50 protein-coding genes (1 of these 50 cut by a window edge) are annotated in these 49,493 nt (G+C 47.8%); 26 read left to right on the top strand and 24 right to left on the bottom strand.

What is annotated here, in order from left to right:
• Positions 1-229 precede the first annotated feature (229 nt).
• Entirely contained in the window at positions 230-1,099 is an 870-nt protein-coding gene (locus tag D3D03_RS12655) for a nucleotidyltransferase-like protein (protein ID WP_026833774.1), read from the bottom strand.
• A gap of 134 nt (positions 1,100-1,233) precedes the next feature.
• Here D3D03_RS12655 and D3D03_RS12650 point away from each other — a divergent pair, with 134 nt between their 5' ends.
• A complete protein-coding gene (locus D3D03_RS12650; RefSeq protein ID WP_012369565.1) occupies positions 1,234-1,596 on the top strand; it encodes a DUF2614 family zinc ribbon-containing protein in 363 nt (120 codons plus the stop codon).
• 15 nt (positions 1,597-1,611) lie between these two features.
• Here D3D03_RS12650 and perR read toward each other — a convergent pair whose 3' ends face one another.
• Positions 1,612-2,034, bottom strand: a complete 423-nt coding sequence (gene perR / locus D3D03_RS12645) for a peroxide-responsive transcriptional repressor PerR (protein WP_251135550.1) — start codon at positions 2,032-2,034, stop codon at positions 1,612-1,614.
• A gap of 174 nt (positions 2,035-2,208) precedes the next feature.
• Here perR and D3D03_RS12640 point away from each other — a divergent pair, with 174 nt between their 5' ends.
• Positions 2,209-3,507 carry a glutamate-1-semialdehyde 2,1-aminomutase gene (locus tag D3D03_RS12640; protein WP_119923749.1) on the top strand — a complete coding sequence of 433 codons (1,299 nt, stop codon included), beginning with the start codon at positions 2,209-2,211 and terminating at the stop codon, positions 3,505-3,507.
• 59 nt (positions 3,508-3,566) lie between these two features.
• Here the strand turns inward: D3D03_RS12640 and D3D03_RS12635 are convergent, their stop codons facing one another.
• From D3D03_RS12635 to mutY, 4 genes are all read right to left on the bottom strand, one after another.
• On the bottom strand, positions 3,567-5,357 hold the full coding sequence (locus D3D03_RS12635) for an ABC transporter ATP-binding protein (RefSeq protein ID WP_051524882.1): 1,791 nt from the start codon (positions 5,355-5,357) through the stop codon (positions 3,567-3,569).
• Positions 5,358-5,399: 42 nt separating this feature from the next.
• On the bottom strand, positions 5,400-5,942 hold the full coding sequence (gene ntdP / locus D3D03_RS12630; protein ID WP_026833778.1) for a nucleoside tri-diphosphate phosphatase: 543 nt from the start codon (positions 5,940-5,942) through the stop codon (positions 5,400-5,402).
• A 117-nt stretch (positions 5,943-6,059) separates the two neighbouring features.
• Complete coding sequence (locus tag D3D03_RS12625) at positions 6,060-6,485, bottom strand: SRPBCC family protein (protein WP_026833779.1); 426 nt, start codon at positions 6,483-6,485, stop codon at positions 6,060-6,062.
• The gene (mutY, locus tag D3D03_RS12620; RefSeq protein ID WP_026833780.1) at positions 6,485-7,501 is read right to left on the bottom strand and encodes an A/G-specific adenine glycosylase; all 1,017 of its coding nucleotides are present in this window, start codon (positions 7,499-7,501) and stop codon (positions 6,485-6,487) included. Before mutY ends, D3D03_RS12625 begins: the two co-directional genes overlap by 1 nt.
• Before the next feature lie 109 nt (positions 7,502-7,610).
• On the opposite strand from mutY, the gene D3D03_RS12615 reads away from it, so the two are divergent.
• Positions 7,611-8,594 carry a metal-dependent hydrolase gene (locus D3D03_RS12615; protein ID WP_119923748.1) on the top strand — a complete coding sequence of 328 codons (984 nt, stop codon included), beginning with the start codon at positions 7,611-7,613 and terminating at the stop codon, positions 8,592-8,594.
• A gap of 63 nt (positions 8,595-8,657) precedes the next feature.
• Here D3D03_RS12615 and D3D03_RS12610 read toward each other — a convergent pair whose 3' ends face one another.
• From D3D03_RS12610 to D3D03_RS12590, 5 genes are all read right to left on the bottom strand, one after another.
• On the bottom strand, positions 8,658-8,933 hold the full coding sequence (locus tag D3D03_RS12610; RefSeq protein ID WP_026833782.1) for a YfhJ family protein: 276 nt from the start codon (positions 8,931-8,933) through the stop codon (positions 8,658-8,660).
• 2 nt (positions 8,934-8,935) lie between these two features.
• Positions 8,936-9,250, bottom strand: a complete 315-nt coding sequence (locus D3D03_RS12605) for a DUF1811 family protein (protein WP_119923747.1) — start codon at positions 9,248-9,250, stop codon at positions 8,936-8,938.
• Positions 9,251-9,309: 59 nt separating this feature from the next.
• Positions 9,310-11,370, bottom strand: coding sequence for an ABC transporter ATP-binding protein (locus D3D03_RS12600; protein ID WP_119923746.1), 2,061 nt, complete (start codon positions 11,368-11,370; stop codon positions 9,310-9,312).
• Between the two features lie 17 nt (positions 11,371-11,387).
• Positions 11,388-13,115: an ABC transporter ATP-binding protein gene (locus D3D03_RS12595; protein ID WP_119923745.1), complete on the bottom strand. Its 1,728-nt coding sequence runs from the start codon at positions 13,113-13,115 to the stop codon at positions 11,388-11,390.
• Between the two features lie 349 nt (positions 13,116-13,464).
• Entirely contained in the window at positions 13,465-14,286 is an 822-nt protein-coding gene (locus D3D03_RS12590; RefSeq protein ID WP_119923744.1) for a RecX family transcriptional regulator, read from the bottom strand.
• 126 nt (positions 14,287-14,412) lie between these two features.
• Here D3D03_RS12590 and D3D03_RS12585 point away from each other — a divergent pair, with 126 nt between their 5' ends.
• The 7 genes from D3D03_RS12585 (at position 14,413) to D3D03_RS12555 (ending at position 21,077) form a co-directional block, all read left to right on the top strand.
• Positions 14,413-15,321, top strand: coding sequence for a TIGR01777 family oxidoreductase (locus D3D03_RS12585; RefSeq protein ID WP_119923743.1), 909 nt, complete (start codon positions 14,413-14,415; stop codon positions 15,319-15,321).
• 15 nt (positions 15,322-15,336) lie between these two features.
• Positions 15,337-16,482 carry an amidohydrolase gene (locus tag D3D03_RS12580; protein ID WP_119923742.1) on the top strand — a complete coding sequence of 382 codons (1,146 nt, stop codon included), beginning with the start codon at positions 15,337-15,339 and terminating at the stop codon, positions 16,480-16,482.
• Positions 16,483-16,740: 258 nt separating this feature from the next.
• Positions 16,741-17,298 (top strand): GNAT family N-acetyltransferase, encoded by a 558-nt coding sequence (locus D3D03_RS12575; RefSeq protein WP_026829132.1) that lies wholly within the window; start codon positions 16,741-16,743, stop codon positions 17,296-17,298.
• Between the two features lie 133 nt (positions 17,299-17,431).
• Positions 17,432-18,118 (top strand): response regulator transcription factor, encoded by a 687-nt coding sequence (locus tag D3D03_RS12570; protein WP_026833789.1) that lies wholly within the window; start codon positions 17,432-17,434, stop codon positions 18,116-18,118.
• Positions 18,115-19,509, top strand: a complete 1,395-nt coding sequence (locus D3D03_RS12565; protein WP_119923741.1) for a sensor histidine kinase — start codon at positions 18,115-18,117, stop codon at positions 19,507-19,509. Before D3D03_RS12570 ends, D3D03_RS12565 begins: the two co-directional genes overlap by 4 nt.
• A gap of 84 nt (positions 19,510-19,593) precedes the next feature.
• Positions 19,594-20,142, top strand: coding sequence for a TVP38/TMEM64 family protein (locus D3D03_RS12560; protein WP_035387667.1), 549 nt, complete (start codon positions 19,594-19,596; stop codon positions 20,140-20,142).
• A gap of 53 nt (positions 20,143-20,195) precedes the next feature.
• Positions 20,196-21,077 (top strand): aldo/keto reductase, encoded by an 882-nt coding sequence (locus D3D03_RS12555; protein ID WP_035387668.1) that lies wholly within the window; start codon positions 20,196-20,198, stop codon positions 21,075-21,077.
• A 42-nt stretch (positions 21,078-21,119) separates the two neighbouring features.
• On the opposite strand, the gene rlmD is transcribed toward D3D03_RS12555, so the two are convergent.
• The gene (gene rlmD / locus D3D03_RS12550; RefSeq protein ID WP_026833792.1) at positions 21,120-22,505 is read right to left on the bottom strand and encodes a 23S rRNA (uracil(1939)-C(5))-methyltransferase RlmD; all 1,386 of its coding nucleotides are present in this window, start codon (positions 22,503-22,505) and stop codon (positions 21,120-21,122) included.
• A 40-nt stretch (positions 22,506-22,545) separates the two neighbouring features.
• Positions 22,546-22,755 carry an SE1561 family protein gene (locus D3D03_RS12545; protein WP_026833793.1) on the bottom strand — a complete coding sequence of 70 codons (210 nt, stop codon included), beginning with the start codon at positions 22,753-22,755 and terminating at the stop codon, positions 22,546-22,548.
• An 85-nt stretch (positions 22,756-22,840) separates the two neighbouring features.
• Here D3D03_RS12545 and yfkAB point away from each other — a divergent pair, with 85 nt between their 5' ends.
• The 3 genes from yfkAB to D3D03_RS12530 all read left to right on the top strand — a co-directional run bounded on the left by yfkAB (position 22,841) and on the right by D3D03_RS12530 (position 25,432).
• Positions 22,841-23,953 carry a radical SAM/CxCxxxxC motif protein YfkAB gene (yfkAB, locus tag D3D03_RS12540; protein ID WP_026833794.1) on the top strand — a complete coding sequence of 371 codons (1,113 nt, stop codon included), beginning with the start codon at positions 22,841-22,843 and terminating at the stop codon, positions 23,951-23,953.
• A gap of 80 nt (positions 23,954-24,033) precedes the next feature.
• Positions 24,034-24,216 carry a hypothetical protein gene (locus D3D03_RS12535; protein WP_026833795.1) on the top strand — a complete coding sequence of 61 codons (183 nt, stop codon included), beginning with the start codon at positions 24,034-24,036 and terminating at the stop codon, positions 24,214-24,216.
• Between the two features lies 1 nt (position 24,217).
• Complete coding sequence (locus tag D3D03_RS12530; protein ID WP_369877628.1) at positions 24,218-25,432, top strand: MFS transporter; 1,215 nt, start codon at positions 24,218-24,220, stop codon at positions 25,430-25,432.
• A gap of 83 nt (positions 25,433-25,515) precedes the next feature.
• On the opposite strand, the gene D3D03_RS12525 is transcribed toward D3D03_RS12530, so the two are convergent.
• Positions 25,516-25,812: a hypothetical protein gene (locus tag D3D03_RS12525; RefSeq protein WP_233550704.1), complete on the bottom strand. Its 297-nt coding sequence runs from the start codon at positions 25,810-25,812 to the stop codon at positions 25,516-25,518.
• 153 nt (positions 25,813-25,965) lie between these two features.
• A complete protein-coding gene (locus D3D03_RS12520; RefSeq protein WP_026833798.1) occupies positions 25,966-26,895 on the bottom strand; it encodes a DMT family transporter in 930 nt (309 codons plus the stop codon).
• Between the two features lie 186 nt (positions 26,896-27,081).
• Here D3D03_RS12520 and D3D03_RS12515 point away from each other — a divergent pair, with 186 nt between their 5' ends.
• Positions 27,082-29,031 carry a heavy metal translocating P-type ATPase gene (locus tag D3D03_RS12515; protein ID WP_119923740.1) on the top strand — a complete coding sequence of 650 codons (1,950 nt, stop codon included), beginning with the start codon at positions 27,082-27,084 and terminating at the stop codon, positions 29,029-29,031.
• A 70-nt stretch (positions 29,032-29,101) separates the two neighbouring features.
• On the opposite strand, the gene D3D03_RS12510 is transcribed toward D3D03_RS12515, so the two are convergent.
• The 4 genes from D3D03_RS12510 to D3D03_RS12495 form a co-directional block, all read right to left on the bottom strand.
• Positions 29,102-30,010, bottom strand: coding sequence for a YihY/virulence factor BrkB family protein (locus D3D03_RS12510; protein WP_028106890.1), 909 nt, complete (start codon positions 30,008-30,010; stop codon positions 29,102-29,104).
• Between the two features lie 87 nt (positions 30,011-30,097).
• Positions 30,098-30,523 (bottom strand): NUDIX hydrolase, encoded by a 426-nt coding sequence (locus tag D3D03_RS12505; protein ID WP_026833801.1) that lies wholly within the window; start codon positions 30,521-30,523, stop codon positions 30,098-30,100.
• Positions 30,524-30,557: 34 nt separating this feature from the next.
• Positions 30,558-31,469 (bottom strand): guanosine-inosine kinase, encoded by a 912-nt coding sequence (locus D3D03_RS12500; protein ID WP_026833802.1) that lies wholly within the window; start codon positions 31,467-31,469, stop codon positions 30,558-30,560.
• Between the two features lie 169 nt (positions 31,470-31,638).
• Positions 31,639-32,532 (bottom strand): 1,4-dihydroxy-2-naphthoate polyprenyltransferase, encoded by an 894-nt coding sequence (locus D3D03_RS12495; protein WP_119923739.1) that lies wholly within the window; start codon positions 32,530-32,532, stop codon positions 31,639-31,641.
• Between the two features lie 160 nt (positions 32,533-32,692).
• On the opposite strand from D3D03_RS12495, the gene D3D03_RS12490 reads away from it, so the two are divergent.
• From D3D03_RS12490 to menC, 6 genes are all read left to right on the top strand, one after another.
• Complete coding sequence (locus tag D3D03_RS12490) at positions 32,693-34,072, top strand: isochorismate synthase (RefSeq protein ID WP_119923738.1); 1,380 nt, start codon at positions 32,693-32,695, stop codon at positions 34,070-34,072.
• Positions 34,062-35,708: a 2-succinyl-5-enolpyruvyl-6-hydroxy-3-cyclohexene-1-carboxylic-acid synthase gene (gene menD, locus D3D03_RS12485; protein ID WP_119923737.1), complete on the top strand. Its 1,647-nt coding sequence runs from the start codon at positions 34,062-34,064 to the stop codon at positions 35,706-35,708. Before D3D03_RS12490 ends, menD begins: the two co-directional genes overlap by 11 nt.
• Positions 35,705-36,484: a 2-succinyl-6-hydroxy-2,4-cyclohexadiene-1-carboxylate synthase gene (menH, locus tag D3D03_RS12480; protein ID WP_119923736.1), complete on the top strand. Its 780-nt coding sequence runs from the start codon at positions 35,705-35,707 to the stop codon at positions 36,482-36,484. The genes menD and menH overlap by 4 nt, the downstream gene beginning before the upstream one ends.
• A gap of 14 nt (positions 36,485-36,498) precedes the next feature.
• The gene (gene menB, locus D3D03_RS12475) at positions 36,499-37,323 is read left to right on the top strand and encodes a 1,4-dihydroxy-2-naphthoyl-CoA synthase (RefSeq protein WP_026833807.1); all 825 of its coding nucleotides are present in this window, start codon (positions 36,499-36,501) and stop codon (positions 37,321-37,323) included.
• A gap of 71 nt (positions 37,324-37,394) precedes the next feature.
• On the top strand, positions 37,395-38,768 hold the full coding sequence (gene menE / locus D3D03_RS12470) for an o-succinylbenzoate--CoA ligase (RefSeq protein ID WP_119923735.1): 1,374 nt from the start codon (positions 37,395-37,397) through the stop codon (positions 38,766-38,768).
• Positions 38,765-39,838, top strand: a complete 1,074-nt coding sequence (gene menC / locus D3D03_RS12465; protein WP_119923734.1) for an o-succinylbenzoate synthase — start codon at positions 38,765-38,767, stop codon at positions 39,836-39,838. Before menE ends, menC begins: the two co-directional genes overlap by 4 nt.
• A 70-nt stretch (positions 39,839-39,908) precedes the next feature.
• Here the strand turns inward: menC and map are convergent, their stop codons facing one another.
• The 5 genes from map to D3D03_RS12440 all read right to left on the bottom strand — a co-directional run bounded on the left by map (position 39,909) and on the right by D3D03_RS12440 (position 45,084).
• Entirely contained in the window at positions 39,909-40,655 is a 747-nt protein-coding gene (gene map / locus D3D03_RS12460) for a type I methionyl aminopeptidase (protein ID WP_369877630.1), read from the bottom strand.
• Positions 40,656-40,669: 14 nt separating this feature from the next.
• Complete coding sequence (locus tag D3D03_RS12455) at positions 40,670-41,860, bottom strand: EAL-associated domain-containing protein (RefSeq protein WP_119923733.1); 1,191 nt, start codon at positions 41,858-41,860, stop codon at positions 40,670-40,672.
• A 72-nt stretch (positions 41,861-41,932) separates the two neighbouring features.
• Positions 41,933-42,199: a hypothetical protein gene (locus D3D03_RS12450; protein ID WP_026833812.1), complete on the bottom strand. Its 267-nt coding sequence runs from the start codon at positions 42,197-42,199 to the stop codon at positions 41,933-41,935.
• A gap of 97 nt (positions 42,200-42,296) precedes the next feature.
• Entirely contained in the window at positions 42,297-43,892 is a 1,596-nt protein-coding gene (gene cshA, locus D3D03_RS12445) for a degradosome RNA helicase CshA (protein ID WP_026833813.1), read from the bottom strand.
• Between the two features lie 337 nt (positions 43,893-44,229).
• Positions 44,230-45,084, bottom strand: coding sequence for a S1-like domain-containing RNA-binding protein (locus D3D03_RS12440; protein WP_119923732.1), 855 nt, complete (start codon positions 45,082-45,084; stop codon positions 44,230-44,232).
• Between the two features lie 223 nt (positions 45,085-45,307).
• Here D3D03_RS12440 and D3D03_RS16825 point away from each other — a divergent pair, with 223 nt between their 5' ends.
• The 6 genes from D3D03_RS16825 to D3D03_RS12415 form a co-directional block, all read left to right on the top strand.
• Complete coding sequence (locus tag D3D03_RS16825; RefSeq protein WP_012369521.1) at positions 45,308-45,475, top strand: hypothetical protein; 168 nt, start codon at positions 45,308-45,310, stop codon at positions 45,473-45,475.
• A 125-nt stretch (positions 45,476-45,600) separates the two neighbouring features.
• Positions 45,601-45,906 (top strand): hypothetical protein, encoded by a 306-nt coding sequence (locus D3D03_RS12435; RefSeq protein ID WP_026833815.1) that lies wholly within the window; start codon positions 45,601-45,603, stop codon positions 45,904-45,906.
• A gap of 41 nt (positions 45,907-45,947) precedes the next feature.
• Positions 45,948-46,205: a hypothetical protein gene (locus tag D3D03_RS12430; RefSeq protein ID WP_012369519.1), complete on the top strand. Its 258-nt coding sequence runs from the start codon at positions 45,948-45,950 to the stop codon at positions 46,203-46,205.
• A gap of 76 nt (positions 46,206-46,281) precedes the next feature.
• Positions 46,282-46,980, top strand: coding sequence for a lysophospholipid acyltransferase family protein (locus D3D03_RS12425; RefSeq protein ID WP_119923731.1), 699 nt, complete (start codon positions 46,282-46,284; stop codon positions 46,978-46,980).
• 1 nt (position 46,981) lies between these two features.
• Positions 46,982-48,874 (top strand): ABC-F family ATP-binding cassette domain-containing protein, encoded by a 1,893-nt coding sequence (locus D3D03_RS12420; protein ID WP_119923730.1) that lies wholly within the window; start codon positions 46,982-46,984, stop codon positions 48,872-48,874.
• Positions 48,875-49,042: 168 nt separating this feature from the next.
• Positions 49,043-49,493: the 5' portion of a sensor domain-containing diguanylate cyclase gene (locus D3D03_RS12415; RefSeq protein ID WP_119923729.1), read on the top strand. 1,349 nt of this gene lie beyond the right edge of the window; only the first 451 of its 1,800 coding nucleotides appear in the window; its start codon is at positions 49,043-49,045; its stop codon lies off the right edge, out of view.

The raw sequence follows: 49,493 nt of genomic DNA, 5'->3' as shown, positions 1-49,493 counted from the left end.
TCGTCGTGTCGTTTTCAGCGACTTTAATAAGATATCACGGAATAACTTATGCGTCAATCCTTTTTTCAAATTAATTTATCGCGTCATCGGCGTGTGCCTGTCGACATGTATTAATATACTATCTCGAGATAATAACGTCAACACTTTTCCTTTAATTTTTATTGTGTTATTTTTTCCTTCTATACTATGTCGACGTTTTTTATTTTAAACAATCAAAAAAACCGGTCTATTAGACGACCGGTTCATACGTTACGAGTTCTACTCCCAATCCTTTTGTCCGTTGATAAGAAATACGAACCAACCCTTTACGAATAAAGAAATCAATCAGACTGCCTAAGTCCACTTTCAGCTCTTCCAAACGATCGTCTTCCATCAACTCATACATCGTCCACGGCCGATCGTGTTCCCGCATCACTTCAAATAAGTATTTTCCGCCGGACAATACCTTGGACTGCAACAAGTGCTCCAGACCAATCAACGCCAAATGAATCCGTTGCTCCAATGTTTCTTCGCTTAATAATAGTTGTTCATACAGCTTGTAGACGTCCGGATCGTCTAAACGTGCCTGTTCCCAAACGACGACTTCCGGGTGTGCCCCTTTTTCGAGAACCGACAACCGTGCCAAATGATGCAAGGCATGGTGGACATGCGTATAGGCGTCATAGTAGTTTCCGCGGCTGAACAGATTTCTTCCGTCTTGAAAACGGCGCAACAGTTTTGCGAACGACAGGGACATTTGCAAACATCGTTCCGTCTCCGGAAAATTAAGTAATTGTTTTTTTAAATCCGTTAAATAATCATTTCGTTCAAAAATGATGGTCCCTTCTGATATCCAATGAACCGCTCGCCGATTCGCATTTAAAATCAGCCAACGCGATAAGACCTGTTCGTTTACAAGATGTAACGAAACACGTAATGTATCCAAACGGTAATGTTTGACCGTCCATTCAATTGATGGATCACGTGTGATCACTAGAAGCAAGACATCAAATTGATCCGTCAGCGAGTCTCTCGGCTGTCTTTTTTCAACGGAGATGATGCCCTGCGTCTCCGGATAAGCTGCATATTCCGAATAAATCGTGCGTGTCACTTGTTCCATTTCCCTCTCACCCTTCTTTGCTCCGTACTCATCACTCTGATCATTCGTCCGTTACCATTTTCGACAAAAAATCAACCGTTCCTGCTTCAGACTCGATCCAACAATATGCTAGACTGACTACAGGGGGAATTCATGTGAAAAAACAACGTAAAAATAAAATAAACCGTGCCCGTAACTTGGCAATGTTCCTTGTTTTCGGCGGAATGCTTGTCATGTACGGCGGTCTTTTGTTAAAACAATTCGAAATTATCATGGTCATTTTAATGCTGGTCGGATTTGTCATGGTGCTTGCAAGTACAGCCCTTTATTTCCTCATCGGACTAACTTCGACGAAAGCCGCTGTTGTCACCTGTCCGAACTGTGGAAAGGAAACGAAGGTTCTGGGCCGGGTCGATTTATGTATGCACTGCGACGAACCGCTGACGATGGACCGAAATCTTGAAGGTAAAGAATTTGATGAAAAATACAATAAACACAGTAAACGAGCTCCCCGCTAAAGGAAGCTCGTTTTTTCATTGCACCTTCGATTGGCAGTCCGGACAAGTTCCGTATACTTCTAAACGATGACGATCCACTTTAAAACCTGTCAAGTGGGCAGCAACCGTCTCGACGTCGTCAAGAACAGGGTAATTGAAGTCCACGATTTTTCCGCAGCCTTCACAAATCATATGATAATGGCGAGTCGTGACAAAGTCGAAGCGACTCGACGCATCCCCATAATTCATCTCTTCCACGATTCCTTTTTCCCGGAAGACCCGTAAGTTATTATAAACCGTCGCCACACTCATATTTGGAAAACGATGTTCGAGCGCACGATAAATTTCATCTGCTGTCGGATGGGTATGTCCCGTCGTTAAATATTCCAAAATCGCATGACGTTGTGGTGTCATCCGAACGCCTGATTCACGTAAAGAGCGTACTGCATCATCTAGCATCTCGTTCGCCACGTCATCCCCTCATTTCTATCTTTCATTGATTATTAGATTGTAATCTTTATAATTAGTCTACCTACATTCTTTCTTTCCGTCAACGGCTCTGCTCCCCGTTTGACGGACATGATACAATCATATCGTGATATTTTTCACGTATCAATGATTGGAGGAATCATCATGTCAACTCACGCAAACCGCCCAACTTCCGAAGCATTATACGAAGTGGCACAAAAATGTATCGTCGGAGGCGTCAACAGTCCTTCCCGTTCTTATAAGGCAGTCGGAGGCGGTGCCCCCGTTTATATGGAACGCGGAGAAGGTGCTTATTTTTATGATGTCGACGGCAATCGTTATATTGATTACTTAGCAGCTTACGGACCAATCATCACAGGTCACGGTCACCCTCATATTACGGAAGCGATCACGAACGCTTCAAAAAACGGCTTATTGTACGGGACACCGCATCGTCTGGAAATCGATTTTGCCCACAAACTCCAACAAGCGATCCCGTCTTTGGAAAAGGTCCGCTTTACGAACTCTGGAACAGAGGCCGTCATGACGACGATCCGCGTCGCCCGCGCCTACACGGGACGTGAACTCGTCGTCAAGTTCAGCGGATGCTACCATGGTCACTCGGACTTGATGCTGATTGCAGCTGGTAGTGGTCCCGCGACCCTCGGTTCACCTGATTCAGCCGGTGTGACGAAAGCAACTGCCAAAGAAGTCATTACGACACCGTTCAACGATATTGAAGCATATCGTCAGATCATGAAGGAATGGGGCGACCAAGTCGCCTGTGTCCTTGTCGAACCCATCGTCGGAAACTTCGGGATTGTTGAACCACAACCCGGTTTCCTCGAAGCGATCAATGAAATCACCCACGAACATGGTGCACTCGTCATCTATGATGAAGTCATCACGGCTTTCCGTTTCATGTACGGCAGTGCCCAGGAACTGCTGAATATCCGCCCGGACATGACCGCACTCGGAAAAATCATCGGTGGCGGTTTGCCGATTGGTGCATACGGTGGTCGCCAGGACATTATGGAACACGTCGCACCACTCGGTCCAGCTTATCAGGCGGGTACGATGGCCGGTAACCCGGCTTCAATGGCTGCCGGAATCGCTTGCCTTGAGTTACTCGAACAACCAGGTGTTTACGAAGAGTTCGATCGCCTTGGCGCGAAGCTTGAACAGGGTATTCTCGAAGCAGCAGACACACATGCTGTCACGATTACGATCAACCGCCTCAAAGGAGCCTTGACGGTCTACTTCACGGATGAGACGGTCGTTGATTATTTAGGAGCAGAGCGTGCAGACAGTGAAATGTTCGGCCGTTTCTTCAAGCTGATGCTTGAACAGGGCGTCAACCTTGCCCCTTCTAAGTACGAAGCCTGGTTCTTGACGACCGCTCACACAGAAGCAGACATCGACGAAACGATTGCTGCCGTCAATCGCGCTTTCGCACAACTGTAAGCTGTTCCCCTCTCATACCATATAAAAAAGCTATTCCGTTTTTACGGAATAGCTTTTTTTCATTCGACGAGCTCTAGGTTTTGGATCGCATACAGTTCAAAGTAAGCACCACGTTTACGCATCAAGTCTTCATGACGTCCCATCTCCGTAATTTGACCGTTCTCGATGACGACGATTTTATCGGCATCGGTGATGGTCGAAAGGCGGTGGGCGACGGTAAACGTCGTCCGTCCTTTGGCGAGACGCGCCAGCGAGTCTTGAATCATTGCTTCACTTTCCAAATCCAACGCACTTGTCGCTTCATCTAGAATCAAGATTGGTGGATTTTTCAGGAAGACACGGGCAATCGCCAGACGCTGTTTTTGTCCGCCTGATAATTTAACGCCCCGTTCGCCGACCGGTGTTTTGTATCCATCTTGCAGTCGTTCGATGAATTCATGGGCATTGGCGGCTTTCGCTGCAGCAATGACCTGTTCATCCGTCGCTTCCGGATTTCCCATCTTGATGTTCATCTCGACCGATTCACTGAATAGAATCGATTCTTGCATGACCATTCCGATTTGATCACGCAGACCACGCAACTTCAAATCACGAATGTCGACGCCGTCAAGGGTAATCCGTCCGGAAGAGACGTCATAAAAACGCGGAATCAGACTGACGAGGGTTGATTTCCCTCCGCCTGACATACCGACGAAAGCAATCCGTTCCCCGGCCTGAACGTCGAGCGTCAAACCGTTAATCGCCCGTTCGCCCCCTTCTTCATACGAGAAGCTGATATTTTCAAATTGAACGTTCCCTTTGACAGCAACCGGATTTTTAGCTGTCGCTTTCTCCGTGATGTCATACGGTTCATCCAAAAATTCGAACATCCGGTCCATCGAGGCAATCGACTGGGTCAATGTCGTCGATGAGTTGACGAGCCGTCCGAGCGGTGCGTACAGACGGTCGATGTAGGCGATGAAGGCAACCATCGTCCCAAGCGATTCTTGACCGTTCAAGACAAGGAACGCCGCAGCACCAAAAATCAAAATAGGCGCAAAATCAGTAATCGTCGAGACGACGACATATGTCCGGGCGTTCCAGTTGGTTTGGCGCAATGCCGCTGTCAAGAATCCGTCATTTTGCTTTTTAAAGGCACGGTTTTCATGGGGTTCGAGCGCAAAACTGCGGATGACGGCCATGCCATTGACCCGTTCCGTCAAGTGACCTTGCAGTTCAGCCAGTGCCGCGGACCGGTCACGCGTCAGACTGCGGAGCCGGCCGTAGAAAAATTTCACGGCAAGCGCATAAAACGGCAACGGGATGATCGCGACGAGTGTCAACTTTGGATCAATGGTCCACATGATGGCAATCGCAATCAAAATCGTAATCATATCGAGCCACAAGTTCATCAGACCGGTCACGACAAAATCTTTTGTTTGTTCGACGTCATTAATGATCCGTGAAATGACCTCACCTGTTTTCGAATTTGAATAAAACCGAAGTGATAATTTCTGTACATGATCAAACAGTCGATTCCGGACATCAAACAGAATTTTCGAAGCGGACCACTGGGCAAGGTATTGCCGGATGTACTCAAGCGGTGGTTTGACGACGAGGAAGACGAAGAAACCGGCTCCGATCAGATACGCCAACTCTTTACTGCGTTCTGCCAATGGCACAGTAGTCGTTTCCGATAATAAGTTGTCGATGATGTATTTATAGAGTAACGGTAACCCTAACGGAATCGAAAATTTGATGATCCCGACAAACACGGTCAGGAGGATTTGTTTCTTGTATGGTTTGACGAATTCCATGTATCGCCGGATCGAACCTTTTTCTTTTGATCGTACTTGTTTTGTTCTAGCCATGTGTTTCCCTTCTTTCCACTAAAAAAAGACGATGGCGAACCATCATCTCCGATATCTTGTTTCGTATTCACGATACCACGTTTCAACGAATGCCGGATTAAACGGACCCTTCCGACTCCGAATCCATTGAATCAAAATTTGGACGTTGTCTTTTAGAATACGATCAATCGCTTTCGGATAATTCATCTCGCGGCGATGTTTTTCGTACTCGTCCTCATCCAAAATCATGTAAGACATGTCTGGATACACCTTGATGTCTAAATCATAATCAATGTACTTGACTGCTCGATCCTTTTCATCAAACGTCGAAGGTGACCCTAAGTTGCAGTAATAGTAGATTCCGTCTTCACGGATCATACAAATTACATTAAACCAGAGTTCTGTCGAAAAATAACAAATCGCGGGTTCGCGTGTCCGCCACTGACGACCATCCGATTCGCTGACCATGATCCGGTCATTGAATCCAATCAATTCTTCATCCGTCGATTTAAGCACGAGCGTTTCTTCCCAAACTCTGTGTAAGCTGCCGTTATGTTTGAAACTTTGAATCTCAATCTTGCTACTTTCTTTTGGGAATCGACTCATGTGCTACTCCTTTCTGAAGCTTTTTATTCAGTTTTTTCTCTACTCTCGTGCTTATTATACCCATTTTCAGAACACATGAAAAACGAAAGGCTATTTTTTCAGGAAAATGACTGGTATTTATTTTGAAAAATGATGCAAGATGGCTTGTTTTCGTTGCTGAAACATCGGCCGAAGAATAAAGGCGTCGACAAACCATTTTGGAAAATAGGATTTATAGATTAAGTCGTCAATCATATATACGCCATCCTGACGTTCTTCGACACGGTGTGTATGACACCACGCAGCGAAAGGAAACGGCACCTTCACTCCGACGTCAACAAATGCATCTTTTCCGACCATCGGGATGATCGAATCCCACTGTACAAAAATCGGCGGTACCCCGACCTTCAGCTGGATCGTATTGCCGGCATACGTCCGGGTATCACCGATGGTCTGAACTTTCGGAAAAGTCGTCATGCCAGTCAATGCTTTGGCGTCACTTAAAAATAACCAAGCTTGTTCTTTTGTCGTCGGGACACGGGTTTCCGTCATAAAACGATTCATTAAAGTTCCTCCTTTAGTAGACGATCAATCTTCATCTGGGCGACTGAAATCGGTTGCTTGGCATACGTTTGTTCATCCATCAAGACGGTCCCTTCCGGTTGGGTCGTGACACGATAAACGGTAATGTCCCAAATCCGGTGGGAAAAGATGTGTTTGACACTGCCGATACGCGTCCCCGGCTGCTCTTCTGACGTTTCGACCAGAGGATATTGCCACATGCCCGCGAGGAGTCCTGTATCGGGACGTTGCATGACTGCCACTTGACCGTTTTCTTCATATACCAAGGCGTCATACTGAATCGTCTGCGTTTTCCCTTTTTTGGTTTTGACCGGAAGCTCCGCTTGAACAGACCGCTCGTAGGCGAAACAGACATCATTGACCGGACAAAGTCCACACATCGGTGATTTTGGCGTACAGACCATCGCGCCCAGTTCCATCAAGCCTTGATTGAAACTCGAAGGATCCGTGTGATCAATCAACTCATGGACAGCAGCTTCGAATACTTTTCGAGTTTTCGGAGCGGCGATGTCGTCATAAATCCCCAAGACCCGTGATAAGACACGCATGACGTTCCCGTCAACAGCCGGCTCCGGATGACCGTAAGCGATAGAGAGCACGGCACCCGTCGTATAAGGACCGACCCCCCGCAAACTTTCGAACCGTTCCTTTTCATCCGGTACGATTCCGCCGTATTTTTCAACAACTTCCTGAACGGCGATTTGAAGGTTCTTAACACGGGAATAGTACCCTAAGCCTTCCCAGTATTTTAAGACTTCACTTTGTTCCGCCGAAGCCAAGTCGTGTGGTGTCGGAAAGCGTTCCGTGAAGCGGTGGTAATAAGGAATCACCGTATCGACCCGTGTCTGTTGCAACATGATCTCACTGATCCAGATATGGTAAGGATTTTTCGTTTCACGCCATGGCAGTTGCCGTTGTTCCCGCAAGAACCATTGCACCAGTTCGGTTGTAAAATGTTGCTTATTAAAGTTTGTGAAATATTCTGTAACGAGAGTCAAAATTCTACCTCTTTTCTGTCTGATACGTTATAGTAAGTTCAATTAACCATGAAATCACTCTACGATTCTTTTTATTATCTTGAATACTTTATAGAGGAGCGAATTCGCATTGGATACTGGTACGCATATCGGAATGGGACTTTGTCTCGCCGCCATTTCAACACTTGAACCCGATGTCGCAGCAAGTGCTACACTGTTCGCTGCCGTCACCACTACAGCTTTGGTCGGTTCCCATGCTCCGGACTTTGATACTGTATTTAAATTTAAAGGCAACAGTGCCTATCTCAGACAACACCGTGGTAAATCACACGGCTTAATCGCTTTGATCGCTTGGCCGCTGTTGTTGTCGATTGTCATCGGCGCTTTATTTGGTGTTCCACCTACTTCATTATGGCTGATGGCACAGACCGCTGTCGCCCTTCATGTCTTCGTCGATCTGTTTAATGCTTACGGCACACAGGCTCTCCACCCCTTTAAAAGGACTTGGATCGGATGGGGTGTCATCAATACATTTGATCCGTATCTGTTCACGATGTATTACAGCGCGTTCGGCATCTGGTTGCTGACCCGGGCGACGATTGTCATCTTCCCGATTCTGATTGCAATCGTCATCATCTACTACGCCGTTCAGTTTAAGTTGCGAAACGACGCTTTGGCAACGGCAGCCCGTTACTATGGCGGAGCGCATAAGCTGTTTATCTCGCCCGGTATGAAGTGGGATGAGTGGCACGTCGCGGCCCGCTTGCGAAATGAATATGCTGTCGTCAAAATCAATGCCGGTACCGTCGTCGAATGCGGTAATTTCCGGATTAAGGACGAACCGCATGGAGACGAATTATACGAAATCGTCAAAGAAAATGCCGATTTGCAAGCTTTTCTCGAATTCTCAAAAATTCACACGTATACCGTTTCACGAAAAGACGGGATTGTCGAATACCGTTTCACGAACTTACGTTACTTTACGAAAGAAGTTTATCCGTTCGTCGCGGTTGTCCGGATCGATGCCGCCTCCCGCCAGATCGTCAGCTCGTACACCGGCTGGGTCTTCAGTGAACGCACATTACAAAAAAAACTGATTGTCCCTGCACTATGAATAAAGGACTCGTTACCCGAAACAACTTCCGGGTCAACGAGTCCTTTTTTTGTTGCATCTGAATCACTGGGTGTCGCGCCCGATCATCAGATGTTTGAATTTCTCATTTGTCGTGTTGAAACGATGAAGCATCGCTCCATGCTGTTTGATCTGTTGCTGAACGAAACGTACGGCAACAGCCTCGCCTTGATACTTTTCGCCCGCGCGTGCGAGCGTCGCCTCGAAGTCCTCCCACAGCACTTCGACCCATGTCAACGCTTCGAGCGGTGTCAGCGTCTCATTGACAAGTTGCAGTTCATTTGCCAGTCCTTGTAATGCTTCTGAACGGTTCTGATCCATCATCATTCCTCCTCTTCTTGAATCAATGCCAGTGGAATCGCCACTTCATTGACCGTCCCTTCAAAATGTCCCCATCCCATGACACCGTTGACGAAATGCAACTCGAATCGCGCTTCTTCCCCGTCGATCCAGTAAAAGCGTCCCGTCTCGAACCGGCTGGCATCAACGAGATAACTTTGGGCAATCGCAATCTTTCGAATGATGACTTCCACTTCACTCATGTTGCCGTGTTGCTCCGCTTTTCGTTTTTGTTCATTCAACTTCGTCACGAGCATCTCTAATTCATACTTCGACAGTTGACTCATTCGTGTATCCATCAAAAAACTCCCCCTCTTCGTCATTAGTATATACGAAAAGAGGGAGGAGAATCATAGGGTTAGCTTGATTTCAGTTCGAGATTCCGTTTGCTTTGCAAGGCATACATTTTGGCGTAGATGTTTTGTTTTGCGAGCAACTCTTCGTGTGTACCACGTTCAGCAATCCGTCCTTGGTCAAGAACAATGATTTCATCCGCGTCTTTAATCGTCGACAAGCGGTGGGCGATGATGAATGTCGTCCGCCCTTTCGTCAACGTCAACAACGCTTCTTGAATCATTGCTTCCGTCTCGGAGTCGACACTCGCCGTTGCTTCATCGAGCACCAAGATGGCCGGATCAAAGGCCAGTGCCCGGGCAAAACTGATCAACTGCCGTTCCCCTGCAGATAAGGTCGCCCCTTTTTCGATGACCGGTTCATCCAGTCCTTTCGGGAGCCGGTCAATGAATCGATCCGCGCCCACTGCAATGATGGCTTCACGGATACGCTCTTCCGAAATGGCCGGATTTCCAAGCGTGATGTTCGACCGAATCGTTCCCGTGAATAAAAACGGATCTTGCAAGACGATCCCCATATGATCCCGAACCGCCTGCTTCGGGAGTTTCGTGACATCTTGTCCGTCAATCAACAACTGTCCGGAGGACGGATCATAAAAACGCATCAATAAGTTCATGATCGAACTTTTTCCGCTGCCCGTATGACCAACGAGGGCAACCGTCGCCCCCGGACGCGCATCAATTTCAATGTCTTGCAACACAGGATGACCCGGATCGTAACTGAATCCGACCTGCTTGAACTCGACACGTCCCGCAAAACGAGCAAGGCGTCCTTTTTCAACGTCTTCTCCTTGCTCATCCAGCAACTGGAACATCCGGTCTGCGGAAACGAGTGCCTGCTGCAATGGAGACAACTGGTTCATGATTTGAGTGACCGGTTCGAAGAGACGTGAGACATAGTCGATATAAGCGTATAAAATACCGAGCGATAAAAACGTCCCGTCAGTCAAACTCTTTCCGGCGACAACCCAAATCAGCAAAGCGAGTGTCAGGTTTTTCAAGAAATACGACAAGTTATGCGACATCAAGGCATCGAGCCGTAATAACTTCGAACGGGTCTGATAATTCTCTTCGTTTTTCTGTTCGAATTCTGCCAACACTTCTTTTTCCCGCGCATAGGCTTGAATGATCGGCATCGTTTGAATGTTTTCATTCAACTGACCGTTCATGTCGGCGACAAGTGACCGGACCTTAAAGTTGTTTTCCGTCGCCAATTTTTGAAACAGCTGAATCCAGAAATAGACGATCGGGATGATCAGGAGCGAGACCAGTCCCAAACGGATATCGAGGAAAAACATCGCTACTAAAATTCCGGCCATCGTGATCAATCCGGAAAAGACCCGCGCCAACACCCCTAGATATAAATCACGAATCGTTTCCGTATCATTCGTCACCCGACTGACGATTTTCCCGATCGGTGTTTGGTCAAAGTAGCGGACCGGCAACCGTTGTAAATGGGAAAAGACATCAAGACGCATCCGTTTGACGATTTTATGCGCCGACCGCTGAAGCAAGATTTGTTGAACCCAGTTCAGCCCCGCTGCAATCAACAGCAAGACGATATAAAGGAGCGACAACCAACCGACCGCTTTTAAGTCGGAGGCGTAAAAGTCATAGACTTGCCCTTGCGTCAGCTTTTCGACATCCGAATAACGGAATGTCTCGTCGCCGCGTGTGATGGTCAACGTTCCATCAGTTACGTTCCGTTCTCCGCCACTGACGACTTGCTCCGGAACAAAATAGTATCCTTCTTTCGATTGGACAATCGAAATCGGTTGAATGATGGCGGACGCAGATACGTCTTTCGTCTTCGCGAACTCTCGTCCTGCGTATTCCACCGTTCCGCCCGACTCCACTTCTACCCAGTCCTTTTCAATCGCGACGATATGCTCGTCAATGATGACTTTCGCGATGTACGGACCGGTCAATTCTGCTCCAACCGCCAGAATCAATAAAAACAATCCCAGAAAGATGGCTCGTTTCTCATACATCGCATAGCGGACAAGTGAACGAATCGTCGTTTTCCGACGAACAGGATCCAGTAGATACAACTCTTCTTCATTCATGTTTGACACCTCCTACCTTACGTTTCTTCACTTTGACGTTCAAATTGCTCGGCATACCAGCCCTGGCGTTCCATCAACTCTTCATGCGTTCCGCGTTCCGTCACTTGACCGTCTTGGAGGACAAGGATTTCGTCCGCATGGGCAACAGCGGACAACCGGTGGGCGACGATCAACGTCGTGGACTGCTCACGATTGGTGCGAATCGCTTCGATGATATGTGATTCGGTTTTCGCATCTACAGCGGACAAGGAGTCGTCGAGCAATAACAATTTCGGTTTCTTCAACATCGCCCGAGCAATCGAAAGCCGTTGTTTTTGTCCACCGGATAACGTGACACCACGTTCGCCGACCAACGTCTCAAGACCTTGATCGAGCATCGTGACATCTGTCGTAAACGAAGCGAGGCGAATTGCTTCTTGCAATTCCGCTTCCGTTGCCGTTCCGGCACCAAACAAGATGTTATCCCGGACAGTTTTCGAGAACAGTAAATGTTCCTGCGAGACATAACCCGTCCAGCCTCGGACTGTCTCAAGCGCCACATCTTCGTACGGCGTCCCGTTGACTTTCAACATGTCGCGTCCGACCGGATATTCGCGGAGGAACTGGCGTAGCAACGTCGTTTTTCCGGCCCCTGTCGGACCGACGATTCCGATCGTCTTCCCTTGTTCAATCGTTACGTCAACGCCGCGCAAGGCCGGTTGATCCGTTCCCGGATACGTAAATGTCAAATCCGATACTTCAATCGTTTCCGGAGTCGATACGTCGACAGTCGGTGTCGAGGTGATCAGCGGCTTAACGCGCATTGTCGCCTGCAGACGGTCAAGACTTGCCGTTCCACGCTGGATGACATTGATCAATTCCCCGAACGCATACATCGGCCAGATCAACATCCCGAGGTAAATATTGAAGGCAACAAGCTGTCCCAGCGTGATGTCGTTCGTAAAAACAAGGTACGTCCCGAACGATAAACCGATCAAATAACTGATACCGACTAATAATTTAATGATGGGCTCAAACAAGACATCAATTTTGGCGACATGCACGTTTTTATCAAACACATCAGTCGTCACGTCATCAAACTTTTTGACATCGATGTCTTCTTGGACAAAGGAACGGATGACGCGCAGACCAGAAATCGATTCCACGACTTGGTCATTCATCGTGCCGAATGCATCCTGCGCCGTCATGAAACGTCCGTGAATCTGACTTCCCAGCTTGTTCATCGCATAAGCAAGGATCGGCATCGGCAACAGCGCCGCCAGTGTCAATTTCCAATCAATGGCGACACCCATCACGACGAGCGTAATCGCCGTCATGTTCAACGAATCGACGAGTGTCAGGACACCAAACCCGGCTGTCCGTTCAACCGCCTTCAAGTCATTGGTCGCCAGCGCCATTAAATCTCCTGTTCGATTGCGCTGATAAAAGGTGGGTGTCAGTTTTAACAAGTGCGTGAAGAACTGACTGCGTAACGTGCGTTCCAGTAAAAAAGCCGTTCCGAATAATTTCGCAAGCCACAAATACGTCAAGATAAAGGACGCGATTGAAATCACGACAAGACCGACCACATACTGGATCAAGGTCGTCCGGTCCATTGAACCGGACCGTAATCCGTCAATGACTTTTCCGATCAGCCATGGTGGTGTCAAGTCGATGAAGCCGGTCACGATCAGTAACAACACGGCAACTAAATACGATTTTTTATGTTCCTTCAGAAACCAACTGAGTTGGCGAAATAATCGCACGATGGTTCCCCCCTTTGTCGTTCATAATGGTGTTATCTGGTTTCCAAGCACGCAAAAAAGGCAGACTGATTTCCGGAGCAGTCCGGGAATCAATCTGCCTTTCTAAAGACGATTTGAATCGACAATATGGTCTGCGTGCTCGGGAAACGGATTCCCTGTCAATCGCACACTGAATGAGTGTTTATACGAGTTCGAGAGTCTCCGCCATATTCAACTGTTGGATGGATGTGATAACAATTGGCTGTTTCATGTGACGGTTCCTCCTTTTCTTAATCTGTGCGTAGGATAGCATAATTGTCGAACAATTGTCAATTTTGTGTCCAGTTTTTAAAAATTGGTTTACCTTTCGTCAAATCCCATCTTCCTCTTCCTGTTTCACCTGCTCAATCGCTTCTGAGACAAGCGCATACGGGAAGCCTTTTCGGACAAGCGCCTGCTGTGTTTTTTGAATACGGGCGAACGGCTCCAGGTTCCGGTATTTCGGATAGTACTTCCGGGCTTGATACAGCGCAGCCGACTCTTCCGTTTCCGCTTCGACCTCTTCAAAAACAAGTTGTAACCCCTGTCGTGTGACTTCTGTTGAGAAGCCGCGTTGCATCAACGTTTGCTGCAATTTTTGTTTGAGTTCCCGAACCGATCTTCGCGCCAGTTCTTTTTGTTTTTGCCGCAGAAATTTCAGCACTTTTTCCAGTTCTTCTTCTTCCGTAAACTCCGTGAGTGCTTCGTCGATATACGACTTCGGAACCTTCAAGGCCTCGAGATCCCGGCGAATCTTTCCGGGACCTTGCGGCGTCGTCGCTTTTTTCGTTGCCGTGTATGCCAAGGCAAACTGTTGGTCATTCAGGTATTTTTGATCGGTCAACCGTTTGATGGCATGTTTCACCGCATGCTCCGGTGTTTCTTTTTCCATCAAATAGGCTTCGACTTCACTCGTCGCCCGCATCCGGTAAGACAAATGATTGAGGGATAAACGATAGGCTTTTTGCTGTTCTTCCGCCGTCAGGACTTCCTTGACGAAATCATCGTCTAGCTCTTTGTCACGCTGTAGATTATATTTGATTAAAATATCGACATCGACGGCAAAGGCGTATTCTTCCTTGCCCTCACGCTCAATATAGATATTAAAACGTTCCGTGTTTTTCTTTTGGGTTGAGATCCGTTTGATTTTCAAGTCTGTTCCTCCTTTTTCATTCTCTTTCTTCCACGATAACATGTTGAATGAGGTTTGAGTGAAATGGACAAACGGGAACATATGTACAAGTATTCATTTAGATAGAACGAGAGGATGACTTCAGCTATGAAAATCGCAATTACAGGCGGAACGGGAATGATCGGGCAGGCATTAACAAAACGTTTACTTAACGAAGGACATCAGATTAAAATTCTGACACGGTCACCGAAAGCCGCAACGGGATCCATTTCTTACGTGGAATGGTTGACAGACGGAGCAACACCTGAACACCAATTAAACGATGTCGATGCCTTCATCCACTTAGCCGGCGCCTCGATCAATGAAGGACGCTGGACGGAAGAGCGGAAACGCGTGATTCTTGAAAGTCGGATCGATTCGACAAAAGAACTTGTCCGGATCATTCAAGCACTCGATTCCAAGCCCGCTGTCGTCTTATCGGCTTCTGCCGTCGGGATTTACGGTCAGGATCGTCACCAAACATTTTCAGAAGAAACCGTGTTGCCTCCGACGGCAGACTTCCTCAGCCACGTCTGTGTCGCTTGGGAAAATCTTGCTGAACCGATTGCCGAACTCGGGATTCGTCTCGTCCATCCACGTATCGGTGTCGTCTTAAGTACCGACGGCGGTGCCTATCCGCTGATGCGACTCCCTTACAAACTGTTTGGCGGAGGAACGATGGGCGACGGTAAGCAATGGGTTTCTTGGGTCCACATCGATGATCTCGTTGAACTGTTCCTGTTTGCTTTGACGACTGATTCCGTCAGCGGACCGGTGAACATCACGGCACCTCATCCGGAGACGATGCGCCGTTTTGGTCAAACGATTGGTCAGGTGTTACATCGTCCCCACTGGTTACCTGCTCCACGCTTTGCGCTCGAGCTCGCACTTGGAGAAAAAAGTGTCATCGTGCTCGAAGGTGCACGTGTCATTCCTAAAAAAGCACTCGAAAACGGCTTCAAGTTTCGGTATGCTGAATTAAAGGATGCACTACAGAATCTTGAGAATACAAACTAATACAGGGGCTGACAAATGGTGGATGTTTTAATACGTAATGCACATATCTTCCCGATTACATCAGATAGTTTTTATGGGGATATCCGAATCAAAAACGGTAAAATTGATGAGATCAGTGAATTGCTTGACGCTAAAGAAGATGAACGGGTCATTGAAGCCGAAGGACGGTTCTTACTGCCTGGATTCATCGATGCCCATACGCATCTCGGTTTATACGATGAGGGAACCGGGACAGTCGGAAATGATGCCAATGAAACGATTTTCGCGATGACGCCCCATTTACGGGCCATCGACGGTGTGTATCCGCTCGATGAAGGATTCAAGGAAGCGATCGAACACGGGATCACGACGGTTCAAGTCATGCCGGGCAGTATGAACATCATCGGCGGCGTGACAAGTGTCATCAAGACACACGGTCGATTCATCGACGATATGATCCTCCGGAAATACGCCGGACTGAAAGTAGCGCTCGGTGAAAATCCAAAACGGGTCCATAGTGCAGGCCGTGCCGGTGAATTGACACGGATGGGTATCATGGGTATGTTGCGGGAAGCGTTTCTCGAAGTCAAGATGCAACGGACGGCAGATACGTTTGCCCACCGGATGATTGAACGGGTTCTCAAAAGAGAGATGCCGCTCCGTGTCCACGCACACCGTGCGGACGATATCTTATCAGCCATTCGCTTTGCGGAAGAGTTTGATCTGGATGTCCGGATCGAGCACTGTACAGAAGGTCATCTCGTCGCACAGGAGTTGCAACAATTGCCAATCGAACATGTCACGGTCGGTCCGACGTTTACCCGAAAGTCAAAAATCGAACTGAAGAACAAAACCTGGGAAACATACCGGGTCCTTCATGAACACGGGTTGGAGATTTCGATCACGACGGATCATCCGTATACACCCGTTCAGTACTTAAACTTATGTGCAGGACTGGCAGCACGCGAAGGTTTGCCGGTCGACATCGCCCTTCGCGCCATTACGATCAATCCGGCCCGTTCCATCGGTGTCGACGATCGAGTCGGCTCGATCGAACCGGGAAAAGATGCCGACCTCGTTCTCTGGAGTCACTTCCCGCTCGATTATCTGGCGAAGCCGCTCATGACGATGATCGACGGAAAAGTCATTTTTGAACATCCACACCTGACGTCCATGTCTTAAAAAAAGCCTTTGATTTTAACGGAAATCCGTTGAAATGCAAAGGCTTTTTTCTTTGTGAAAACCGTCCCTTTTTGTTTGCAGGAAATGTCTTGTTTTTGTATGTTTTTTCACAAAAATTATTTACTTGCTTTTTTAAAAAAAGAAGGTAATATTATCTTATCCGACAACTGAAGAAGGCATACCATGCGCGGTTCAAACGAGTCAGACAGGTAGCTTTCGACAATCATTCTAGCGGTCTTAAGAAGGAGGAATGGAAGTATGCTCAAGCAACGGGAGCTGAGCGACTGCGCTGATTTGTTCGAACTGATGCAGCATCAAGACGTATATCCGTACGTCCGCCAAAAAACACGGTACTTTGATGAATTTCTGTTTACTACAAAGCAGGCAATCGAAGAGGAAGAGCGCGGAGAACTGGTCTCCCGCACGATCCTAGACGAATTTGACCAACCAATCGGTACAATCAGTTTACTCGATATCGAAGGACAGTATGGGTTTCTCGGTACATGGTTAGGTAAACCGTATCATGGGAAAGGGTACAACAATCTCGCAAAGGAAGCCTTTTTTGCGGAATTATTTTTTGACCTCGAATTCGAAAGTGTCTTCATGAAAATCCGCAAGACCAACATCCGTTCTCAAAAAGCAGCGGAAAAGTTGCCGTACGCCTTTTGTGCGGATGAATTGCGCCCAACCTTACTCGAACAGTTGAACACGGGAGAAACCCAGTTCACCCTGTATGAAGTCTCGAAATCAAGTTTTCAAATGTATATCCACGGACGCGAATTCGAAACCGTCTACGAACAACAACTCGAAGCATGAGAGGACCTGTCCTCTTGTGCTTTTTTACTGTTCGTTGATGCGGAACGAAACCTTCAAATGGTATGATGATAAGGAAAATTCATCTTTTGGAAGAGGATGCAACGTCTTCCTATATGAAATGGAGCGATTACTGATGCCGGAACAATCCTTTAAAATACTGGTTGTAGACGATGAAGCACAAATGCGTGACCTGCTTGTCTCAAACCTTCAAAAAGAAAACTACCACACGACGACCGCTTCAAACGGTCAAGAAGCCCTTGACCAAATGCAGCAAGATACGTTTCATCTTGTGTTACTCGATGTCATGATGCCGGAAATGGACGGACTAACCGCTTGTATGCGGATCCGTGAATTTTCGAATGTCCCGATCATCATGCTGACGGCACGCTCCGACGAACTCGACCGGATTCACGGTTTAAAAATCGGAGCTGACGATTACATCACCAAACCGTTCAGTCCACGGGAATTATTGGCACGGATCGAAGCGACCCTGCGCCGCTCACATCGTTTTACGGTCGATCAATCGGCCACGTTGACGATTGGGAAACTTGAGCTGGATACGGAAAGCCGGAGTGTCCATGTCAGCGGAAAACCCATCAGTTTGACGCGAAAGGAATTTGATTTGCTCCACTTGTTTGTCCAAAACAACGACAAAGTTTTTTCGCGTGAACAACTGCTCGACCAAATCTGGGGTGCGGATTATATCGGAAACCTTCGGACAGTCGATACCCACATCAAAACACTCCGCCTCAAGCTCGGTGAGGCTGGTGGCTCGATTCAGACCGTCTGGGGTATCGGGTATAAGTTTGAGGAAGTATGATTAAACGCTATACCATCCGTCGCCGGATTTGGATTACGATTTGGTTTACAAGCGTGTTCTCAGCCATTTTGTTCGTGTTGCTGACATTTTACTTGTATGACCGCTTTTATTTACAAACGCAAGAAGATCTCCTGCTGAACCGCGGGGAAAAATTGATCAACATCTATGAATCGGAAGGCTTGTCCGGCGCCTTTTACGATGGCATGACTTATACGAACGAATTGACCGAATCGAAAGTTTTTTTCATCGACTTTCTGAAGAAAAATCCGGCCGGTCTGCGGTTCTTGACGAATGCGGATATTGAACAGTTGCGTAACGGTGAAACGGTCGTCTCAAGCCGGACGCATCCGATTGAAGGCTCGGATATTCTCATGACAGGTTTTCCGATCATCGAAAATAACCGTCTTGTCGGAACACTGATTCTGTATCTTGAGCTGGGTCAAATCAGTGAACCGTTCCGTCCGCTCCGCTTGATGATTTTCTTCATGATCGGCTTAATTGTCCTCAATCTCGTCATCTTTGGACGCCAGATCATCGATACGATCATCCGCCCGCTGATTGATATGAAACGGGCTTCGACGGTGTATGCACAAGGTGATTTTGATTACCGGATTCCGATTCAATCCGACGATGAAATCGGCGAACTGGCGGAAACGTTAAACAAGATGGCGGAATCGCTCGGCGAAGTGGATGAACAACGCAAAGAATTCTTGGCCAATGTCAGCCATGAATTACGGACCCCCCTCTCCTACATCCGGGGCTATACCGAAATGATGCAAGATCAAGCACTCGATGACAAAACGCGTGATCAGTATTATCAAATCATCGAACGGGAAACGGAACGCCTGCAACGGCTCGTCAATGATTTACTGGACTTGGCTCAACTGGAACGGGATTCTTATCCGATGACGAAACAGCCGCTCGTCTTCAGTCAAGTGCTTGAAGATGTCGTCTACCGTATGGAACCGATCGCTAAAACAAAAGGTGTGTCGATCATCACGGATTTTGATCCAAGTCAGATTGTTCTCGGAGATAATGACCGACTGGAACAAGTCATCGGAAATATTTTAGATAATGCCTTACGATATACACCGGCTTCCAAAAACATCTATCTCTCGACCAAAACGGACGATGAACGGACGGTCTGCACGATTCGGGACGAAGGAGAAGGCATTCCACCCGAACATCTGGAACGGTTGACGAAACGGTTTTACCGGGTCGATAAATCCCGTACCCGCAAAGACGGTGGAACCGGTCTCGGTCTCGCCATCACAAAACATATCATCGATCGGCATGACGGAACCATTTCCTTTGAATCGGCGCTCAGTGAAGGAACGACGGTCCGAATCATATTACCGTTGCTGCCGGACGAAGAAGATGGATTCGCTTGACCAAACCGGTTGATTACCGCCGGTTTGGTCTTTTGATTTTCTCAGAAAGGACGTTTTACTATCGAAGCAACATTTTTTCATTGGTTGGAGCAAGCCGGTACATTTGCTGTGGCGATCAGTCTGTTGGTCAGCATACTCGTTAGTTTATTTGGTGTGTTGCCCAGTGCTTTCATCACTGCCGCCAATCTGCTTTATTTTGGCTTTTGGGAAGGGCTCTTGTTGTCCTTTCTCGGCGAGGCTTTGGGTGCCGGGATCGCGTTTTACGTTTACCGCCGGGGTTTCCGGCAGATCGAGCCGCTGATTCGGTCACCCCTTGTCTTGAAATGGCTCGGGAAATTGACGAAACAAACGGGATGGGACGCCTTTTGGTCAATCCTCTTTTTACGGCTGCTGCCGTTTGCCCCGTCCGGACTGGTCACCTTCTTGAGTGCAACCAGCGGTGTCTCGGCGCTCGTGTTTTTGAGCGCCAGTACGATCGGGAAAGTACCAGCCCTTCTACTCGAGGCATTTGCCGTCAATGAATTGATTCAGCGGGACTCACCCATTCCTTGGCTGATTGCCGGCCTGTTCCTGATCTGCTATCTGTTCTATTGGCGGAAGAAGCGACGGCAACAATCAGGGGTTAACGATTGATGCAACCGTTTTCTTCGTTTAGTGTAGAGAAGTACACAAAGGAGGAAAAGAGCATGGAATTACGTTCATTTGGTCAGACCGATATTCAAGTCTCCCCGCTCGGCTTTGGTGCCGGTCACATCGGTTCCGACGCTTTATCGGATCAGGAAGCAAGCCGGGTCTTGCACCAAGCCTTGGACCTGGGCATCCGCCTGTTTGATACGGCGCGCGGCTACGGCTTATCCGAGAAACGACTCGGTCACTTCTTAAAACAACGTCGCCATGACGTCGTCCTGTCGACGAAGGTCGGATACGATGTACCCGGTGCGAAGGATTGGACCTTTCAAGCTGTCGCCGGCGGAATCGATCAAGCACTCTTGACGATGCAGACGGACTTCATCGATATTGTCCACCTTCACTCTTGCAGCAAGGAAATACTCGCGCAAGACGACGTCATCGAGGCGCTGGAACGGGCAAAACAGGCGGGAAAAGTCCGGCTGATTGCTTATTCAGGCGATCGAGATGACTTGGATTACGCCGTTAAAACCGGACGCTTCGACAGTTTTCAAACGTCGGTCAACCTTTACGATCAACGGGTATTGGCTGATGCCGTACCGGAGATTCACCGGCAACAAAAAGGAATCATCGCTAAACGACCGATTGCCAACGCCCCTTGGCGGTTTGACACACGACCGGTCGGACAATATGTCGAGCCTTACTGGGAGCGGGCAGAGCAACTTGACTTCCCGCTTGAGGAATCGTCCTGGCTTGAGACAGCTCTTCGTTTTACAGTCTTTGAGCCTGGAATCACGAGTGCCATCATCGGCACGGCGAATCCGGAACATCTAATCCGTAACGTCCGTTTGCTCGAACAAGGTCCTTTGTCGACGGCACGTGTCGCGGATCTAAAACGCCGTTTTCAGGAACAAGATCAAAATTGGCTCCAACAAACCTAAAAAAATGCCTCATTCCTTTTAAAGAGGAATGAGGCATTTTCATTAAAATTTCTTCTTTTTCTTTTTTTCCAAGACGACGATTGCTTCGACATGCGCCGTTTGAGGGAACATATCATACGGTTGAATGTAGCTGACTTTGTAGTCGGCTTTCATCAAATGATCACAATCCCGTGCCAGTGATTGTGGATTACACGAGACATAGATGATTTTTTTCGCTTTAGAAGAAATCATCGCATTTAATAACTGTGTGTCACATCCGGCACGTGGTGGATCGACGATGAAGACATCAGGTACCCATCCCTCTTTTACCCAACGTGGAATCCAGGCTTCTGCTTTCCCGACCACATAATGGGCATGATTAAAACCATACTGTTTCATATGGGCTGTCGCATCTTCGACGGCTTCTTCGACGATTTCCATTCCACGGACTTCTTTTGCTCCGCTCGCCACCCAAAGACCAATCGATCCAACACCCGCGTATGCATCAACAACACGTTCTTCACCCGTCAAGGCAGCTGCTTTCACGACTTCTCCATACATCCGCTCCGCTTGTTCCGGGTTTAACTGGAAGAACGCCCGTGGTGACAGTTGATATGTGAATTCACCCATCTGTTCCTCAATCCGTTCCACGCCGCGGAGGATTTCTGTTTGTTCCCCAAACACGCGTGATGTTAATTTATCGTTGATGTTCAAGGCGACTGAGATGACACCGGGAATGTCATAGATATCACGGGACAATCCTTCAAGATCCTTGAATCCGTCCTTGAACGCCACTAAGACCACTTGAATTTCACCTGTTTTGATTCCCGTCCGCACGACGATGTTACGGATGACACCATCTTGTTTGGATGAACTGTAAACCGGTACATTGTAGTCGTTCAACAATTGCGTGACCGCATTGTTGACACGTAACGTCTCTTTGTTTTGCACTACACACTCATCAATCGCCACTAAACGGTTTGAGTTTGCGGAGTACAGACCACTGACGATTTGGTTGCCTTCTTTTCCGACGGCGAATTGTGACTTGTTACGGTATTCCCATTCTGTCGTACCGATCGTCTTACGGATATCCGCCTTTTCAACATTAAGTTTCGTTGATTTTGTAAAGGCGTTCCGTAACATCTCTTCTTTGTACCGGAGTTGTCCTTCGTAGCTCATGTGCTGAAGCTGACATCCCCCGCATTGGCTGTAGATCGGACATAACGGCGTCACACGATCCGGTGAACGGACATCCCGTTTGAGGATTTTAGCATTGGCAAAGTTATTATGAATTTCTGTAATTTCGATTTGAGCGGTTTCACCGACAAGCAGACCTGGTATAAAGACGATTTGTCGTTCCAGTGTTGCAATCCCTTCACCGTTAATCCCCATGCGTAAGCAAGTCACGGAACGTGTTTCGCCTACCTGTAATTTAATTTTTGTTGTCATCTGATCCATCCTTTCCATGATCCAAATCAAAAAGCGGTCTTTACGAACCGCTTTCTGATTCCTCATGTTCCTTCATATCTTTTGCATAACGAAGCACCTTGGCTTTCAACTGATCCAAGGAAGCGGCTAAACGTTCCAAGTCCTCAATATCTGATGTTTCATCCAATGAATCAATCGTATGGCATAAAAGCTGCATTCTTGATTTTAGCACATTCATCTGCCCAAGTTTATCAGTTCTTGCTTTTCCCATTATTCTGACTTCCCTTCTTCTTCTTTCTTCCATCGTTCATTTAGCATACGATACATAATGGAGCACTAAAAGGAGGAATATGATCATGTCATTAAAATCACCCATCACCATCGAGAACGATCCGTGGGAAGCATACCGCGATATCGAACAGTACGGGCACTCCAGACTGACCAATATCGAAGTCACGACCACGACCCTTTGTAATATGCGCTGTGAACACTGCGCCGTCGGATACATGTTATCGAACAGCGAAACACCTACCATTCCCGTCGAACTCCTCATCAAAAGACTGGATGAGATCGAACATCTCCGCGCCTTCTCGATTACAGGCGGGGAACCGATGCTGTCGATGAAATCGGTTAAGGAATACGTTGTCCCTCTACTTAAGTATGCCCACGAACGCGGGGCTAAAACCCAAATCAACTCAAATTTAACACTTCCCCTCTCACGATATGAATTGATCATCCCTTATCTGGATGTTTTGCATATCTCACATAACTGGGGAACAGCCGATGACTTCATCGATGGTGGTTTCGCCATGATGGAGCGTAAACCCTCTCGTGAAGCCCGGACAAAACTGTTTGAACAGATGAAAGAAAATGCACGAATCCTGAACGCGCGTGGTGTCCTCGTCTCCGCCGAAACGATGATCAACAAGCGGACGTTACCGCACCTCGAAGCCATTCATCAGGAAATCGTCGACATGGGTTGTGTCCGGCATGAAGTGCACCCGATGTACCCGGCAGATTTCGCGTCGATGATCGAAGCCGCCAGTCTCGATGAAATCCGTGACGGCATCCACCGTCTACTGGATGCCCGTGACAAAAACGTCTGGATGCTGTTTGGAACACTGCCGTTTTATGCCTGCTCCATGAAAGAAGAAGATTTAACGCTCCATCGCCGTCTTCAAAGCGAAACGAACGTCTCCGTCCGAAACGATCCCGACGGTCGTTCGCGGCTTAACGTCAACATCTTCGACGGAGAAATCATCGTCACGGACTTTGGAGACGAACTCGCCTCACTCGGAACGATTCATGAGACATCCTTTAATGATGCCTACGCGATGTGGCGCCAAACGGAACTGAATCAAAGCTTGTCCTGTCACTGTCCGGCCGTTCAATGCCTCGGTCCAAACGCCCTTGTCAAAAATGCGTATTATCCGGAAGTAGACTTCCTCAAACAATCCAGCCGCCTCTGATCAGGTTTGAGTCTCTTTGAAAACGGGAAAAGTCTGTCACAAAGTTGACACACTTTCCTTGTTCGAAGGGGGTTTCAAAAATGGAATGGCTCGTTGGGATTGTTGCGATTATTGGAATGTTCAGCATGGTACTCGGAATCATGATGATCGGCATTCGTGCGTCTCACAGTATTGAACACGACGAAGTGTTCGATCAAACGGATTGGGACGAACATCTCTTGCATATGCCACGTCCGACACGGTTCGAACAAAAAGATCAATAAAATGAACATGCCCCGGTGTACAGAGGTACATCTGGGGCATGTTATGCTTAATAAAAAAGAAAGGCAGTTGTTTGTTGTGTCACGTCGTTTTGCTCTGATTCTTTCAATCGTCTTCATTTCCGGTTTTACCCAAGGACTACTCATCCCGTTGCTTTCAATTTTGCTTGAACGTCAAGGAACACCCGCTTACATAAATGGATTAAGTGCTGCTGTTCTCTACATCGGTGTCATCGTCGCCGCGCCATTGATGGAAAAGCCGTTGCGTCGTCACGGTTACGTCCCGGTCATTTCCTTCGGACTGGTGCTAGTCGCTGTCGCCGTCTTTGCTTTTCCCCTGATTCCAAGTGTCCTTGCTTGGATGGTGTTACGGTTCGTCGTTGGTTTTGGTGACCAGACGCTTCATTACGGATCACAGGTCTGGATCACTTCAATCACACCAAATGACAGACTCGGACGCACGATGTCCTTGTACGGGATGGCATTCGGACTCGGTTTCGCCCTTGGTCCGCTCGCTGCACCGCTTGTTGATGTCATCGACTGGCTTCCTTTCGTCTTGACAGGGACATTGACTGTGCTCGTTTTGATTTTCTTGCGGCAAATGCCGAATGAGAAACCATCCGATATCATGCCGGAAGAACTCCAATCTGCCGCATCTCGCTACCGGCTCGTCTTGACGAGTGCCTGGTTTACATTATTGCCGGGATTCACGTACGGCTTTTTGGAAGCAACGTTAAATGCAAGTTTCCCTGTTTTTGCGACACGAAACGGCTACGAACTATCACAGACGAGTACGTTAATTACGACTTTCGTCGTCAGCTCTTTATTGATGCAGCTGCCGCTCGGTCGATTGGCGGATCACTTCGGAAAACGGAACACGCTGATCACCGTCCTCAGTATTGGAAGCGTCGCTTTTTTAATTGCCTGTTTTCTGTTTCAAAGTTACGGCGCCTTGTTCACGATTTTTGCGATTAGCGGAATGGCCCTCGGATCGACCTATTCGCTTGGCGTCGCTTATATGACGGAACAACTTCCGAATCATTTACTGCCGACCGGGAACTTGCTTGCCGGCATCTCCTTCAGTCTCGGATCGATACTTGGACCGATTTCAGGGAGTCTGTTCGTCGCGTTACCCCCAAGCTTTTATTTCAGCTTATTTGTACTGGTTCTCGCGACTCTCGCCTACCTTCTGTTTCGTTCTAAGCCGGTGTTACCTTAACTACAGACAAAGACGGTCGTTCCTTATCGTGGAACGACCGTCTTTGTCTTTTTCCGTCTACGGATCACGTTGAAACCGTACGTTTATTTTACGATTCCGACCTGCCGAAAACTATGCCAGAGCTTATCGTCGATTGCATAGGGTTGTTCTTTTGCACGCTTCAACTCTTCTGTTTCCAGCAAGACGACGACCTCTCGACCGTTGATTGACCAAACTGAATCGTACCCTCTTTCTGCCTCAACGATTTCCACATCGACGTCCCCATGTGTTTCCTTTAATTGTTGACTGACACAGGTAACGACGAACCGAGCAAACTCATCGCGTGGACGACGATTGGCAATGATCTTTCGAACGATCTCATTCCGTTCCACTTCTCTCATCTCCTCTCGTTTTTTGGTTGCACTAGCCTTTTTGGCAAGGCCGAATCGGTGGTTTATGACCGTACAGAAAAAGCCGAACAAGTCGGCTTAAGCAACAAACGATTAAAAATAACAGATTGATTGAGACTATTTTTGCATGATTCAGAATCTTCGTCAACTCCGCTTTTGAAACCAAACCGGAAGATAAGTCGAAACCAAAATACCGGCGACGACAAACAATAAACCGATGAACGCCTGCGGTGGAATCGATTCACCGAGAATCAGCGCCGACAACGTCACGCCGAAAATCGGGACAAAAAACATGAACAAAGAAACACGACTGACAGGATTATATTTCATCAGCAAGTTCCACAATGTGAAACCGGTCGCTGACAAAAATGCCAAATACAGCAGCATCCATGCCGACGTACTCGTGAAGGTAAACGGGAACCACTCCCCGTTCATTACCGCACCGACGATGAATAAGCCAATTGATCCAATGACCATCGCCCAACCGGTCATCGGCGCGACCGGATAACTCGCTGAATATTCCTTTGCGACCAAATTCCCGAAAGCACCGGAAATCATCGCTAAAATCAGTAAAATCTCTCCGACGCCAAACGTTACACCGGCTGACCCTTGCGGCCAGTTCGCCAGGATGACCCCTGTGAACCCTAAAAACAAAGCCAGGCCCTTAAATCGATTCAACCGGTCATCTTCATAACGGAAATGTGCGAGCAACATTTGAAAGAAGGAAGTCGATCCTGCGATGATCGATCCCTGCACCCCCGTCGACAATGAAAGGCCGATATAGAAGAAGACATATTGAAGAAAGGTCAGGAAAAAACCCAGACGGCTGTAAGCAAGCGTCCGATTTTTTAACGTGATCGGTTGTTTAAACACCAACACACTGACAATCAGCAATAGGACACCGGCTAAAAAGAAGCGGTAACTCGCAAACAAGAGTTGCTCCCCATATTCTGTCGAGGCGATTGCGAGCAAGTCATAACTTTTTTTAATGAAGGGAAAGGCACTTCCCCAGAGGAAGGTCGTCACTAATGCGAGGGCAACCATACCAAATCGATCGGTCAATATTTTTTTCATTTTTGCTGTTTCCTTTCCTGTTCCTTTTTGCTTGGGCATGGTATAGTTAGTCTACAGATAATAATTATTATAATCTAGCGACAATGAAACTCATTATCATTGATGAGGAAACGTTGGTAATAAACATTCTCATTGTTTTGATATAGTGATTTCATTTCTCATTTAGAACTTGAAAGGAGTTTTTATATGACTACCTCTACTACTACCGATATCCAGCAACGATCTGCTGTTCGTCATGCTTGGGAAGAACATCACGAATTGATTTTAGCACTCTTTAGCGGAATATTGATTTTAATTGCTTACACCCTCGAAAAAGTAAGTGTACCCGCTGCAGCGTATGTCACGCTTTATCTTTCCGCTTACGTCATCGGCGGATATGCGAAAGCAAAAGAAGGATTAACCGAAACCTATCAGGATAAAACGCTGAACGTCGAATTGTTGATGATTTTAGCCGCGATTGGGGCAGCGGCCATCGGTTACTGGATGGAAGGCGCAATCTTAATTTTCATCTTCGCCCTGTCCGGCGCCCTCGAGACTTACACAATGAACAAAAATGAACGTGCTCTTCAAAGTTTGATGTCCTTGCAACCGGAAGAAGCAACCCGGTTAAATGCCGACGGGAAACTCGAAGTGGTTGGCCTTGAACAGTTGTCGATCGGAAATATCGTCTACGTTCGTCCGGGTGAACGCATTCCGGTCGACGGCACGATCATCCGCGGTCAAGCCGCGATTGAAGAAGCCTCGATCACCGGTGAATCCATTCCGGTTGAAAAACAAGCCGGTGATACGGTCTACAATTCAACGGTCAATATGAACGGTGTCTTGACGATTGAAATGACAAAAGCGGCTGATGAATCGTTGTTCCAAAAAATCATCCATATGGTACAAAATGCACAAAGCGAACAGTCACCCTCCGCCCAGTTCATTGAACGGTTCGAAAGTCGTTACGTCAAAATTGTCTTACTCGTCGTCGCGCTGATGATGGTCGTTCCCCACTATGTCGTCGGTTGGTCGTTTGAGACAAGCATCTACCGGGCAATGATTTTACTTGTCGTAGCTTCACCTTGTGCCCTTGTCGCTTCCATCACTCCAGCCGCCTTATCCGCCATCGCTGCTTCTGCCCGCAACGGTGTCTTGTTCAAAGGTGGGGCGCACATCGAGACGCTTGGTCAAGTCGATACAATCGTCTTTGATAAAACGGGGACACTCACGACAGGCAAACCGATCGTGACAGAAAGCCATTACGCTGACGGAATCGATTCCGTCACTTTAAAACAAGCCGTCGCATCGATTGAAGCCCAATCCAACCATCCATTGGCGCAAGCGATCGTGACCCATTTAAAAGCCGATGTCATTGAGCCTTCCGCCTTCAAGGACGTTACAGGGTTCGGGATTGAAGCGACCGTGTCCGGCATCACCTACCGGATCGGTAAATATGCCTTCCATGAAGGATTACATGATCCGTTTGCTTCCATGGAGCAGTCATTAAAAGAGCAAGGCAACACGATGGTCTACGTCAGCAACGGGGAATCAATCATCGCCCTGTATGCCTTACGGGATACGATTCGTCCGGAAGCGAAGGCAGCCATCACTTCCCTCAATTCACTCGGTATCACGACGATCATGTTGACGGGAGACAATCCGGTCACTGCCGCTGCCATCGCCAAAGAAGCCGGATTAAGCGATTACGTCGCAGAATGTCTGCCGGAAGATAAAGTCCGTTACATCAAGCAATATCAAACGGACGGAAAAACAGTCGCGATGGTTGGGGACGGCATCAATGATGCCCCTGCCTTGGCACTTGCTCACGTCGGAATTGCAATGGGTGAAGGAACAGATGCAGCACTCGAAACGGCAGACGTCGTGCTGATGAAAAACGATTTAGGCCGTTTAGCATACGCGGTCAATAAAGCACGCAAGATGAACCGTGTCGTCAAACAGAACATCACGCTTGCCATCAGTGTCATCCTCCTGTTGATCATCTCGAATTTTTCACAATTCCTGATCATGCCGTTTGCTGTCGTAGGTCATGAAGGATCGACGATTTTAGTCATCCTCAACGGATTACGACTTTTACAAAAAGATACACCGCTTCCACACGCCCCTGCTTCGTTTTCCAAACAAGCAGCGGCTTAATACAAAAAAGCATCCGCCATCGATAAACCGATGTCGGATGCTTTTTTGTGAGCAGTCGTTGAAGCGTCTCTTAACCAAACGTATTGGTCGGAATCGAATCCAGATCCGCTTGTTCTTTCAGACGTTTTTCTTCCATTTTTTTCGGATCCGCCTTTTTCATAAAACGTTCCCACGAAGCATTGAGCTCCGAACCCAGTAAGATGATCAATCCGGTAAAGTATAACCACAATAAGACGATGACGACACTACCAAGTGATCCGTACGTCTGATTGTAATTGGAGAAGTTCGATACGTAAAAACCAAAACCGACTGATAAGAGCTGCCAGACGATAACGCCAAACACGGCACCAGGAATCGCTTGTTTAAAGGTAATCGGTCGTTTAGGTGCGACCCGGTAAAAGATTGAGAGGATAAAAATCAACAAGATGGTTGAAATCGTATACCGTAACACGGTCAACAGGATTTTCTGTCCCATATCAATCGGGAGGACAAAATTGGCCAGATAACTGATGATCGGTCCGCCCAAAACGTTTAACACGATCAGTAACAACATCCCGATTCCGAGAATGATCGTTAACACCAAAGCAATTCCTCGCGCTGCGACAAATCCACGTGGTGAAAAATCTCCGTAAGCATGGTTTGCTGTCGTAATCAGACGATCTACCCCTTTAGAAGCCGACCAGATCGCAAGGATTGCCCCGATTGACAAGAGACCTCCCTGCGGTTCTTTGATTGCTTGGAAGATAACATCCGTAAAGGTGTTGACTGATCCACCCGGTGCCAGATCACGAATTTGTGATTCAAGCGTCTGCTGGTCAATATCAAAGAAAGATAATACCGAAATAACAAAAATAATGCCTGGAAAAATGGATAAGAACCAGTAGTATGCCAACGTACCCGCATAGTCCGTAATGTTGTGATCAGACATGCGTTGCTTCAAATTAAGTACTAAACCTTTAGTGTCCCGCGTATGCGCCATCGTCATCTCTCCTTCATAAAAAAGAGGCAGTCCAGGACCACCTCATTGTCTTAATATACTTTTTCCCTGTTTGTTTTAACTAAAACCTCAATTATCCTCCAGCTGGATATCGTAGAATCGTTCTGTCATGGCCGTCAATTCCCGGACAAGTGTTGCCGGTCGGACCGGTAAATCCGACAATTCCTTCCGGCTGATCCAGAGCGGCGTATAACCGGAAGAATCATCCTCGAACTCTTCACCTGTTCCGGTCCCGAATACGCCGCCTGTCATCTTCGCCCAGTAATACGGATTATCGAGTCCGTTGAACTTTACAACCGCCGCGATTCCTTCGAGTTGGACGTCTACTCCCAACTCTTCATGCGCTTCCCGAATCGCGGTTTCTTCGAGCGTCGCGCCCGTCTCTACCCCGCCACCCGGAAACACATAGTAGGTTTGACCGGGTTTATCCCGGCGAATCAAGGCGACTTCATCCGCTTCATTGATTAAGATAATGGCACTTCGTTGAATTGGCATTGCGTTGTCTCCCATCACATGATGATTTGAGGACTCAACGAATCGTCTCCAGCATTTCAGGAATCAATCCATTTTCCGTCGATGCGATGACTTGTGCGGCAACCTTCATACCGAGCTTCAAGGCGTCCTCTGCTTGTTTCGAGTCCGTCAGTTCGGAGAGTACAGCGGAAAAGAACGAATCCCCCGCACCTGTTGAGTCCACTACTTTCACTTTTTTTGTTCCGACATGGCCCGACGTCGCCGTGCGGCGGTCGACGTAAACGGCACCGAGTTCGCTCATCGTGACGACCGTAAACGGTGCTCCTTTTTTCGCCAGTTCGTTTGCAACATGAATCGCATCCTCGACCGTCACAATCGACAAGTCAGATAAGATTTCGGCTTCTTCCCGACTGCAGATGAATCCTGTGAATCCTTGCAGCAAGTGCCGGTTTCGTTCGATGACGCTGAGGTGACCACATACGCCGTACAGCGGTAATTCCATTTTGCGACAGAGATGAATCAAACGTTCGAGGACTGTAACGGATAAGTCCAAATCGATTGCCACCGCGTCTACCCCATCCAAGGCATAGACCGATTGACGAAGAATCGCTTCTTCCAACAACTTAGCATCTGGTTGCTTCGAAATCGATGTTTGCAGATCTCCTTCGTTATCCATTACCGCAAGCCACATGCCCATACCATGGTCTTCCAGCATTTCTACATGATCAACGTTTGCTCCGTATGATTTCAGTTCTTCGAGAACTCCTACACCAATCTGGTCGTTCGTAACCGTCGAGATAAAGCGAACATCATTTCCAAGGACAGCAAGATTCTGCGCCACATTCCGACCCGTACCACCGTTCGAAAAGCTGATGTCCCCGACGTTTTTGGCATCCTTATGCAAGGGAGCGAACGAAGTTCCTTTTATGTCGACGAATACTTTCCCGATTACCGCAATTTTATTCATTTCTGTTCCACCTCTAAAAAAATTTCATGAACCCTGATGCTGCATGAACGTTTCAGGCACATTGCTTCAATTATAGTAAAATTTCAAATGCGTTACAACCAATCGAATCAGACGATGAGCACGAAAAAAACCTCTTTCCGTTTCAGGAAAAAGGTTTTCAGAGTTTTCATTATAAGTTGGAAATCGTTAAGCTGATTGCAAGCAACAGACCAAAAATCGTATTGACCTTGCCCGTTTGCGCCATTCCCGGCATCAGTTCCTGCGGCGGTAAATCCCGCCAGAACAATTTCACGGCTTTGATCATCAACGGAATGCTTAAGAGAGCAAGCAATGCCCACCAGGTGACATTAAAAATCATCACTGCAGCCATCAAGGACAGAACCGCAGCAGCGAAAAAGCCAATCAAGACATAAACAGCTTTTTGATGACCGACAAGACACGCAATCGTTTTTCTTCCATTCACCTTGTCGTTATCCAAATCGCGGATGTTGTTTGCGAGTAAGATGGAACCGATCAAGATGGCGACCGGAATCGAGATGGCGACTGCTTCTGTCGGGACATAACCGATTTGCAGATAGGCGGAAATCGCAATGATGACATACCCCATGAAGAAACCGGCGACGACCTCCCCAAACGGCGTATAGGCAATCGGTAACGGTCCTCCCGTATAAATATAACCGACGAACATCGAAATGATGCCGATCAAGAGCAACCACCACGTGGTCTCCAGACAAAGATAAATACCGAGTAAGGCCGAGATGGCATAGAGCGACAAAGCGAATGCTAAAATCGTCCCCGGTTTAAATCCGTCCCGAACGATGGATCCTCCAATCCCGACTGACTCTTCCGTGTCGAGTCCACGTTTATAGTCATAATATTCATTAAATAAGTTCGTGGCAATCTGAATCAGCATCGACGCGATCAACATCGCAAAAAACAGATCCATCCGCAACGACTCGATTCGTGGTGCGACAATGGCTGTTCCGACAACGACAGGTACAAAACTCGCCGTCAGTGTATGCGGTCGTGTCATTCGCCAATATACAGCGATTGATTTATTCATATAATAAACCCCTTTCCTGTCTAAGTGTATCGGGTTTCGTTTTTTACTGTCAATGCTCAATCGGAGATAGCTTATTCCTTCTTTTTTTCGGGTAAAAAGTTTACACTTAGAATAAGTGAAACGTATCACAGTATCTATAGACTAGGGGGCAATGAGCGGTATGGCTTACGCTCAACAAGAGCTTAAACAATGTATTGAACAAGCCGTCGGTCATGCCAATGCATACCAACGAGCTATAATCGCCTCATATTCATGGCAAGTCGAGGCACAAGACGTCAGCACACTGACATTTGGGACACAAGAACGTTTTTATTTTACGACACCGGATCGGTCCATGCGTGCAATTGGTTTTGGCATCGCACAACAATTGAAGACTTCTGGACATGATCGTTTCTTACGGATGCAATCGAAGTGGGCAACCTTGAACCGGGATCATGTCGGGAACGATTTGTTTGCCTTTTGCGGATTTTCGTTCGCTGAACTGAAGCAACCGGACTATCGTTGGTCTGCTTTCGGGGAAGCGTCGATGACGATTCCGAAATTTTTATATCTGGAGCAAGACGGGCATACGACCGTAACGATTTTCGCGTTTGTCGAACCGCAGTCTAACGCGGAAAAGATTCTGAATCAATTGGCCGTCGAATATGCGGAGCTGCATACACCGAAATCTAGCCAGTTCGTTACACGCATTCGTTTGACCCGTGACGGAAACGATGCGTTCGAAGCGTCTTTCCATCAAGCGACACAACTGTTAAAAACGACCTTAAAAAAGATCGTGTTAGCCCGGGAAGTCGTTTATGAATTAGATCAACCCGTCGATCTGGCCGGACTTGTTCAAGAGCTTGAATCATCACAGCCCGGCAGCTATATCTTTTTCTTTCAGCCGACACTGGAAGAAGCCTTCCTTGGAGCCACGCCGGAACGTTTGATTCTAAAAACCGGTCAGGAAATTCAAACGGCGGCTGTTGCCGGTTCAGCTCCGCGCCACGAGTTGGAGCAGACGGATTACGCGCTTGGACAAACGCTTTTACAGGACGATAAAAACCGAGTCGAACATGCGATTGTCGTTGATTCCATCGAACAGACGTTGCGCGGACTTTCGACGCGATTCGAAAAACCCGATCAACCGATGTTGTTGAAAAACCGCCATATCCAACATCTGTATACGCCGATTACTGCCAGCCTTTCACCTGAAGTCAGTCTGTTTCAGCTGATTGAAAAACTTCATCCGACTCCTGCCTTGGGCGGCGAGCCGAAGGAAGCAGCTGTTGCGGCAATCCGGGACATCGAGACGTTTGAGCGCGGATGGTACGGTTCACCGGTTGGTTGGATGGACGGTGCGGAAAACGGTGAATTCATCGTTGCGATTCGGTCAGGTCTGTTTACGGACCGCTCTGCTGTTTTGTATGCCGGTTGCGGCCTTGTCGAAGGGTCACGCCTGCAGAGTGAACTCGAAGAAACCGGAACAAAATTATCACCAATGCTGCAAGCACTTTCGCAACTCTGTACCATAGAAAAGGATGATGTTTATGTTGACTAAATGGGTGCATACATTAATCGATAATCTAGTCCGCAGCGGAGTCCGTGATTTCGTCATCAGTCCGGGATCACGTTCGACGCCGCTTGCGATCGCTGCTTTTCTTCACCCGTCTAGCCGCACCCACGTCCTCGTTGACGAACGGTCGGCTAGTTTTTTTGCTTTGGGATTGACGCGAACTGACGACGCGTTGCGTCCTGTCGCCTTGATTTGTACGAGCGGTACCGCTGCAACCAACTATTATTCTGCCGTGACGGAAGCCAATATCTTTGAGTTGCCCTTAATCGTCCTCACAGCCGATCGCCCCCACGAATTACGCGGGGTCGGAGCTCCTCAAGCCATCGATCAGGTTGGTTTATACGGCAAACAGGTCCGTCACGCTTTTGATCTACCCTTGCCGGAAGAAGCAGGACTCACGTACGTCCAACACGTCGCGCGACGCGCTGCGTTGCTTGCGATGACAGAACCGGCTGGTCCTGTTCAGATCAACGTCCCTCTTCGCGAACCGTTGATTCCGGAATTGGACCTGTTACAGACTGGCCAATCCGTCGGGCGTCCATTACGTGCTATCGCTCCGTCACTCTCAGAGGAATTGAGTGAAATTTTATCAATTCCACGTCTTTTGATTGTCATCGGACCTCAACTTTCAGCAACGGATACACAATTCATTCTGGATTACGCGGAACGTTCGCATATTCCCGTCCTCGCTGACCCGCTCAGTCAAGGTCGTCAGTCTTCGTATGCGACCGTTTTCGGGTATTATGACACGTGGTTAAAAGATGAAACCGTTCAACAGAAAGCCCGCCCGGAACATATTTTGCGTTTTGGAGCGATGCCGACGTCAAAACCATACCTGCTGTGGTCAAAGGACATCCCGACGACCGTTGTCGGGCATCCGGGAAATTGGCGTGATCCCCAGTTGCATGCTGAATTTTTAAGCGGTCACCCGAGTCAGCTTCAAGCGATGCCGGAGACGGCGCATGATATCTCGTATCTGCATACGCTGCAAGCAGCAGAACAGACTGTCGCAGTCGTCTTTGAGACACTGGATACCGAACAATTGACGGAGTACAACGTCGTGCGTGCCCTTGATGTATTGACGCAAGGCAGTCTGTTCGTCTCGAACAGCATGCCGATTCGTGATTTGGACACCTTCTTACCGACCGGCACTCCACTCCGGATTCTTGCGAATCGAGGAGCGAATGGCATTGACGGTATCGTGTCGAGTGCACTTGGTGCGACGTATGACGCCGACCATCGCTACTTATTAGTCGGGGATCTGGCGTTCATCCATGACATCAACGGCTTGATGATGGCGCGGACGCGACCGATGACGATTTTGTTGATCAACAACACAGGTGGTGGGATTTTTAACTTCCTCCCCCAGCAAACGTTGGATCCGGCCGTCTTTGAACCGCTTTTCGGAACGGCACAAGAACTGGATTTCCGTCATCTGGCTTCCGGCTATGGTGTCGACTATCAACTGATTTCCTCAATTCCGGATTTAAAGACTGCCTTGCAGACTACTCCGGTCGCGACACGCATTCTTGAAATCCGAACCGACCGTCCGGAAAACGTCCGCTTACACCGTTGCATTTGGGAGCTGACGAACCAAGCCTTGCAGGAGCGCTTCCGATGAAGCTTCGCCAACACGAGTATCATGTAGAGATCACAGGCGCAGGACCACCACTTTTATTGCTGCACGGTTTCACGGGAAGCAGCGCGACCTGGTCCGACTTGAGCATCCGTTTGGCGTCGCACTACACGGTCTACCGAATCGATTTACTTGGACACGGTCGAACCGCACCTGCTTCTTATCAACGCATGCGTCTGACCGAGCAGGTGAAGGATCTAGAAGATTTGCTCGCTACACGGACGGAACCATGGACCGTCTTGGGCTATTCGATGGGCGGACGGATCGCTTTGATGCTCGCCGTCACGTCACATCGTGTCCGGCAAACGATTGCCGTCAGCACGACTCCCGGTCTTCGTTCTGCCGCTGAACGGCAACTCCGGCGCCAAGGTGATCGGATGCTTGCTCAACGGTTGATGACGGATGGGCTTGTCGCCTTCATCGACTACTGGGAATCGATCCCGCTTTTTGCAAGTCAGCAGCATCTGCCGATCGAGACACGCCGGCGCATTCGCAACGGACGTCTGACCCAGTCCGCTGAAGGTCTGGCCGCTTCGCTTATCGCACAAGGTACCGGAAATATGCCTTCCGTCTGGCAGTGGGTCAACCATCCGTCAATTGAATGGATTGTCGGTGCGGAAGACGAAAAATTTAAAAGGATCGCGTTTGAAGCTGCATCACCCGAAAAAATTCATGTAATTCCCGGAGCATCACACGCCCCACATATCGACCAACCGGAAAAGTTTGTTACAATGGTAGAGAAACTACTCTTAATTAATTAAATGGGGGAATTGAAATGAGATACGTTCCAGAATGGGCAGCTGCCCGTAGTTACGAAGACATCAAGTATGAAAAATGGAATGGGATCGCCAAGATCACGATCAACCGTCCTGAAGTACGGAATGCGTTCCGTCCACAAACCGTCCATGAATTAATCGATGCATTTTCACGGGCACGCGATGATCAAAATGTCGGTGTTATCGTCTTGACTGGTGAAGGTGATCTGGCGTTCTGTTCAGGCGGCGACCAAAAGGTCCGCGGTCATGGCGGATACGTCGGCGAAGATGAAATCCCGCGTCTGAACGTTCTTGATTTACAACGTCTGATTCGTGTCATCCCGAAACCGGTCATCGCAATGGTTGCAGGATATGCCATCGGTGGCGGACATGTTCTTCACCTTGTATGTGACTTGACGATTGCAGCAGACAACGCCAAATTTGGACAAACTGGTCCTAAAGTTGGTTCGTTTGATGCTGGATACGGTTCTGGTTACCTCGCCCGCGTCGTTGGTCATAAAAAAGCGCGTGAAATCTGGTACCTCTGCCGTCAATACGATGCACAACAAGCACTCGACATGGGGCTCGTCAACACAGTCGTGCCACTCGCTGACCTCGAGCAAGAAACCATCCAATGGTGTTCTGAAATCCTTCAGCATTCACCAACGGCACTCCGTTTCTTAAAAGCGGCATTCAATGCTGATTCAGATGGTCTTGCGGGTATCCAGCAATTAGCAGGTGATGCGACATTGTTGTACTACACGACAGATGAAGCAAAAGAAGGACGCGATGCGTTTAAAGAAAAACGTGATCCTGACTTCGGACAGTTTCCACGATTCCCATAATACAAAAAAGGTTCAATGTCGAAAGACTTGAACCTTTTTCGTATCATCATCCAGAAAGGACGTGACGTTTTTTGTACCCTTGGATTTATACCCGCGCCAAAGAACAGCCGGATGATCCGGCACTGATCACCGACACCGAACGTTTGACCTGGTCCGCGCTTTACACGAAAGCCCATCAATTGGCCAGCTCCTGGGCACTTCTTCTCTCAAGAGGTGACCGGATTGCCTTGTACGGCCCCTCAAGCACTGCCTACATCATCGCCATCCATGCGGCGCAGTTACTTGAATTAACAATCGTTCCAATCAACATTCGGCTCAGTCAGACGGAAGTGAACGCCCAGTTGAAACGCGCGGACGTTAAATACGTCATCTCGGATCGTCTCCTCGATTCGAAGGTCAAACGTCTGCCGTTTCAAGCGACGCGTCAAGCACCTGATATTCTGGTGCGTCACATGCCGAAACATTACATTCAATCCATGTTGTTTACGAGCGGAACGACGGGACAACCAAAAGCCGTCGAACAGACGATGCTCAATCATTTTTCGAGTGCGATGAACGCTGCCCGTCATATCGGTTCGTTGCCTGACGATCGTTTTCTCGTCGTCACGCCGCTTTTCCATATGAGCGGCTTAGCCGTCGTCTACCGGTCCGTGATTTATGGTGCTCCACTCATCCTGGAACCCCATTTTTCACCGAACAAGACCATTCACTGGATCAAAACGGAAGCCGTCACGCACATCTCGCTTGTCTCCGTTATGTTGGACCGGTTACTCGAAGCAGGATTACGCCGTTATGATTTACGCGTCGTCTTGACCGGGGGTGGTCCTGTTCCATTACCGATTCTGACCCGCGCACTAGACCGCGGTATTCCTGTCATGCAGACATATGGGATGACCGAAACGGCTTCACAAATCGCCACGCTTTTGCCGGAAGATGCGATTCGAAAAATCGGCTCTGCCGGTAAAGCCATTGCCCCGACAGAAATCCGCATCACCCGTTATCAGGAAATCGAAGTCAAGGGACCGACTGTCATGAACGGCTATTTCGCAAATTCAGATGCGACTGCGGCTGCCTTTACACCTGACGGTTATCTAAAAACAGGAGACCTTGGACGGATTGATCCAGAAGGTTACTTGTATGTACTCGACAGACGGAGTGATTTAATCATTTCCGGTGGCGAAAATGTTTATCCGGCAGAAGTCGAAGCTGCGTTACTGTCGATTTCAGGCGTCACGGAAGCTGGGGTCGTCGGCCGCTTTGATCCGACATGGGGGCAGGTGCCGGTCGCATTCATCGTCAGCACGTTGGAAGAAGCATCCGTCCGGCAACAGATGGAGCGCTTAGTCGCCAAATACAAATGTCCGGTCGCCTATATTTACCGTGATACATTACCGCGCAATGCGAACGGCAAGCTGATCCGCCGTCAGTTAAAGGACTCGTTATGAAGATCGAACTCCGACACGCTGAACTATTTGATGTCCGTTTGACGTTCCGGCAACCGATGCACACAGCGATTTCGACCTTGGCGGAACGGCAGACGACGATTCTCCGTCTGACCGACCAGGAAGGACGGATCGGCTACGGGGAAGGTGTCGCATTCGATACACCTTGGTATACAGCCGAAACACAAGCCTCACTGCGTGCTTTGTCGCCGTTGCTTTATCGTCTGCTCAGCGCACAGCCTCTCTCTGCCCCGGCAGATGTCACGGAACGTTTCCAATCCATTCAAGGCAATCAAATGGCAAAAGCAATGTTTGACGGAGCCGTCTACGAATTATTTGCGCAAGCTCAAGAACAATCACTCGCCTCCTATCTCGGCGGTGATGAGAAAACGGCGATTCCGTGCGGAAAAGCACTCGGCCGCTCTTCTGCCGTCGCGACGGTCGAAGCAGTCGGACAGGCGCTTGCAGACGGCTTCGGACGCATCAAGCTGAAGCTCGCCCCGACAGATACGCATATTTTGGAGCACGTCCGAGCGGCGTTTCCGCAGGCACCGTTGATGTTTGATGCGAATGGAAGTTTTCAATCAGCCGACCTCCCTGTCCTTCAAACGTGGGACACGTTTTCGTTGGTCATGATGGAGCAACTGTTTCCGGCAAATGACTGGTTACGTCATCAACAGGCTGTTTCCTTGCTGAAGACACCCCTTTGTCTGGATGAATCGATTCAAACGACACAAGATGCTGCCTTGATGCGGACCTTACAAGCAGGTCACATCATCAACATCAAGCCGGCTCGCCTCGGTGGTTTGACGACGGCGCTAGAAGTCCGACAGATGTCCCCCTACTGGTTAGGCGGCATGTTCGAGAGTGGCATCGGACGACGACAAACGCTGGCATTCGCCACTTTACCCGGGCTCGCTTATCCGATCGATATGGCTGGCACCGATCAGTATTTCGTCGAAGATCTGCTTGAACACGACTACGTCGTCGAAAACGGAAGCATCCGCTATCAAGAGCATCCCGTTTCGCTCGAACGCCTTCATCGTCTGAGTCAATCCCGTCTCATTTTGTAACAAAAAGAGCAACGGATTCGTCTTCACCGGACTCCGTTGCTCTTTTTTTATCCTGATGAAAAGCTTGTGCTTAATCGACTTTCGTCAAGATTTCATAGCCGTCTTTTAGAACGATGACACTATGCTCAAACTGAGACACGAGGCTTTTGTTTGGTGTATATAAAGTCCATCCGTCCTTTTCATCCTCCATACAGAATTCGTCTCCTGTCGAGATGAACGTTTCGACAGCGATGACTTGCCCTTCTTTGAGCAGGTCATTTTCTTCGCGGCTGAAGTAGTTCGAAATCGATTCCGGTTCCCCGTGCAAGGTTTTACCTAATCCGTGACCTGCCAGATTACGAATGACAGTAAATCCACTTTTCCGTGTTTCTGCATAAATCGCTTTACCGATCTGATTGACCTTTGTTCCGGCCTTGACCTTCTCCAATCCTTTTTCGAGCGCCGACAGAGAGACTTCGACTAAGCGAACGTCTTCCGGACGGCGTGCTTGCCCCGCAATGACCGTTTTTCCCGTATCGGAATAATAGCCATTCTTGACGGCTGAGACATCGACATTGACGATATCGCCTTCTTGAATGACATACGCGCCAGGGATCCCGTGCGCCGCCACTTCGTTGACGCTGATACACGTCGCACCCGGAAAGTCGTACATGACGATTGGCGCCGATTCGGCACCATGTTCTTTAAGTATGCGTGCACCAATCTCATCTAATTCTTTTGTCGTGATTCCCGGTGTGACCGCCTTCGCCATCTCATCGCGTGCAATCGCAACAATCCGTCCAATTTCGCGTAACGCTTCATAATCATAATCCAACATCATTCATTTCCTCCTCATTCACTTAGTCGTGCTTGATATAGGTATTCGGCTGAAATATCAGCAAATAGAAACATACCGTTACTCAGCGGCATACTGAACGTCCGTGTTTGTTCGCCCGAACTAAAATCGACATATCGATCAGACAGGTAACCGGTATGACGTCGTTCCATCGCCACTGTCGTCCGGATGAAATACGGTCGGAAACTCCAGTTGTATCCTCGATAGAAGGAGTACCGTTTCCAGTCCCCGCTCTTTTTACTGATATTCGACGATTGTTGGAAGCCATTGGCATCCGTAATATAAAACCGGATGAATTCAGGTTCCATCTTCTTCGCCAACATCAACAGCCAATCATCAAGTGCTTCATCTGGTTTGACTGTCTGGCAATATTCATTAAAGCGAATCGTCCAGTCTTGCTCGAGTTGAAACAACCGGTTCATCTGTTCCCGGTCATATTTGTAAAACATCGGTACCTCATGCAGAAGAATCTCCATGCCGGGACATGTCGTCACCCAGTCCGGCGTCGTTTCGCCTAACAGATTCCCCATGTAGTACCGTCCACCATGCTGCCAGGCATAACGCAACTGACCTAGGTGACTGATGTTTTTGTAAAGTAACGGCGCCCCGAGCTGATCACAGAGATGTTCCATCGTCTGTAACAGGTGGGGGTAACTGGCAGAGACCGTTTTTTTCTCGATCATCGATGCTAAATCGACGATCAGCATGTCCGGTGACATCGAAAACACCCGTTCGAGACTTGTCGCTTCCGCCCGGTCGAGTGCCACTTTCAGACCGGAATTCTGATAGTAGGCGACGATTCGACCAAGACGGTCAAAATCATCCACTTGCACGTCGGTTAATGTGACATACAACCGTTCTTCCGGAAAATCAATTTGTGCATCACGTAAGATACTCAAGAAATCTTCCCCACCGTTTTCAAACAACCAAGCCGGTCGGCAACGAATCAGGACAAAGGAATGTGCATCGGCCGGCACTTTTTGAAACGCGTGCCGGATGACGTGACTCATCATTTCCAATTGATACTCAATCGGAACGTCATCTTCTTGAAAAAATGGTTTTAACGGTTCTCCACGGAAATGTGACTGAATTTCATACCCTTCTACTTTAAAAGGCGCCGCACCAACGATTGGTTGGAACCAGGCCTCAATCTGTTCGGGATGAACAATGACATCTAATGCATCCATTCTGCTCCCCCCTCTTCTCTTGTTCCATCTTATCAAAAAAAGAACCTCTCTGTAATCAGAGAGGTCCCGTCTTTAAAATAAGGTCGTATCTTTTCTGATTGCGATGTACAGATAAACACCAAATGTCGCCGTGAGATAGATGATGCTGAGGACACCGTATTGAATGCCGGTCGCCCCGCCTTTCCCAATCGCAAGGACAAGGAAAATAATCCCTCCGAACAGCAGGCTCGCCAACGGAATATAACGGAAATGCCCTTTCGTCGTCCGCTCACTAATTCGTTTCGTCGCGACGACAAGCACAATCAGACAAATGAATGCTACAGCGTAGATTGTATACACGAACGATTCCGCCCTCTCTATATCTTTCATTGCTCATTTTATCATGACAGTTCATAAAAAAGAACCGACTTGTCTGTGACAAATCGGTTCAAACTTCTTATTTTTCAAAACGTGGTTTACGTCCGCCACGGTTGCGATCACTTTCACTGCGGTTACGGCCAGCGTATCCACCTTCACGACGATCTGATGACGATGAAGAAGAACTACGGTTTCCTTCAGATGGGCGACCGCCTTCACGACGTTCTCCACCACGCGGGTTGCTGCCGCGGTATCCGCCACTGCTACGGTTAGAAGAAGAACCAGAACCTGATCCACCTTTGTTGCCGTAAGGACGACGGTTTCCACCGCCACCGTTGCTACCAAAACGTTTGACACGGATTGGCTCGATTGAAGAAATTTGAACTGGCGTTGCATCCGGCTCTTTCGTCAATCCTTTAAGCGCTGCTGCGATTAATTCAACTGCTTCATACTCTTCAAGAAGTTCTTGAGCGAGTGTTGTATACTCTTGCGAGTTTTTCGCTTCTACACGTTTGATTAATTCTTGTGCAGCAAGCTTCAAGTTACCTTCCAAGATTTCGTCAAGTGTCGGTGCGTGACGACGTGACATTTTCTTGTTTGTTACACGTTCGATTGTTTTGATTTGACCAAATTCACGTGGTGTAACAAATGTGATCGCTGATCCTGTTTTACCAGCACGACCTGTACGACCGATACGGTGAACATAGCTCTCCGGATCTTGTGGTACATCGAAGTTGTAGACGTGAGTGACGCCTGAAATATCAAGTCCACGTGCCGCAACATCTGTCGCAACAAGGATATCGATTGTTCCTTTTTTGAAACGACGGATGACTTGGTCACGTTTCGCCTGTGTTAAGTCACCGTGTAAACCGTCAGCCGTGTATCCGCGTTGGATAAGACCTTCTGTCATTTCATCAACACGTTTTTTCGTACGACCGAAGATGATTGAGAGTTCCGGAGAATCCGTATCAATCAAGCGGCAAAGGACGTCGAATTTTTGGCTTTCTTTTAATTCGATGAATGATTGATCGATGTTTTCGACTGTCATTTCTTTTGCTTTTACTTTGATGTGAGTCGGAGTCGTCATGAAACGATCTGCGATTTTACGAATCTGTGGTGGCATTGTCGCAGAGAATAAAAGTGTTTGACGAGTTGGTGGAAGTGTACCCAAGATTTTTTCGATATCTTCCACGAAGCCCATGTTCAACATTTCATCTGCTTCATCCAAGATGACGGTTTGAACGTGATCGAGGTTTAATGTTTTGCGGTTCATGTGGTCCATTAGACGACCAGGTGTCGCGACGACGATTTGCGGGTTCTTACGAAGCGCACGAATCTGACGGTCGATTTGCTGACCACCGTATACTGGCAAGGCATGAACACGTTTTACTTCACCAATGCGGTTAAGTTCTTCTGCTACCTGAATCGCAAGTTCACGAGTTGGAGCAAGGATCAACGCTTGGATATGACGCGATTTTGCATCAAGACGCTCAATCGTTGGAATACCGAATGCCGCTGTTTTTCCTGTTCCTGTTTGTGCTTGACCGATTAAGTCAACGCCGCTAAGACCGACTGGAATTGTTTCTGCTTGGATTGGAGTTGCTTCTTCAAAGCCCATTTTTAGGACACCTTTGATAAGTGCCTCACTAAGATTTAATTCACGAAATGTTGTCAATGCTAAATACTCTCCTTTGTCATATGAAAAGCGTCTGCCACTAAACAGACGCTACCGTAACGAATACAATCGACTACCTATTATAGCAGAAGCTCATCCTTAAAGATAGAGGCTATTTCTGCATATAATAATGTTTAGGGAAGTCACCATCATAATCGTTGCCATAAGGGCGAGGGAAAGGCATGATGCCCGGACCGTTCAACGCTTGAATTCGCGCCGCTTGCCCCCACTAGTGATGGGGTTTTATTTGGAAATGGTCGCCGGTAAATACCAGCCGCAACCACCAAAATGATGAATTCCTAACTATTTATTCGAAACGTAGGTTCAATGGGCTAACTTATTTCGTTAACCGGATACCCGTTTCATGTTTTTCTATTTTTTTGTCTTTCAACAATCGACCTAAAGCACGTTTGAAGGCAGCCTTACTTAGGCCAAATACCTCATCAATCGTCTCAGGAGGTGTCTTATCACCATACGTCATCTGACCACCATGTTCAAGCAGGTGAGTCATAATCAAATCCGCATCGATGTCGATTGCCTCGTGAGCACGTGGTCTTGCTGAAAGTAATACTGTACCATCTGGCTTCACATTTGTCACCCGTAATTTCATAACTTCTCCAAGACGCGGCCACCGCTCCATCTCTTGTTCATGCAGAAAACCAATCGTTTGTTCGTTGACCCAGACGTTTACACCCGGATCACGTTGGGCGAATACAAGCCCTTCAACATCCATGTTATTCCACTCTTCCGGTGCTGGTGTCGCACGTAAGTTAAAATAAGCATAAGGAGCTGGATCTCCGAGCAAACGAAGTTTTTGATCGTGTTTCAGACGGATGTATAATTGATCTCCTTCTTCCGGCCAAAATGTCCGGCGTTGCGGTAAATCGTCCAGTGAGACCAAAACATCTTTCTGAATACCAATGTTTGCGAAGACACCTGTATTGTAGCGTGTCCCGTTGATCGTCGTTTTGACATAGTCCTCAAACGATGCTTCCGGAATCGTCATCGACGACGCGAGACGCCCTTCGTTGTCCTGATAAAGAAAGACCTCTACTTCTTCATCGAGCTCTAACTTTCTAGTTTGTTCATTATTATGAAGTAAGATGTCTTCTTCCCCGTTACTCAAGAAAACACCGAATTCTGCTTCTCGTTCTACTTTTAATGTGACAACCTGCCCTGCGCGTAATGCCATTTGTGGTCATCTCCCTTCTATGAGTTCCATTGATTTCTCCCGGTTTCTGCGTATCACCTACCATACTATACTCTTTTTCCTCCCCTCTCTGACATGAAGCAAGCGGGATCAAATATGACATTTCTGTGAACGGTTCTGATTTGAGTGATTTTTTTGACAAAAAGAGCTATGATAAAACAATAGGAAAAAGAAGGTTTAGTTTAGGTAAATATGGGGGAGAAATATGTTTCATAACATTCAATCGCGTTCTTTCGCAAGACGCTTTACAAAAACATTGGTATTTGCATTTTTTGCATTCCTTGCAACGATCGGAATCGTTTTCGCAGAAGGTTCGAACAGTACTGATCTGTCTCCGAAGACACCAGCACTCCAACATATCGATACACCCTAAAATCTACACCTTCCGTGTGGATTTTTTTATTTTTTCCGAAGTTTTACTGGGCGATACAGGAAATCGGATGTTCATCACGAATTCTTTAAAAGGTGTCATTACCATTTAACTAAGGAGGGCAAGTCATGTGGTTTTATCTTTTTACGACGCTAACGGGTCTCATCAGTACATATTTAAGCTATACGTCCGGTTATTACACGGATTCAATCGGTGTTTTCGTCTTCACACTCGCCATTTGTTTGTCGCTCTCTTCGTTCAGACAGCTCCTTCGGACGTCTCATCAGTCCTATCATGAATATGTGCAGCATCGTCGTGTCAAAAAGCAGTATGAACGCATGAAAAAACGGGAACAATCCTACCAATTGTCTTATGATCAACGCGAATCGATTCCACCACTTGCATTATCCGCGACAGAACAGCATGATAAATAAAGAATCTGATTTAACTTCTTATTAGGAGGAACCGAGTCACTATGAATGAAATACCTTTATCAAACGGTTGGACCCTTCGTTATTCACCTGTCATTGATCTTTGGCTGAAAGAAGACGGTGTGTTGCTTGTCGATCATGAGGACAAGGTCCGCTTGACACTGATCCTTGACGAAGAGTCGATGGAGATCAAACAGATTGATAATACCAATGCTTCTTTTTCGATTGACCCGACCACTCGGCGTTTAACGTTTGAGCTTGGCGAAACCGAAGAGGAATCAGAACCGCGTTATTGGGAATGATGAGGAAGACTGGGTGCGATACCCGGTCTTTTTTTGTACAATAATAAGGAATGAGGAAAAGGAGTCTGATGCCACTATGTTACGCACTATCATCTGGTTCATTTTTTTTGGACTGGTTCTACCCCTTACATTACCGTTTCTTCCAGGGGCAAAACGTCGAACGCACGCTGCGCGGTATGCTTATACGCAAAAAGTTGCACAAACTTGGGCCAATTCACTGTTGCGTCTTGCGGGCGTCACAGTTCGCATGACGGGACAAGAACACATTCCCGCTGATCAACCGGTTGTTTTCATCGCCAATCACCAAGGGAATTTTGACGTACCGATTTTACTTGGTAAGATCGACAAGCCGAAAGCCTTCATCTCAAAAATTGAAGTCAATAAGATTCCCATCGTCAATGTCTGGATGAATCTGATGGGGTGTGTCATGATTGACCGCAAAGATCGCCGGCAATCCCTCAAGGCTATCCGTGCCGGAATCGAAACGATCAAGGACGGACAATCCATGATCATCTTTCCGGAAGGGACGCGTTCAAAAGGAGGACCGGTTGCCGAATTCAAAGCAGGCAGCTTTACACTTGCGACGTCAAGCGGTGCGCTCGTCATCCCGATCGCGATTTCCGGCAGCTATCGTGTCATGGAGGAAACGGGACGTATTCGCCCGGCCACTGTCGACGTGACGATTTTAAAACCCATCGATCCTGCGACGATGACTCAAAAAGAGTTAGTCCAAACGGTCGAACAACAAATCAAGGAAATTGTAGAAGGAGTCTGACATGTTACTTAAAGTCGATCAACTAAAAAAAGAATTCGCCGATAAGATTGTTTTCGAAGATGTCACGTTTTCCGTAAGTCCCGGTGATCGAATCGGGATCATCGGTGTCAACGGTACTGGAAAATCGACATTACTTCATATATTAGCCGGACAAGAAACAGCTGACTTTGGTGAGCTTCATCACCCAAATGATTACCGGATCCGCCTGCTGTCGCAGTCAACGGATTATCCGGAAGATCAAACGGTCATGCAAGTCTTATTGTCTGGAAACACACCAACGATCAACGCCCTGCGCCATTATGAAATCGCCCGCCTCGCCCTTGAGCAGGATCCCGCAAATGAAACGTTATTGACGCGATTCATCAGTGCGCAAACGGAAATCGATGCTGCGAATGCATGGGACACCGAATCACGCTTGAAAATGATTTTAAATAAACTGGGCATCACGAATCTCGAAGCAACGATCGGTTCGCTGTCCGGCGGTCAGCGCAAACGTGTCGGTTTGGCGGAAGCCTTGTTAGACGAGGCCGATTTATTGTTGCTCGATGAGCCGACAAACGAATTGGATGCTGAAACCATCACTTGGCTTGAATCACAGATCAAAGAGTACCGGGGTGCCATCTTACTCATCACCCACGACCGGTATTTTTTAAACCGTGTCACGAACCATATGATGGAGATTGCCAACGGAACAGCTTATTTTTATGTCGGGAACTACGAATCGTTTCTTGAAAAACGGGCCGAACGCCGTGAACGGACTGCTTCGATGGAAGAAAAACGCCAAAACATCTTGCGCCGTGAACTGGCATGGTTACGGCGCGGGGCAAAAGCGCGGACGACGAAGCAAAAAGCACGGATTCAACGGGTCGATGCCTTGCAAGAGTTATCGTACGAGGAAGATGAAGCAGCGCTCGAAGTTCAGGTCGGTTCGACACGGCTCGGCAAAAAAGTCATCGAGGCCGTCGCTGTCCATCAACAGTTTGGTGACCGGACATTGTTCAGCGACTTTAACTGGTTGTTCGGTCGCAAAGAACGATACGGGATCGTCGGTCGAAACGGCAGCGGGAAATCGACGTTGTTATCGATTCTTGCCAAACGTTTAGAACCGACGAGCGGCGAGATCATTCATGGCGAGACGGTGAAGGTCGGCTTTTACGGTCAATTTGCCGAATTCAGTCACCCCGAGCGCCGTGTCATCGAAGAAGTCGAACGGATTGCCCAGGTCATCACGACGCTGGACGGACAGGAAATCACGGCAAGTCAGATGCTCGAACAGTTTCTGTTTAAGCCGGAGGCACAGTATAAACCGATCGGCAAATTATCCGGCGGCGAAAAAAGACGTTTGAAGCTGTTGACGATTTTGATGGATGAGCCGAACGTACTGTTTCTCGATGAACCGACCAATGACTTGGATACAGAAACCCTTTCTGTTCTCGAAGACTATTTGGAATCGTTCCCGGGAACGGTCATTACCGTCAGTCACGACCGCTATTTCCTTGATCGCGTCGTCGATCGGTTACTCGCCTTTGAGAACGGAGAAGTCGTGTCTTATTACGGACAATATACCGATTACTTGGAGCAACGGGAACCCGCTCCTGCCAACGCACCGGTCACGAAAGAAGTTGTTCCTGTCGAAAAAACAGTCGTTGAAGTACCGAAAAAATTAAGTTATCAAGAGCAGCTCGACTGGAAAACGATTGAAGCTCAAATTGAAGAAGCTGAACTTCATGCTGAGTCACTTGAACAGCAACTCGCTTCGTCAGGAAGTGACCTTGGTCAGGTCAATGACATCTACCAACAGATCGAACAAGCAAAAACGCAGATCGATCAATTGATGGAATACTGGACCTACCTCTCTGAAAAAATTGAGGCGTACGACAATTATAAAAAGTAAGTCCCTCCTCCTTTTCTGAATCGTATCCCTTCGTCCACGAGACGTCTGGATACGATTTATTTTTTTGAATTGAATGAACTGGGAAAAAGCAGTGTATGATAGAAAAAAGACGGGAAAAGTTGGTTAATCCAGTCACGTCATCGCAGGTCATTTTTAGGAGGCGGTTTGATGCAGCAATCTCCCTATTTTATAAAATGGTTCCCACCACTGCTCCTCATTTCAGTGACGTTAATGCTGATTGCGTCTACGCAGGAATCGATTTCAAACATCATCGTCGAGCAGGTGTTACAGTATCTCTCACTTTTTTTGATTGCTTTTTTTATCATCGTTGCTTACCGAAAAGAACAGCAACTGATTGTTCCACGCCGGAATTTTTGGTTGCTCGCTCTCGGATCGCTTACCTTGTCGGTTATCGGTTCCATTTTGCAAACCATTCATTTGTTCAGTTTTTCGGATAACTTTTCCGGAATTTATAGCTTAGTGTTGTTTTCGTTGTCGCATTACTTATTCTTGTACGCTATTTTTTACCGCGTGGCCTCTAAAAAAAGTTTTGGTCAACATGTCCTGGCGTTTATGGATGCGATGATTCTGGTCATTTTTTTGGCTCTCGTCGCGTTTC

The organism is Exiguobacterium sp. RIT452, assembly GCF_003598705.1.
Classification (GTDB): domain Bacteria; phylum Bacillota; class Bacilli; order Exiguobacteriales; family Exiguobacteriaceae; genus Exiguobacterium_A; species Exiguobacterium_A undae.
Note: the sequence above shows the minus strand (reverse complement) of the source record. Positions and strands in the feature narration are given on the sequence as shown.

Bases quoted from the DNA above. Each gene is read 5' to 3' on its own strand.
- D3D03_RS12655 (WP_026833774.1), bottom strand. From the start codon at position 1,099: ATGGAACAAGTGACACGCACGATTTATTCGGAATATGCAGCTTATCCG.
- perR (WP_251135550.1), bottom strand. From the start codon at position 2,034: ATGCTAGATGATGCAGTACGCTCTTTACGTGAATCAGGCGTTCGGATG.
- D3D03_RS12640 (WP_119923749.1), top strand. From the start codon at position 2,209: ATGTCAACTCACGCAAACCGCCCAACTTCCGAAGCATTATACGAAGTG.
- D3D03_RS12635 (WP_051524882.1), bottom strand. From the start codon at position 5,357: ATGGCTAGAACAAAACAAGTACGATCAAAAGAAAAAGGTTCGATCCGG.
- ntdP (WP_026833778.1), bottom strand. From the start codon at position 5,942: ATGAGTCGATTCCCAAAAGAAAGTAGCAAGATTGAGATTCAAAGTTTC.
- D3D03_RS12625 (WP_026833779.1), bottom strand. From the start codon at position 6,485: ATGAATCGTTTTATGACGGAAACCCGTGTCCCGACGACAAAAGAACAA.
- D3D03_RS12610 (WP_026833782.1), bottom strand. From the start codon at position 8,933: ATGGATCAGAACCGTTCAGAAGCATTACAAGGACTGGCAAATGAACTG.
- D3D03_RS12605 (WP_119923747.1), bottom strand. From the start codon at position 9,250: ATGGATACACGAATGAGTCAACTGTCGAAGTATGAATTAGAGATGCTC.
- D3D03_RS12600 (WP_119923746.1), bottom strand. From the start codon at position 11,370: ATGAATGAAGAAGAGTTGTATCTACTGGATCCTGTTCGTCGGAAAACG.
- D3D03_RS12585 (WP_119923743.1), top strand. From the start codon at position 14,413: ATGAAAATCGCAATTACAGGCGGAACGGGAATGATCGGGCAGGCATTA.
- D3D03_RS12580 (WP_119923742.1), top strand. From the start codon at position 15,337: ATGGTGGATGTTTTAATACGTAATGCACATATCTTCCCGATTACATCA.
- D3D03_RS12575 (WP_026829132.1), top strand. From the start codon at position 16,741: ATGCTCAAGCAACGGGAGCTGAGCGACTGCGCTGATTTGTTCGAACTG.
- D3D03_RS12570 (WP_026833789.1), top strand. From the start codon at position 17,432: ATGCCGGAACAATCCTTTAAAATACTGGTTGTAGACGATGAAGCACAA.
- D3D03_RS12565 (WP_119923741.1), top strand. From the start codon at position 18,115: ATGATTAAACGCTATACCATCCGTCGCCGGATTTGGATTACGATTTGG.
- D3D03_RS12555 (WP_035387668.1), top strand. From the start codon at position 20,196: ATGGAATTACGTTCATTTGGTCAGACCGATATTCAAGTCTCCCCGCTC.
- rlmD (WP_026833792.1), bottom strand. From the start codon at position 22,505: ATGACAACAAAAATTAAATTACAGGTAGGCGAAACACGTTCCGTGACT.
- D3D03_RS12545 (WP_026833793.1), bottom strand. From the start codon at position 22,755: ATGGGAAAAGCAAGAACTGATAAACTTGGGCAGATGAATGTGCTAAAA.
- yfkAB (WP_026833794.1), top strand. From the start codon at position 22,841: ATGTCATTAAAATCACCCATCACCATCGAGAACGATCCGTGGGAAGCA.
- D3D03_RS12535 (WP_026833795.1), top strand. From the start codon at position 24,034: ATGGAATGGCTCGTTGGGATTGTTGCGATTATTGGAATGTTCAGCATG.
- D3D03_RS12530 (WP_369877628.1), top strand. From the start codon at position 24,218: ATGAACATGCCCCGGTGTACAGAGGTACATCTGGGGCATGTTATGCTT.
- D3D03_RS12525 (WP_233550704.1), bottom strand. From the start codon at position 25,812: ATGAGAGAAGTGGAACGGAATGAGATCGTTCGAAAGATCATTGCCAAT.
- D3D03_RS12520 (WP_026833798.1), bottom strand. From the start codon at position 26,895: ATGAAAAAAATATTGACCGATCGATTTGGTATGGTTGCCCTCGCATTA.
- D3D03_RS12515 (WP_119923740.1), top strand. From the start codon at position 27,082: ATGACTACCTCTACTACTACCGATATCCAGCAACGATCTGCTGTTCGT.
- D3D03_RS12510 (WP_028106890.1), bottom strand. From the start codon at position 30,010: ATGGCGCATACGCGGGACACTAAAGGTTTAGTACTTAATTTGAAGCAA.
- D3D03_RS12505 (WP_026833801.1), bottom strand. From the start codon at position 30,523: ATGCCAATTCAACGAAGTGCCATTATCTTAATCAATGAAGCGGATGAA.
- D3D03_RS12500 (WP_026833802.1), bottom strand. From the start codon at position 31,469: ATGAATAAAATTGCGGTAATCGGGAAAGTATTCGTCGACATAAAAGGA.
- D3D03_RS12495 (WP_119923739.1), bottom strand. From the start codon at position 32,532: ATGAATAAATCAATCGCTGTATATTGGCGAATGACACGACCGCATACA.
- D3D03_RS12490 (WP_119923738.1), top strand. From the start codon at position 32,693: ATGGCTTACGCTCAACAAGAGCTTAAACAATGTATTGAACAAGCCGTC.
- menD (WP_119923737.1), top strand. From the start codon at position 34,062: ATGTTGACTAAATGGGTGCATACATTAATCGATAATCTAGTCCGCAGC.
- menH (WP_119923736.1), top strand. From the start codon at position 35,705: ATGAAGCTTCGCCAACACGAGTATCATGTAGAGATCACAGGCGCAGGA.
- menB (WP_026833807.1), top strand. From the start codon at position 36,499: ATGAGATACGTTCCAGAATGGGCAGCTGCCCGTAGTTACGAAGACATC.
- menC (WP_119923734.1), top strand. From the start codon at position 38,765: ATGAAGATCGAACTCCGACACGCTGAACTATTTGATGTCCGTTTGACG.
- map (WP_369877630.1), bottom strand. From the start codon at position 40,655: ATGTTGGATTATGATTATGAAGCGTTACGCGAAATTGGACGGATTGTT.
- D3D03_RS12455 (WP_119923733.1), bottom strand. From the start codon at position 41,860: ATGGATGCATTAGATGTCATTGTTCATCCCGAACAGATTGAGGCCTGG.
- D3D03_RS12440 (WP_119923732.1), bottom strand. From the start codon at position 45,084: ATGGCATTACGCGCAGGGCAGGTTGTCACATTAAAAGTAGAACGAGAA.
- D3D03_RS16825 (WP_012369521.1), top strand. From the start codon at position 45,308: ATGTTTCATAACATTCAATCGCGTTCTTTCGCAAGACGCTTTACAAAA.
- D3D03_RS12435 (WP_026833815.1), top strand. From the start codon at position 45,601: ATGTGGTTTTATCTTTTTACGACGCTAACGGGTCTCATCAGTACATAT.
- D3D03_RS12430 (WP_012369519.1), top strand. From the start codon at position 45,948: ATGAATGAAATACCTTTATCAAACGGTTGGACCCTTCGTTATTCACCT.
- D3D03_RS12425 (WP_119923731.1), top strand. From the start codon at position 46,282: ATGTTACGCACTATCATCTGGTTCATTTTTTTTGGACTGGTTCTACCC.
- D3D03_RS12420 (WP_119923730.1), top strand. From the start codon at position 46,982: ATGTTACTTAAAGTCGATCAACTAAAAAAAGAATTCGCCGATAAGATT.